The sequence below is a fragment of the Nitrosospira sp. CT genome (assembly GCF_059489795.1).
In genome coordinates this window covers 57,672-114,202 of sequence record NZ_JCAHZJ010000006.1, presented here as the reverse complement: position 1 = coordinate 114,202, position 56,531 = coordinate 57,672, and the positions used below count along the sequence as shown (strand labels likewise).

Here is a 56,531-nt window from a genome sequence, read left to right as displayed (position 1 = left end):
TCAACGGCACCAATACCTTCAACAACAGCGGTACCTATAACAAGCAGAGCGGTACCCTGACTACCATTGAAGTAACCTACAACAATACCGGCACGACCAACGTGAATGCTGGAACGATGCACCTCACTAACTCATTCACGAATGAGGGCGTGATTGACGTAAACGCCGCAGCAGCATTCCAGGTTGCACGTGCCAGTAATACAACTTTTGTCAACAGCGGGACGGGGGAAATCCGGGGCGACGGTACAGTTATCACACCAACGCTTGGTTTATCTAACAGTGGAGCAATCAATCCTGGCAATGGTATCGGCCATCTGACTATCGACGGCGATCTCACCCAAGCCTCAGGCGGTGTAATCAACTTTGAATTGGCCAGCCTGAGCAGTTTTGACCAACTGACGGTTACCGACGACGTAACGCTGGGTGGAGTAATCGATGTAGGGAATTTAGGCTATACACCCGTTGTTGGTGACAGCTTCGTAGTCGCGACCTTTGATGAACGTTTAAACGATTCGACATTTGCGTCTGTCACGCACGATTTCGGGTCAGGCGTGGCGTTCGACGTAATCTATCATGAACATGACGTAACGATAACTGTAGTTCCCGAGCCAGAGCAATATGCTTTGTTTCTTGCCGGCCTGGGTTTGATGGGAGTAATGGCACGGCGGCGGAGGAATCATATCCGGAGATGACATTCTCGCCGCTCTTATCGAGTTGACCGTGATCTGGATAAAAAATACAAAACGTAGATGTCGCACCTGGGGTGTGGGTTTCTGGGTGCGATAGTTCATCAAAAGGGAAAGGGCAAATGATGTAACCACACTACCTGTTGATGGAGGAAGCGATGAAGAAATTGAGATATGTTGCGTTTCTGGTCGGAGCAGCCATATTTGGCACAACCCCGGTTTTTGCGCAGCAGGGTGAAGATAGGGGAGCTGGTGGAGATACTGCAAACCGTGCCGTGAACATCAACCTTGGTAGTACGGGAGGGGCGCTGGACAGCGGGGCGCTGAAATCCATACGAAAGACAGTGGGGAAGGCCATCAGCGAAGAGACGGTGGACACTTTCGCTGTTTATAGTCCAAGAGCAGGGGGACCTATTCCGATAGAGGGGGGATTGAACGCCTGCGCGGAGGCAGGCTTCAGCTCGAAGCCGGGAGAGTTCAAAGCATTCGTCAAGCGGCTGCGTGATATTCATCCCAGGACGGGAACATTCCTCAATGTCGAGCTGACCGATCAATGCAAACCTATTGAAGGTGGTGGAGGGGGAGCTGTTTGTGGGGGTATCGCCGGAACACGTTGCCCCGACGCAAACCAGTACTGTGACTTGGGGGCCAAATGCAAGATGCCGGATGCGCAAGGTCAATGCAAGCCCAAGCCCACCATTTGTCCGCAAATCTTCAAGCCTGTTTGCGGGTGTGATGGCAAGACTTACAGCAACTCGTGCACTGCAGCAGCTGCCGGTGTTTCTGTTGAACATGAAGGGGAGTGCAAGAAATCCGAGCCGCAAGCATGCGGCGGAATTGCCGGCATTCCATGCCCTGGAGGCCAGACCTGTGTGGATGATCCCAGGGATGATTGCGATCCCACACGCGGCGGCGCGGATTGCCCGGGAATCTGCAAGAGTAAAAAATAGCAGCAACGGGAATACGGGTTAATCGTTGGAAGCCTTATGACGACTCTGGATAAGCAGGTCTTGTTACCGGTTAGCGGACAGCCTATCCAGGGTTTGCCACCCGAATGTTAGACAACGTACAGAGCGATTCCTCGATCAGGTGTTAAAAATCGGCAGGTCCGGCCGTTAGAAAGAGCTAGGCCGTTTAATCACAGTGGCACGGTCACAGCGGTACGGTCGCACAATCGATTAACAGTTCCAGAGGGAAAATCTTGAGCACATCATCTGACAGAGGCAATGCAAGGATCAACAAGAACGGGATCGAAAACCCGGTCGAGAATACAGAAGAAGCGATTACCGACAGCCCCACAGCAACCGGATCTTATGGACCATACAGGCAGGAACGGAGGAAAGGCCACCAAGTGATTTCTACCGCAAGTTATTACCAGGTCGAGCGGCGTGGTGGCGCGCACTATGGGGAAACACAGGATTGGTCGGACTTGGATTCGGAATCAGATGGAGCGCCTTATTCGGGCAGGAATTTTTGACAGCAGGAGATGCAGAGATTCAGGCAAAAGATTCAAGGCATGTAATGCTTAATGCTGGCAAGGTCTAGTGAGATAGAAATGAGGCAGCAAGGGTAGGAAAGGTCATTCATTTAATTCACATTCATTTTCATTTGATTGAAAGGAGAAAACCATGGCAAATATTACTCGTCGCTCGCCTCTTGTTGGCGACATCATGCGCTATGACCCGTTTTACAATCTGGATGACTGGTTCAAGAATTGGGGAATGCGTCCATTCTCAATGGATATGGAAACCGCGCCCCAGATCAAGATCGATCTTACCGAAAATGACACCGCCTATACTGTTCGTGCCGACATACCCGGAGTAAAGAAAGAGGATGTCAAGGTTCAGGTAGAGGGTAACCGCGTATCCATCAGCTGCGAAACAAAGCAGGAAAAAGAGGAAAAAGAAGGAGAGAGGGTGATTTGCCGGGAATGCCATCAGGGATCGAGCTACAGGAGTTTCACGCTGGGAAGCGAAGTGGATGAGACCAAGGCCGAGGCAAAATATGAAAACGGCACATTGGAACTGACGTTACCGAAGAAGGAAGGAAAAACCGCCAAACGGATCGAGGTGAAATAATCCGGGCAATGCTCTTCGGGTCATCAGACTGATCGTTCCGCTCCACAGGACAGGAGCTCCACCATGACGCACTCTCCATTTGTCGGCTTTCGCCAGATTTCCCGACATGACAAGCTCTTCAAGGAGCGTATCCACGATCCTTACAGGGCGAGGCACAAACCGTCGGAACCCACTGTGTGCCCCAGTTGCGGAGCCGTATTCCATGAAGGACGCTGGCAATGGGGCGAAGCGCCCGCAGGCGCCCACCAGGAAATGTGCGCTGCCTGCCAGCGTATCCGGGATGATTTCCCTGCCGGCTTCGTCACGCTGGGTGGCGAGTTCTATGCCGCGCATCATAGTGAAATCATGCACATCGTGCACAATGTGGAAAGGCGTGAAAAGGTCGAGCACCCGTTCAATCGCATCATGGCCGTTGAAGAAAAAGACGGGGGAACCTTGGTGACGACCACTGATATCCACCTGGCGAGAGGCATCGGCGAAGCCATACACGACGCGTATCAGGGCGATCTGGAATTTCACTATAACCCGGAAGAGTATTTGTTGCGCGTGCACTGGACGCGTTAGAAAAAACTTTGGGACAGCATTTCGGACAAACCCGATACCTGTTCCCAATTGCAATATACCTCACCGTCCCTACAATGAGAGTGTGATCAAAGTGGAGGGCAGGATGCCTGTGGGCGAAATCTGTAACCGTGATACTGTAATCATGAAACGGGATGAGACGATTGGGAAGGCAGCCCAACTCATGCGTCAGCATCATGTCGGCGACGTGGTCGTTATCGAAGAGCGGGGCGGCCTCAATATTCCCGTCGGAATTGTCACCGATCGCGACCTGGTGGTGGAAATCCTGGCAACCGGGTTGGACGCTGCTGTCATCACCGTAGGCGACATCATGGAGCAGGAACTCGTTACCGTGAAAGAAAGCGTGGGGGTATTCGAGGCGATTCAATACATGCGCAGCAAGACGGTGCGGCGCTTGCCGGTAGTAGGTGAGAATGGCACCCTGGTGGGCATTCTTACACTGGATGACTTGCTGGAACTGCTATCGGAAGAACTGCTGGCGATTTCCCGGCTGACAAGTTATCAACGGCAGAGGGAAGCAAGACAACGGCATTAAAAGACCGGCAGGATCAAGGGGCGACTGGAAATACGCGAGCGGAATTTCTGATCAACCAGTCATTGCCCATTGCCGGCTTTTCCTACAATCGGAAGGAGCACGATCATGATGGATTCCGTGAAGAATGCAGGTGAAAATATCAGCCGGAGACTCAGTCGGACATGGGATCACATTTCGGACGGCTGGCGTGAACTCGTCCACCACGGCAGCGATGCCCTCACGCACTTTGTACACCGCAAGGGTGAGGAAGACAAAAGGCAGGCTTCTACTGCCAGCATGCCAGCTTTTCCTCACTGGAGTATTCTGGCAGGGGATATGGAAGAAACGGACAAGGAAATCGTGGTACGGATAGAAGTGCCTGGCATGGAAAAAAAAGACTTTGAGATCGGCATAGAGGGCAACATGCTTTCTCTGAGAGGGGAAAAACGCTTTGAGCGTGATACAAATGACAGCAGATATCATGTCATGGAACGTGCCTACGGCGTTTTCCAGCGAACCCTGCCGTTGCCGGCGGATGTGGATGCAGACAAAGCGGGAGCGGACTACAAGAACGGCGTGCTGACCGTTCGCCTGCCCAAGTTGAACGTTGAAAAGGGCAGGACCATTTCCATATCATGATGAGTTGGCATTTTGCTTTTCGGCGCTGGCGCGCCCCACCGAAGATTACGATTACGCTTATCTGCCTGCTCGCAGGCACGATGACGGCTACGCTGGCAGCCTCAACGTATTTAGCGGTTGAGCCAGACGCTCTCTTGAGCCAGAAGGAAAGAAAACCAAAGAAGGAGGAACCTCGCATGTCTATGACGATAACATCTTCATCCTTTGCGAATCACGGAGAGATTCCTATTCGTCATACCTGTCAGGGACATGATACTTCACCCGAGCTGTTCTGGGAAAATATACCGGAAAATGCAAAAAGCCTGGTTTTGATTCTGGATGATCCGGATGCGCCCGATCCTGCCGCTCCCAAGCTGACCTGGGTGCACTGGGTGCTATATAACATTCCTCCTGCGGCTCAAGGTTTGCCTGAGGGAGTGGCGGAAGCCGATCTTCCCATTGGAACGCTCGGCGGGCTCAATGACTGGCAGCGTACGGGGTATGGGGGACCCTGCCCCCCTATCGGCAAGCATCGATACTTTCATAAACTCTACGCGCTGGATATCATGCTTCCGGATCTGAAACATCCCACCAAGGCAATCCTCGAGCAGGAGATGCAGGGACATATCATCGCGCAATCGGAACTCGTGGGGTTGTATCAGAAGCAATAGACTGCTACTGCCTTTTTTCTTTTTTATGCTCCGGTTCATCCAGCACGATTCTGTACACTCAAAAAAGATAAATGCGCAATATGCATGGGTCGGCCATGAAAGTCCCACCTGAGGAGCTATCTGAATTGCGGCGCAAACCCAATTGCGCTTTACCCATAAAGTGGGCGGTGAAGGGCGTAGTCAAAGACTTAAAGTACGCGCGAGATCTATCCTTTCATCTGCTTAAACGGGAGAAGGAGGGTGAAAAGCCGCTGGTGAGGTTGTATGAAAAGGCTATATCTCCCCGTTATGATCGTCCTGTTTGCCTTTTTTGCAGCTTCGACAAAGATAGCGTTGTCAGGGAGAACGTGTATTACTACCTCAACGCTCTGATGCTGGCCGGCTTCGATATCGTATTCATCAGTTCGAGCAGCATGATTTCAGGAAGCGATCTGGAAAAGCTGTCCCGATGCTGTATCGCAATAATAAACCGTGAGAATAAGGGATACGATTTCTATGGGTGGAAAACGGCGCTGGAAAAATATCCCGAATATCGCGAGCACAGGGGCCTTCTGTTAGCCAACGACAGCGTTCTCGGCCCACTTTTCAATATTGACAATATCATCGCCAGGCTCGAAGGCAGCGAGGCTGATATCGTGGGAATGACGGATTCTTTTCGTTTTTATCCCCATCTACAGTCCTATTTCCTCTACTGCAAGAAAAAAGCTGTGTCCTCCGATGAATTTCTTCGTTTCTTCGCGGAAATCGAGGTTCTGGAATTCAAGCCGGCCATTGTTCGCAGATATGAAGTCGGTTTTTCCCGCTTTCTCAGCCGTCGCTTTCGTCTTGCGGCGCTCTACAGTCTGGAGCAGGTTCTTGCTCAAACTGATTACAATCATAGGCCCCTGCAATGGGTCGAGTCGACCTTTCACCTGAGGAAGCCGCTTATTACCGAGCTTGGATTCCCGTTCCTCAAAAAAAGTGTGCTGACAAGAAAGGGTGTGAGCCTGGGGGAAGTTTCAGCGATCCTCGCGGAAGCCGGTTCTTCCTACGAGACAGGAATTCTCAACGACTGGATGTCACCTCGCAGATAAGACACGATTTTGCTCGACCGCGGTTCCCTTCGTCATCCCCTTGAAAGCCTCGAAAGAGGGAATCCAGAAACTATTGCATATGATTTCCGCTTTCGCTGAAGTGATGATTGAGCAACCTGGAGACTGAGTCGCTTACCCTGTTGATGCCCGCGGCAGCGGGTCACAGCAAAAATATTTCGGCGGGGACTACAAACCAGATATCCTTCGCCATTCACCTGTTTTCTATTCTCATCTCTACTAATAAGTTACGGTCGGCATAGATGTCTTCATTTTTCATGGATGTATTATCCGGATGCGCAGTAGCGTTGTACGGATTGAAGGGCGGCTACACGAAAGTCAATGTCAAGGGTCAACCCATACGTATCGCAGTGGATAATTTTCGGACACTCCAGCGGGCAAAAACATATTCCATCAAGGAACCCGATACCCTGGACTGGCTTGACAGTTTTGAACCGGGTTCCTGCTTTTTCGACCTGGGTGCGAATATCGGCCAGTATTCCCTGTATCCAGCAAAGAAATACGGGAAGGGCATCCATGTATATTCGTTCGAGCCCCAATGCGCCAATTATTATTTATTGAATAAGAACATTTACCTCAACAAGCTGGAAAAAAATATTACCTCCTATTGCGTGGCTGTTTCCGGAGAGGAAGGCTTTTCGAAACTTTATATTCCCAAATTCATAGGCGGTGGGAACCGCTCCCAGTTCGGAAAAGAAGATTTGAAGAATATGAAAAAACCCGCTACGCATATACAGGGCATATTCGGCGTGACACTCGATGACTTATGCTCGAAATGGGGATTTCCCTATCCCAACTACATCAAGATCGATGTGGATGGCATCGAGATACCCATCATTCGGGGTGCCGGGAATGTGCTCAGGAATCCGGCACTGAGGTCCGTCATCGTCGAGCTGGGGACAGTCGAGGAGCAGCAGGAGGCAATAGCACTGATGGAACAGGCGGGTTTGAAAGTCAGATTCAAAACCACCCAAAATTGGGGTGAAACCTGCTTCGTGTTCGCAAAATAGGATCGATCAACTCCTCTTTGCCGACTCGTCGATTCACTTGTCGTGAGCCTGTCGAAGGGGTTTGTTCTGAGCACTGTTCGCGCCTTCGATCCTTCGACAGAGTCGGGATCAGGGCGAACGGAGACGAAGGGTTCAGGGTGAACAGGGGAGGGCAATGATTGGGACAGATGGAGACGAAGGCTAGGCAGGCGCTCGTCGTCCGCTTAACGGGAAACGAAAGCCGCTTCTCTGTGAGACAGGGAGGAAGTATCCCGCTCCGGGGGTGCGTAACGAGCTGCCTCCGCCGGCTGCATCCGTTCCGCTTTTCCCCTGGAAAGCGCAAAAATCACATCCGCTGCGCTGATCAGCGCTGGCTGGTGGGAGACGGCAACAATCGTGAGTTCCTGTGTGAGGTTTCGCAGTGTTTCACAGACAAGTCGTTCACTTTCCGGATCGAGCGCACTCGTCGGTTCATCCAGTACCAGAAAGAGAGGCCGGTGAGCCAGCGCCCGGGCAATCGCAATGCGTTGGCGCTGCCCTCCGGATAACAGGCCGCCACGCTCACCGACAATGGTATAGAGGCCATCCGGCAATCCACTGACGAACTCCCATGCGCCCGCCTGGCGCAGTGCTCTTTCCGCATCCGCTTCAGTCAGTTCAGGGGCGCCGACGAGAATATTATTGAGAATACTGTCATGCAGCAGGACGTTCTCCTGAGCGACATATCCGATCATGCGACGCCAGGCACGTGGATTGATGTCACGCATGGGCACGTCATCCAACAGGATTTCGCCGGACTTGGGCTCCACCAGCCCGCACAAGAGATCCAGCATAGTGCTTTTGCCGACCCCCGACGGTCCGGCTATGGTGGTGAACGACCTGACCGGGATTTCGAGATTCAGGTCCTGAAAAATCGGCTTGGTGTCGTAATCGAAATTGACGTGGCGCAGGCTGATGCCCTTTTCAAGCGTCGGTTCGCGCGTGCCTGATGTTCTTTCCGCTGCGGCACGCGCTTCTGCAACAGCGGTACGCAAGGCCCAGTAGGCACTTTCCTGCGCCATCAGATTCTGGTATTTCCTCTGCGTTTTATTGAGCAAACTGAGGAGCCGGGTCAGAAGAAAGACCATCACCATTACCGAGGGCAACGAGAGCCCCCATACTTCCAAGGCCAGATAAAGGCCGATTGCCATCAGTGTGGCGAGGATAGGCTCCTGCAGCGCCATCAGGGCTTCACGCGCGATGATTTCCCGCCGGGTAGCCTTTTCCAGTTGCTGGGTCTGGTCGCGCAGGATCGCTTCGGCTACATTGTCTCTCGCCATGGCCTTGAGCGATTTTACTGAAACGAGTACATCCGAAAGATACGTCAGCAGGTTTCGCAGCAGGTGGGTCTGCCTGGTTCCCGCCTTGCGTGTCGCACGAATCAACTGGTGCAGCACCTGCATCATGATGATGCCCACCAGAATGGAAGTAAGGGTGGCCTCCCATGAAACAAACATGGCCACGGTTCCGTAGACGACAACCTGTACGGCCAGCGCGAGTACAGTAACGCTGTGCTCAAAGCCATTGGCTGCCCGGTAGGCTTCGGTGGCGACGGAATTGGCCAGGGAACCCATCGGCTGGCGCAGGTAATACTGCCAGCGGCTGGCAAGCAGCGCGTCGATCAGTTCGAGGCGAAGGACGGTTGCCACATGGGCGACCGCATAACCGACCTGCCTGTTCGCCATCAATAATATGAGGCTTTTGAGGATCATTCCTCCCACGATGATCAGCAGCATGGCGCCTATGGTGGGAGAAATCCCGATGTTCTGGAGAACTTCGGCGATGTGCCGACCCATGTCCGAACTGGCGGAATCGCCGACAGCGATCGAAAGGAGTGGAAGGAGGGCAGTGAGGCTCAAGCCTTCTGCAATGCCTGCCGCCAGAAGCGCAACCAGGACGTATGCAGTACGCCTCGGGGAAAGCATGCAATAGGCAAAGAGAGTTCGCATAAATTGGGCCGCAGACTACGGGGGTTATCATAACCTAAATTACGGACACGGTCTTGAAAAAACCCTTATATTAACGAGGAATTCAATGGGGCAATTCGACCCAAAGCTGGGTGTGATGGAGGGTTATTGCAGGGGAAAGGGCAACCAGGTGGAATTGCGAGCAGGATGTCCCTGCGCGCTTGTTCCGGATTATTCAGTCGGTTTTTTGAACTCCCCGGATATTGATTGCTGCCAGGGCGAACTGGAGACCGAGAACCGCAAGCGCCTGGACATGCCATCCCCAGATTATCCATAACACATTGCTGAGGAGAGAAAGCAGAAAACCGGCCTGGCGCCTCCGCCTGGCCTGGTAGGTCAGGAGCCAGACCGAAAGGATGTTGATCACCATGGCAGGCCACTGTAGCAAATTGAAGTAATCCATATGCCTCCGATTCTCCTGAAGCTGGCTCCAGTCGATATTATGTAGATATTACGATTATGTTAAATATGTAAAAAGCGTTAAAGGTGTGAAGTCCCGTATGCTGCCAGGCACAGCTTTTTCGCACTCCCGCGATCAGGGGTTTGCATCCAGTTTCGATCATCTCATCCATAGACCAGCAGTTCCGTTCGAAAGGACACAAATCAGAGTGGCAGAGTGGAAAAGGCTCGTATTTTCCAGGGTGCGCAATCGCACATACAAATGGAGGAGGGAAGAGCATGATCTGTATTTCGATATTTGCCCCTGAAAAGGGATTCACTTCTCCGCTCAATCATGGTTGCATCTGCTTCAACCCGGGCTTTATGGAGGGGCGCCATCAGTTTTGGACTGGTGCATATTCCCGTGGCCCTTCATGCTGCAACGACAGAGCAGGGTTTGAATTTCGACTGGCTGGACAAGCGCAGCATGGATCCCGTCGGCTATAAACGCATCAACAAGAGGACCGGGAAAGAGATCGATAAGGAAGATATCGTCAAGGGAATCGAGTACGAGGATGATCATTACGTGGTTTTGAGCCAGGAGGAGATTGCCTCCGCTTATCCCAAGGCCACGCAGACGATTGCGATCGAAATGTTCGTACCGGCAGCCGATATTCCCTTCATCTATCTGGAGCGTCCCTACTATGTCACACCCGCCAATAAAGGCGAAAAGGTTTATGCGCTTTTGCGCGAAACCCTGTCTAGGACCGAGCGCGTCGGCATTGCTCGAGTGATTATTCAAACAAGACAGCACCTTGCCGCTCTTATTCCGTCCGGCCGCGCATTGGTTCTTAATCTGTTGCGGTGGGGGGATGAAATCCGCAATTGGGAAAACCTGGATTTTCCGGCCAAGGGTGCCAAGGAGGCCGGCATTACCGATAAAGAATTGAAAATGGCTGAGCAGTTGGTGATGGACATGAGCGGCAAATGGGACCCGGATGAATTTCACGATTCGTTCAAGGACGAAATCATGAAACTCGTGAAGGAGAAGGTCGAAACGGGTGATATACAGACCGTGGCTCAACCGGAGGAAGTCGAGTTACAGCGTGGCGGCGCACAAATACTCGATCTCACTGAATTGCTCCAGCGCAGTCTGAAGAAGCACACAGATAACGAAGACCGTGACCGGAAACCTGCCAGAAAGCCCGCCAGGTCGACGACTGCCTCATCTGCACCTGCCCGCGGCGCGCATAAGCGCCGGGCAGTATAGGGCGGATTCCATAGAATGAGAAATGAGGACTCGCTTAAAACTTACCGTGCCAAACGTGATTTCTCGATAACACCCGAGCCGAGCGACGGTGCCAGCGGCAAGACAGCCATCAAGAGCACCGCCAAGGCTTTGTCCTTTGTTGTCCAGAAGCACTGGGCAACGCGTCTGCACTACGACTTCAGGCTGGAACTGGAGGGAACGATGAAGAGCTGGGCCGTCCCTAAAGGGCCCAGTTTCGACCCTAATGACAAACGCATGGCGGTCCACGTCGAAGACCATCCCGTTTCCTATAACAGTTTTGAAGGCGAGATACCGTCAGGTCAGTATGGCGCCGGTAAAGTCATTATTTGGGATAAGGGAACCTGGCTTCCTCTCGAAGATCCTCATAAGGGGTATCGTGACGGCAAGCTGAAATTCGAGTTGCGCGGATTCAAGCTCAAAGGGCACTGGGCCCTGGTACGCATGAGAAGGGAGGAAAACAAAAAGCAGGAACCCTGGCTGTTGATAAAAGAAAAAGATGAATATATCCGTTCGTCACGGGAGTACAGCGTGGTGGATGAAATGCCGGACAGTGTGGCCGAACTCGACCTGCCTGAGCCTTCCAAAACTCCCGCAATGTTGGAAAGCGGATCACCCAAAAGCAGTTCGATATCGCGAAAGGGAACGAAAACGGCCTTGCCGGACAATGCGCGCAAGGCCGACCTTCCGCGCACCTTGACACCGGAACTCGCCACGCTTGTGGACGAACCTCCTGTCGATCCGGAAGAGTGGATTTACGAGATCAAGTTCGACGGGTACCGGATGTTGAGCAGGGTAGAGGGAGGAGAAGTGCGTCTCATAACGCGGAACGGAAACGACTGGTCCCGCAAGCTGCCACATCTGGTAAAAGCGCTGGGAAAGCTCAAACTGAAGTCGTCCTGGCTCGATGGCGAAATTGCGCTGCTGGACGAAAATGGCATTCCCGATTTCCAGTCATTGCAGAATGCCTTCGACAGCGCGCATACCGAACGCATCATTTATTACCTCTTCGATGTGCCCTTCTATGATGGGTATGATTTGCGGAACGCTTCCCTTGTCGAACGTCGCGCGTTACTGCAAAAGCTGTTTGAGGCACCCATTCCTGACGAAATACGCTTCAGCGACGTTTTCAATGCCTCTCCAGCAGAGATTCTCGATTCCGCTTGCCGGCTTGGACTGGAGGGCGTGATCGGTAAACGCAAAACCTCCGTTTATGTCTCGCGCCGCTCCCAGGACTGGATAAAGCTCAAATGTAAAAACCGCCAGGAATTCGTTATCGGCGGATATACAGATCCCAAAGGTACGCGAAAGGGTATCGGATCTTTGCTGCTCGGCTTTTATGATGAAGACCGAAAACTCAGATATGCGGGAAATGTGGGCGCGGGATTCAGCGATAAGACGCTGCAGGACCTCAAGGCAAAGCTGGCCAGGATTGCTTCGACGGATAGCCCTTTTGTGAAAGTGAGCGGCATCGATAAAAACGCGCATTGGGTCGAACCTCGGCTTATCGCAGAAGTCTCCTTCAGTGAATGGACGCGAGGGGGCCACATTCGCCACTCGGTATTCCACGGTTTGAGATCGGACAAAAAGGCGGATGTCATTGTTCGTGAGAAGCCCGTGCATCCTGCCGCAGAGTCGGCGCCTGCAAGCGCCATTCCAAAAACCCTGAAAGTGACGAACCCGGACCGTGTGATCGACCCCTCCACCGGGGTTACAAAGATCGATCTCATACGCTACTACTCGCTGGTAGCGCCTTTGATGCTGCCCCACCTTGCGCGGCGGCCGGTCTCGCTCGTGCGCGCTCCCGAGGGGGTATCGGGCGAGCTCTTTTTTCAGAAGCATTGGGAGAAAGAGAACATGGCGGGGGTCGAGCAGCTTGATCCGTCGCTCGACCCTGACCACCCTCCGCTGCTCGAAATCTCAACCGCTGAAGGCCTTCTTTCCGCAGCGCAAATGAACGTGATCGAGTTCCATACGTGGAACGCCACCAGGAATGCCATTGGCAAGCCTGACAGAATCACATTCGATCTGGATCCCGGCAGCGGAGTCGAATGGCCAATCATCCAGGAGGCAGCACAGCTCGTCAATGTCTTTCTCAAGGAACTGGGGTTGAAATCTTTCCTGAAAACGAGTGGGGGCAAGGGTTTGCACATCATCGTGCCGATCAGGAGGCTGCGCGATTGGGATACGGTGAAAGGTTTCTCCCAAGCCATCGTACAGCATCTGGCTAAAACCATTCCGACACGTTTCGCCGCAAAAAGCGGCCCTCGCAACCGGGTGGGAAAGATCTTCATCGATTACTTGCGCAATGGGTTCGGAGCCACCACCGTATCTGCCTGGTCAGTACGTGCGCGGCCCGGATTGGGCGTTTCTGTACCGTTGGCATGGGAAGAACTCTCTTCGTTGAAAAGCAGTGCGCGCTGGTCCGCCTCCAATATTCATGAACGCCTGGATAAGGGTAACGACCCCTGGGCCGACTATGCAGAGATGAATCAGTCGATAGTTCCTGCCATGAAAAAGCTGGGATTCAACCCTTCATCCAAGGCATGAAGGGCAGATATCAGGGCTTCACTCCTGTAACCAGGCTGTAGTAACCGAAGGCCGGGCGCACCTCGATGTCCTGAAATCCTGCTTCCCTCAGCATTGTTGAAAGCTCGCTGCCAGAATATGATCTGCCTTCCGTCCATCCCATCATCAGCATGCTGAAGGCAGCGGCCGCAAACGGTCCCGTCTTTTCATCGTTGTAAAGCATGCCATGGATGATGATGCGGCCCCCGGAAGGAAGACTGTTGAAGCTTTTAGCAGTGAGGAAATTACATTTTTCCGGAGGCCAGTCATTGTAGACCGTGGAATAAAAGTGAAGATCGGCTGCAGGCAACGTGTCGCTCCACATGTTTCCTTCCTGCGTCCGGATACGATCCTGCCGATCATGGCGGGCGATGAATTCCTGGGCAATCTCACAGACGAGCGGGAAATCAAAAACGATGGCCTGTAACTGCGGCCATTTTGATACGGCTCCAATTGAATGGACGCCTGAGCTTCCTCCGATATCGAGCATTGTCTGGTAGTTGGACAGATCAAGTATACCTGGCCAGTAGAGGGCCGAGGTAATACTGAAACTGTACATGCCGCGGGTAAACCTGCGTACCTGCTCCGCCTGCTCCTCCGGAGACTGATGATATATGCCTGACCCCTCATAAACCTGAGGACTATCCGAAAGAATTGCTTTTTTCAGACTGGCAAAGGAATGTACCTGATCGTCGTCGATCATCAGATCCCAGAAATAGCCGAAATAGCTCGGACTCGTCTCCAGCAAATAGTGCTCCGCAATTGGTGTGAGGGAGTAGTACTCATCCTGAAAGGATAAGAAACCGGCCGCGGTTGCAGTGGTTAAAATGGCTTCAGCGGGCCGCGCCTTGATATTCAACTTGTCGCAGATAGCGGTGAGCGACAGCGGCCCGTCGGCGAGCAGGGGAAATATTTTCAGCTTGTGCGCCAGCAGTAATGCAGGGTAGCCATAGACTCCAAGCACGACATCCCAGAGGGGTCGGTCGTCTTCTATCTGCTCGGTGGGCGTGTTCATGGAATTTTGGACCATTGCAGGTTCCTCGGGCGGGAATGATGGAGACACGTTAGCTCACACGCCTGGTTCGCTTTCCACCAGGCGCTTTATATTTTGTACCGTTCGTTCCGCGCCGCCCTGCACCGCGGTCCTGATCATTGGCTCAAATGGGCGCATTACCATCTGGATCTCGAGTAATTCGAACTTAAAAAAAAGCCTGGCTGAGCCTGGAGGATGCTCGTCCTGCAACTCGTAGATGCAGCGAAAGGGATCGGAGATGCCCGCGAATGCCAGACGGCGATCAGGCTCATAAATCGTAATCCTGAACTTTGACTCCGAACGATGTCCCTGGTCAACGCGCACCTGCCGCGCGATAGTTCCGAGGCAGACCGGACCATTGGTGATTTGCTCGAGTTCTTTCACCTCCGGTGACCATCTGGGGTAGTTCAAAAAGAGATTTTCACCGATAAATTTGAACACCTGTCTGGCCGGACATTCAAGAAGAATGCTCGCCTTGCCCACTACTGGCTCGGAGGGGCCCAGGTTGAACATCGATCCTAAATTGAACATCTCGGCTCCTCCCTCCCATCTCGAGATGGAATTTATATATCCTGTTGAGTAGTACTATTCCTGCAACGCCCTATCATATCAGGAGTAACATCCACGTTTCGCAGTTATTCTCTAGCTGTTTACGATATTGCCGCCATTGGGATGCAGCACCTGCCCGGACATGTAAGAGCAGTCCTGAGAGGCCAGAAAGACATAACAGGGCGCTACTTCATCAGGTTGAGCGGCGCGTTTCATGGGAACATTTTTTCCAAATTCACCTACCTTGTCCGGAGGAAACGTGGAAGGTATGAGTGGGGTCCATATTGGACCGGGGGCGACCGCATTTACGTGTATTCCCTGCTCGATCAGCTGGAGAGACAGGGACCGGGTAAACGCAACAATTGCGCCTTTGGTTGCGGAATAATCAACCAGGTGAGGGCTTCCCTTGTAGGCGGTGACAGAGGTGGTGTTAATGATGCGCGCTCCTTTTTTCAGATGCGGGAGCACTGCCTTCACCATATGAAACATTGAAAATATGTTCGTGCGGAAGGTTTTCTCGAGCTGCGCGCTATCGATATCGAGAATACTTTCCCGCACGTGTTGTTCAGCAGCATTATTCACGAGGACATCGAGGCGCCCGAAGGCTGAAATCGTTTCTGCTACCACTTCCGTGCAGGATTTTTCATCCCCAACGTCGCCCGCTATTAAAATGCATTTTCTTCCGCACTTCTCGACTTCTTCTTTGGTACGTTGAGCATCTTCATGCTCGTCGAGATATACGATTGTAATATCCGCCCCTTCCTTTGCAAAAGCGACTGCAATCGATCTGCCTATGCCACTGTCTCCCCCAGTAATGATCGCAACTTTTGACTCCAGTTTGCCGCTTCCGCGGTATTCCTGCATTGTCGAGTCGGGTTGGGGGGTCATCTCCGTTTCCAGCCCGGGCTGGCGTGGTTGATGTTGCTTTGGAATGTCACTGCCTTTTTCCTCGTATTTCTCGGTATCACTGGTCATGGCTTTCTCACTAATCTGGTTTAAGTCCGCACCTAGGTGCCTTGGTCACACAATTGTTCGCCCGATTTGCAGTTCTTTTCGGGTAATTGACGGATGAATAGCAGACAAGCCAGGCTATTGACGCTTTTCTTACCATTGCTTGTCATTCTGCAGAAAATAGTCATTTTTTACAGTTGTGATTTTTACTCCGTTCGCTTCCTCACTAAAACCCGAAAGACTCCCTGAGCGGGGGGCGAGTAAGGTAAGCAGGGGAAACAGGCATAGCAGATATTCCTTGATTCCCTGGTATTACCTTGACTTTTCAGCCCTGGGATGATCCTTGTCTTTCTTATCTTTGGTTCCAGCCGCGCGCTTTGCCGCCGTTCCCACTGAAGCAATCAACGCCCTGCAATTGGCATCCTCGGCAAGTCCGGTTTCAATGGTCGGGATGAGTGCTGCCAAAGGTGTCGCAAGAACTCCCAGTACGACGGCCGCTCCTGCACGTATAGCCAGTATCTTGTCGGGGAGGATTGTGGGATCCTTGAAAGTGCCCCCTATATGAACAGGGGTGCGAAGGCTCAGGATGCTGACATCTTTGGGCTGGGGTGACACTTTCATTTTGATGGTTTCTTCCACCAGGCTTATCTGACCTTCTCCGACAATTTTGGTATCGGTGGTGTCGATGACGAAAGCTTTGCTACTCATGATGCCTTTCTTGATGTCGAAGTCGAGTACGCCGCACCGGACGGGGACGTTTTTGTCCCCCGCAAAAAGGAATTTGATGATCTCGCCCGCATCAAGTCCGATCACCTCCAGCAACATATTGCTGATTTGGCCGCCGGACATGATCAGCCCAAAGTCGCCGTTAGCCGACGCCAGCAATGCACCAACAGACTTGCCGTGGCTTTTAATGTCTATTGCTCCGCCGATCACGCCCGCGCTACTCTTTGTGATTTCCATCTTGGGAAAGAGCTTCGGTAATTGCAGACGCTTGACGGCGACCTTGATTTCTCCCTTAGGCACTTCCGGGCGCGTATTGATAGTGATATTCGAAATGATATTCCCGCCTGCTACTGCAAAGTTGGCAGGGTTAAGGGTCAGAAGCCCGTTGTCTATTTTCAGGTGGCTTACGAGATGCTCCACCGGCAGTTCCTTGTTGCGGATTGATTCACCCCTGAATTTTACGTCGGCATCCATTGCCTGAAGACCTTCTACTCCAAACTCTTTATCCGGCAGAATTCGACCTTTCTGGGCCTTTGCCGAAGCTTTCTTTTTCTGTTTTTCCGCTGGGGTATCCTGTGGTTGCGGGCCGCGCCGCGCCCCGATAAAACCTTTCAAATCACTGAGGTCGAGAACTTTCGATACCAGGTCGCCTCGAAGAAGGGGACGTTCGCCACCCGTCTCGAACAGGATGTCGCCGCCAAGATCGCTGTTGCCCACCTTTCCGGAAAGTCCCTTCATGGACCACTCGGTATCGTGGTGCAACACCCTTCCGGAAATGTGGTACGGTGGGGAGGGGAAAATAACGATGCCGGTTACGGGGTAGAGTGCAGATAAATCCTCCCCGTGTAAGTCCAGCTTGAGGTCCACTTCCGCCATCTCGGCGAGCCCTTTGATGGTTCCGTCTGCACTTGCGCGCGTTGTTCCGACCTCGGCACTCGCTTTGATCGGATAGGGAACAGCCTTATCTGCAAGCGACATTATCTTGCCGCCTTGCGCTCGTGCTGTGAATTTCAGGTCGGTAAATTTACCTTCCGCTGCCACATGAAGGGGCAATTCTCTGGCATCCACCGCTGGATCCGTGAATATATCGGCTGCTATATCTGTCTTGGTCTTCGGATCACGGAAGAGGACTTTTCCCTGATCCAGGGTGAATTGGCCAATTTGAGGCAGTTCCATCTTCTTTTTTTCTTCTTTTTTCAGGTCCCAATTTTGCTTTCCATCCATACTTTTTTCCAGGAGTACTCGGGGACGCGTAATGGATAGCTCGGGCAGCACGATGTCGCCCGACAGGAGGTCCCATAGACTGATTCGCACAGCCACCTTATCCACGGCAACCATGGGTTGTTCGGTCCCCCACTCGGCATTCGCAAGCGAAAGTCCTTCAACACTGATGAGAGGATTGAGCGACAGATTTACATCGAGATTGCCGCGAATCGTGAATTCACGGCCCGTCTTCTCCGTAACCTGTCGTTCAATAAATGGTTTCAGCATATTCCAGTCGAACCATATGAAGAATGCGATGACAAGCAGCAGGAAGGCAATGCCGGAGACCGATAGTATTTGTCTGGTACGGACTTTCATGGGAAGACGGGTTCCTGATTCTGCAGCAGAAGAAAACAGGCCCATGATACTTCTGCCCATACCACGGTTCGGTACGTCAGCGCACACTGGAAGGCAGCGAGTACCTGCAACCAAGTGCGGATTTGGGTTGCCACACGAAAATGAGATAAATGCGGTAGGGAGATGCAGAACTCGAGGCGAAGGGGGAGAAAAGGCCGACAGTTAGGACTTTCGCACGTCACGAAAGAGGCGATCAAACTCCTTCTTGACGACGTCATAGCACTCGCAAACGTGTTCCTGCAGCCCCACGCGGTTGAGGACGGTAATATGTCCTCGACGGTAGCGGATGATTTCGGCGTGTTGCAACTTGCCGGCAGCCTCGGTAATACCCTCACGGCGCACGCCCAGCATACTGGCGATGAGTTCCTGAGTCATGACCAGTTCCTGGGAGTTCAATCGATCGAGCGTCAGCAGCAACCAGCGGCACAACTGCTGTTCGATCGTGTGATGTCGATTGCATACCGCGGTCTGGGAAATCTGTGTAATGAGCGCCTGGGTATAGCGCAACAATACGCGCTGCAGCGGGCCTCCCTGATTGAACTCCTGCAGCAGGAGAGTGCCCTTCAGGCGGTAACAGTAGCCCGCCGTCTGAACCGTTGCCCAGGTAGGCGTGTTCTCGCCGCCCATGAACAACGAAATGCCCAGCATACCCTCATTCCCTACGCCAGCAACTTCTGACGATGAACCATTTTCCAGAATATAGTGCAGAGAAATAATGGCCGACGTAGGAAAATAGACGTGGGAGAGGCGTCCACCGGATTCGCACAGCACATCGCCAAGTGGCATATGAATCAGTTCCAGATGGGATTTCAGACGTTCAAGTTCAGCCGGGGGCAGAGCGGCTAGAAGGTGGTTTTGGTTGAACTGTGGCGGGGGACTTTGCATCCGCTAGTAGAAGAGAGAAAGTCTCATGAAATCGGGCGTGGCCTGGGTATGCTAAAAGAAATGCGAATGCATTAAAAGGATTTCACCGGCGAATTTCACAGGTTTGCGGCTGCAAGATACCCGTTCAGACCTATGATAGCATTTCTTTCCAGGAGATCCCGATGCGCGCGGCGAGGTTTGAGTATTCCATTTTACCGGTGGCCACATTGTGCGCTAGCGTACATACTACGGATGAGTTATCCGTTTATCATTTTCCTGCTTGAAAAAATGCCTGCATTGAGGGCTGTGATCTGCCTCGAAAGGACGTTTGCATCGTTCAAGCCGGTTTCTTTATACATCAGCCCGATATCCAGAGAGAATTGCAAGAGGACTTGGGATTGGAAATCGTAACGATGTCCCTGTGAAATCCCCGTGATAATTGATGCGGCCATCCCAGCGAGGTAACAGGCCCTGTGAAGACACCCGATAGAGAAGGTGTCAGGCAATACTTCCAGAATCGCTCTTTCGCTCTTCTTTTAACCATGCGGGTTCCGGAAAGCGCTGCCAGTTCCAGCAGGTCTGGGGCATGAACTTCCGGTACCCAAAGAACAGGACGGGAGCAGAATGTCATGTGGCGCAGCCCTTCTATCTGAAGGGCAGGCGATTTTAATTTCGCTGCTGACCGGACACAGCCTGGAGAATATCCCAATTGAACGCTAAAGGCACCCCTGTTTCTGAACTTTTGAGTTTGGTTACCACGCGGTTTCGCAATATCGGAAAGCCGCGTATTCCACTGAGCGAAGAACTTCCCCTGCGGTCCGAGCTGTTCGGTGCGGATCAGATGGAGCTTTACGGTGGCATACTTGCGGCGTCACACGAGTTATCGTCGGCGCGCGGCACCGATCAGTTACTGGCCAGGCTGGATGAGAATGAGGCAACGCTATTCAATATCTGCCGTGTGCTGACCGAGGCAGTCATGGCGGATAAGCTGCTCACTCCTGCAGGGGAGTGGCTCTACGACAACTTTTACCTCATTGAGGATCAGATTCGCACCGCCAAGCGTCACCTTCCCAAAAGCTATAGCCGCGAATTACCCCTCCTTGCCAAGGGAACATCCGCCAATCTCCCCCGTGTATACGATATAGCATTGCAAGCCATATCGCACGGGGACGGGAGAGTGCATACAGAGAGCCTCAGACGCTTCGTAACCGCGTACCAGTCGGTTGTCAATCTGCAACTGGGTGAACTATGGGCGATACCGATCATGCTGCGGCTATCGCTGATCGAAAATCTCCGGCGCGTCGGCGTGCATGTGGCAGCGGGTCGAACAGACCGCAATCTCGCTGATACCTGGGCAGATGAAATCATCCGGGTGGCGGCAAAAGACCCGAAAAGTCTTGTTCTCGTCATTGCAGATATGGCGCGATCGAACCCCCCCATGACAACCCCGTTCATTTCGGAACTGGTGCGCCGATTGCAGGGGCAGGGACCAGCCCTGGCGTTTCCGTTGACCTGGATCGAGCAGCGACTGGCCGAATCAAACCAGACGATCGACCAGCTGGTGCAATTGGGAAACCAGCAGCAGGCTGCCGATCAGGTTTCCATCTCGAACAGTATCAACAGCTTGCGGACGCTGGGCGCCATAGACTGGCGCGAATTCGTTGAAACCACCAGCGTTGTGGAACAGACCCTCCGGGAAGATCCAAGCGGAATCTATGCGGAGATGGATTTCGCCAGCCGCGACCACTACCGGCATGCGGTGGAGCGATTGGCCAAGGCAAGCCCTCTTTCGGAAGTTGACGTGGCCCGGACAGCACTTCGCCTGGCGCGTGAGGCAGCGACAAGTACCGTCGAGGAGAACGCTAGAGAGCATGTCGGATTTTATCTGACGGACGATGGTCTCGCTGATCTTGAGGAAGCGATAAAGGTCCACTGGTCGCTGCGTGAGCAATTCTGGCGTGCAACGCGTAAATACCCGCTGTTCTGGTATCTCGGCAGCATCGTATTAATTACGCTGGGTTTGGTGGGTGCCCTGCTAGTCGAAGCGCATGATGAGGGTGCAAGTGGATGGCTGCTAGGTCTGGTTGGCGTACTCACGCTGTTCGCGATGAGTCAACTGGCTGTCGCCCTGGTCAACTGGGCGAGCCCCCTGCTGGTGAAACCTCATCTGCTGCCACGAATGGATTTCTCCAATGGCATTCCCTCCGTATTTCAAACGCTGGTCGTGGTCCCGACCATGTTGTCGCGAGAATCGGAAGTCGCGGCCCTGGTGGAGGCGCTTGAAGTCCGGTTCTTGGCAAATCAGGACGAGAATGTCTATTTCGGTTTGCTCACCGATTTCATGGATGCGAATCAGGAAACGCTTCCCGAAGATGACTCCTTATTGAGAATCGCCCGCACGGGCATCGAGGATCTCAACCGGAAGTATGGGAGCCATATTGCAGGTGACATGATCAGTGGTACGAATGGCGCTCCGGAAGCGGCAGTGCAGAACCAGGAAACGCGGTTTTTTCTGTTCCATCGTCCTCGCCGTTGGAATCCGCAGGAAGGGGTGTGGATGGGTCATGAGCGCAAGCGCGGAAAACTGGCGGACTTGAATACGCTCCTGCGTGGCGGAGGGAGGGAGGCGTTTTCCCTCGTCGTAGGCAATACCGCCATGCTCTCCAATATCAAGTACGTTATCACCCTCGATACCGATACCCAATTACCGCGCGAAATTGCCCGTCAGTTTGTCGGAGCAATGGCGCATCCCTTGAATCGGCCTCGCCTGGAGATGACCAGCAGCAATGCTGTAGTAACCGAAGGCTATGGCATTCTGCAGCCCCGTGTCGCAGTGACGTTATCGAGCACAAACCGGTCCCGGTATGCATGGCTTTTCGGGGGTGAAGCAGGCATCGATCCATATACCCGGGTTGTTTCGGACGTATATCAGGATCTATTCTACGAAGGCTCCTTCGTCGGAAAGGGGATTTACGAGGTTGATGCGTTCGAACAATCAGTCTGCCGACGTTTTCCCGAGAACAGGATTTTAAGCCATGATCTCTTGGAAGGCTGTTATGCGCGTGCCGGCCTGTTGAGCGATGTACAGTTGTATGAGCAATTTCCATCGCGTTACAGCGCAGACGTAAGCCGTCGTCACCGGTGGATACGGGGAGATTGGCAGCTCGCGAGCTGGTTGCTGAGGCGTGTTCCCGGGCTTGGCGGAAGTTATCAGTCAAACCCGCTGTCCATCCTGTCGAGATGGAAGCTCATGGATAACCTCCGGCGCAGTCTTGTGCCGGTAGCCCTGCTGTTGCTTCTGTTGGTGGGCTGGCTGGCACTGGACAACCCATGGTTCTGGACACTGGTTGTAATCGGCTCGATCATTATCCCGAGCGCCATTACCATGACCTCCGACCTGCTGAAAAGACAATCCGAAGTCCCTCTGCGCTCTCATATCGTCACTTCGATACGCACTGCAGGGCGGCATTTTGCACAAAATCTGTTTGCGCTGGTCTGTCTTCCGTACGAGGCTTATTTCAGCCTCGATGCGATAGTGCGCACCCATGTGCGGCTTCTCATCACACACCGGCGACTTCTTGAGTGGACACCTTCCCATCTTGTGGAGCGTGAACATGATCCAACGAGCAGGTGGAGCGGTCTCGGCACTTCCTTCAGGTCGATGTGGATAGCGCCAGCGACTGCGGTTGCAGCAGGCACCGGAATGATAGCAGTTGCTCCTTTGGCACTGCTTCCGGCCTTGCCCATATTACTTTTGTGGACAGCAGCGCCATTTATTGCGTGGTGGGCAAGCCAGCCTCTTCCGCCCCGTAGTACAGAGTTAAGTAAAGAGCAAATACACTTTTTACGTCGGACTTCGCGACGCACGTGGTATTTCTTCGAAACTTTCGTCGGTCCTGAGGATAACTGGCTGCCGCCTGATAATTTTCAGGAGCACCCGGTGCCGACCGTTGCCCACAGGACGTCGCCGACCAACATGGGATTGGCGCTGCTCGCGAATGTGACCGCCTATGACTTCGGCTACATCGGCCCGTTGCAACTCATCGAGAGGACCGGAAACGCGCTCGGCTCGATGGAAACCCTGGAACGACACGCCGGCCATTTTTACAATTGGTACGATACACAGACAAAGGCTCCGCTGACGCGTTACGTGTCGAGTGTGGACAGCGGCAATCTCGCAGGGCATCTGTTGACACTGCGGGCCGCTTTGATGGCAATAGCGGATATGCCGATCGTTCACGAGCAGTTATTTCCGGCTCTTGCCGATACCCTGCAGATTCTTGAGGGCACTCCTGGTTCCGAGGCTGCCAGTGCTCCTTTATCCCGGTTCGGAAAGGCGCTGGCGCTCGCAAGGGAAAGTTCCCCGCATACTTCTTTCAGACTGCATGCCGAACTGGATCGACTGGCTGCACTTTCCAGGGAAATCGTGCATGAGATCGAGAAAGCACGCCGTGCTTCAACCGGGCAGGAAGCGCATGAATGGGCAACGGCGTTAAATCGGCAATGTGAGCGCGCTCTTGCTGAACTTGGCAGCCTCATACCGTCTGCCGCACTGGAGGACCGCGATGCGCCCGCGGAGATCCCCTCCTTGCGACAACTTGCAAACCAGGGTGGGAAGGCAGCGCATGAACATCTGGCTGTTCTCGAACGCCTGGTCTTTCAGGCGGGAGAAATGGCGAAAATGGAGTATGGCTTTCTGTTCAACCCTGCGCAGCGGCAGCTTGCGATCGGGTACAACGTGGGTGAGCAGCGACGGGACGCCAGCTACTATGACCTGCTGGCCTCAGAGGCGCGGTTTACCAATTTTGTCGCGATTGCACAGGGTGAGCTGCCGCAGGAAAGCTGGTTTGCGCTGGGGCGGATGCTTACAGCTCACAATGGGGAAACCGCTCTGCTCTCCTGGAGCGGCTCGATGTTCGAATACCTCATGCCGCTACTGGTAATGCCCACCTTTGAAAATACGCTTCTTGACCAGACCTGCAAGGCCGCTGTCAACAGGCAGATTGCCTATGGGCGGGAGCGGGGGGTGCCCTGGGGCATTTCGGAATCCGGCTACAATGCTGTAGACGTTCAGTTCAACTATCAGTATCGGGCGTTCGGTGTGCCCGGCCTGGGCATCAAACGCGGTCTGGGAGAAGACCTGGTCATTGCACCTTATGCATCCGCTCTGGCATTGATGGTTGCGCCGGAAGCCGCCTGCCGTAATCTGGAGGAGCTGGCCGCCCTGGATATGATGGGAAAATTCGGCTTTTACGAAGCGCTGGATTATACGCCCTCGCGACTTCGCCGGGGCGAGACGTCCGCGATCGTGCGCTCATTCATGGCTCATCATCAGGGAATGAGTTTTCTTTCGCTCGCATACCTGCTGCTTGACCGGCCCATGCAGCGGCGATTCGATTCCGAACCCATATTCCAGGCAACCATGCTCCTGCTGCAGGAGAGAATTCCCAAGGCTACTGTCATACGTTCCCCCATCGCCGAGCTCCCCGATGTTCGGGTTATCAAGGAACTTCCGGAAATGCCGATCCGGCTGCTTTCAACCGCCAACACGCCGATTCCGGAGGTGCAGCTTCTCTCCAATGGCCGGTATCATGTCATGGTGACCAACAGCGGAGCGGGAAGCAGCCGCTGGAAGGATCTGGCCATTACGCGCTGGCGGGAAGATGGAACCTGCGACTACTGGGGGAGCTTCTGTTATTTGCGCGACGTTGCGAGTGGCGAGTTCTGGTCGAATACCTATCAGCCCGTGCTGAAAGAGCCAAAGCGTTACGGAGTGGTTTTTTCTGAAGGACGGGTCGAGTTCCGCCGGCGAGATCTGGATTTCGATACCCACACCGAGATTACCGTGTCGCCCGAGGATGATATCGAACTGCGGCGGATTCGTATCACCAATCGCGCGTGGACGCGGCGGGAAATCGAGGTCACGTCTTATGCTGAGGTCGTGCTGGCGCCCGCGATGGCCGATGCTCAGGCGCCCGCCTTCGGCAATCTCTTCGTGCAAACGGAAATATTGGCGGACCGGCACGCCATTTTATGCAGCAGGCGTCCTCGTTCCCAAAGCGACCCGGTGCCATGGATGTTCCACTTGATGACGGTGGATGGGGCCACTCCTGAAGCGGTTTCCTACGAGACTGATCGCATGGCATTCATTGGGCGGGGAAACGATGTGTCTGCGCCGGTGGCAATGATGGAAGCGGGACTGCTGTCCGGCAGTTCGGGTTCAGTGCTCGACCCGGTCGTTGCCATCCGCAAGCGGATGATGCTCGAGCCGGGGGAGTCGGCGATCGTAGATATTGTCACGGGCGCGGGGGATTCACGTCACGCTGTCATGCATCTGGTAGAAAAATACCAGGACCAGCATCTGAAAAATCGCGTTTTCGATCTCGCCTGGACTCATAGCCTCGTTGTCCTGCGTCAACTCAATGCAACTGAAGCCGATGCACAGCTGTTTGGACGCATGGCGGGTTCCATCCTGTATGCAAGTCCTTATCTGCGGGCTGACGAGGCACTGCTGAGCAAGAACTGGCAGGGGCAATCGGGTTTATGGGGTTATGCCATTTCCGGCGACTTGCCTATTGTGTTGCTGCAGATCAACGATATGGCAAATATTGACTTGGTACGCCAACTGGTGCAGGCGCATGCCTACTGGCGGGTGAAAGGGATGGCGGTCGACCTGGTCATCTGGAACGAGGATCATTCAAGTTACCGCCAGCAACTGCATGATCACATCATGGGGCTTCTGGCTGGCAGTGCGGAAGCCCATGTGCTCGATCGGCCAGGCGGTATTTTCATCCGCCGTGGGGAGCAGATTGCTCCGGAAGACCGGATCCTGATGCAGGCGGTGGCGCGAGTGATTATTTTCGATACGAATGGGAAACTGGTCGAACAGTTGACGAACCGCCTTCCGGCCGACCTTCCGCTGCGGCCGCACCCCCTGAAACCGGTGCAGCGCTCCAATGCCGAAGAAACCGGAGCATTGCCGCAGCGGAATCTGTTGTTTGATAATGGTTTTGGGGGTTTTGCTTCCGACGCGCGCGAATACGTCATCGCTGTCGGCCAGGATCGGAGAACACCGGTTCCCTGGTCAAATATTCTGGCGAATTCACAATTCGGTACGGTTATCTCCGAAAGCGGAAACGTTTATACCTGGTGTGAGAATGCCCATGAATACCGGCTGACTCCATGGCATAACGACCCGGTCTGCGATTCCAGTGGAGAGGCCTACTATCTGCGAGACGAAGAAAGTGGGGATTTCTGGTCGCCTGCTCCTCTTCCCAGTCCTGGAGCCGCTTCCTACGTTACCCGCCACGGATTCGGCTACAGCGTATTCGAGCATGCAGGAAAGGGTGTTTTTTCCGAACTGTGGGTTTATGTTGCTCGTGACGTTCCAGTCAAGTTCGTTGTATTGCGGATTCGCAATGATTCCGGACGGCACCGGAGACTTTCCGCAACAGGGTACGTGGAGTGGGTGCTGGGGGACCTTCCCGAGAAGACGAGAATGCATGTGGTCACGGAGATCGATCCCGCAAGCGGAGTGCTGCTTGCGCGCAACCCCTACAATAACGAGTTTTCAAGCCGGGTGGCATTTTTCGACGTCGATGACAGAACACAAAGTGTGACTGGCGACCGGACGGAATTTATCGGCCGCAATGGACGAATGCGAAATCCCGCGGGTATGGCTGCTCAGGATCTTTCGGGCCGGGTAGGAGCAGGACTGGACCCCTGCGGCGCTATCCGTGTTCCTTTTGATTTGCCTGCAGGCGCGACCCGAGAGGTTGTTTTTCGCCTGGGCGCGGGGCTTCACCGTGAAGATGCGCTGGAAACCGTCCAAAGAATGCGCGGACTACAGGTGGCACATGATGAACTTGAAAAGGTGCGCCGCTACTGGGATCGAACGCTCGGAGGCGTGCAGGTGGAAACCTCCGATCCATCCGTCAACGTGATGGTCAATGGCTGGCTGTTGTATCAGGTAATTGCCTGCCGTCTGTGGGGGCGCAGCGGATACTACCAATCCGGAGGCGCTTTCGGATTCCGCGATCAATTGCAGGATGTGATGGCGCTGGTTCACGTCGAACCCGCTCTGGTACGCGAGCACTTGTTGCGAGCTGCGGCCCGCCAGTTTATCGAAGGGGATGTTCAGCACTGGTGGCATCCTCCGGTGGGGCGCGGTATCAGGAGCCGCTGCTCGGACGATTATCTCTGGCTGCCCCTGGTCGCTTGTCACTATGTCGTGGCGACCGGAGATACCGGAGTACTGAACGAGACAGTGTCCTTTCTCGAAGGCCGGCCTGTCGCTTCAGATGAGGAATCATACTACGATCTGCCTGCTCACTCCGCGCAGGTGTCCAGTTTGTATGACCATTGTGTCCGTGCAATCGTGCATGGATTGCGGTTTGGGGAACATGGTCTTCCTTTGATGGGTACGGGTGACTGGAACGATGGGATGAATCTCGTCGGTTTCCATGGCCGGGGTGAAAGCATCTGGCTCGGATTTTTCCTGTATGACATTCTCATTCAATTTTCCAGTCTCGCTGCCGGGCACGGTGACACGGCCTTTGCCGAACGATGCAAGAAGGAAGCAGACAAGCTGGGCAAGAATATCGAACAGCATGGCTGGGATGGAAAGTGGTATCTCCGTGCCTATTTCGACGATGGTTCTCCACTGGGTTCTTCCAGCAATACCGAATGCCGTATCGACTCGATCGCACAGAGCTGGTCGGTTCTGTCTCGCGGGGGCTCCGCCGAGCGTCAGCGGCAGGCGATGCAAGCGGTAGATGAGCAGCTTGTCCGGCGGGATGCTCGCCTGATTCAGCTTCTCGATCCTCCTTTCGATCACTCTGATCTCGATCCGGGCTATATCAAGGGCTACGTGCCGGGCGTTCGGGAGAACGGGGGGCAATATACGCACGCTGCGATATGGGCAACAATGGCCTTTGCAGTGCTGCGGGATCATAAGCGGGCATGGGAACTGCTTTCCATGATCAATCCAGTAAACCACGGGCGGTCTTCACAGGCTGTATCGGTCTACAAGACCGAGCCCTATGTCGTCTCAGCCGATGTTTATGCGGTGCCTCCCCATACGGGCCGGGGGGGGTGGTCGTGGTACACAGGTTCCGCCGGCTGGTTGTACCGCCTGATGCTGGAAACACTGTTGGGTTTTACAAGGGAAGGGACGAAACTTCATTTTAACCCCTGCCTGCCGGAAGACTGGGCCAGTTTCACGGTGAAATATCGCTATGGAGAAACCATCTATCCGATCATTGTTAATCAGGCAGCCATCGATCCGGATAAGGAGGTCATTATCGCCGATGGGGTCGAGCAGCAAGAACTGACTCTCAGCCTTGTCGATGACAGGGGCCCCCACCATGTAGAAGTGCGGGTGAGCCGCTCTCGCGATACGCTCAAACAATGAGTCCGGAGCAGTTGAATACGTACTATTTACGTACTATTGATCTGCCCAGAAAATACTATGCATCTCGTCATTCCGGGCCTGATTCGGAATCCTGCCAAACCGAATCCAGCCAAACCAATAATGGCGTGCTTTGAACTGAATACCGGCTTCCGCCGGTATGACGTTTGTACTGTTTGGTCGCCGAATTAATATTGTCGCTTTAAATTGTCGCTTTAAGCTACGCTTTGCTCCTCGTATAGATGATCAGGTGATAAGCCGGCTTGAGCGAGGGGGAGTTTCTTTCACAGAAGCGCCAATCTTGCTCAAGTCCAGGTTATAGGGAATGACCAGGAGTGTGGGCGGAACGAGATGGAAGCCGACAAGGGGGCTCGTCAGGGGTAGAAGGTGTAAATATGCGCGGGGAAACCCTGGCAGCCGGAGTAGGGAGCGCTTTCGTTGGCGTGCCTCGTCTTGCTGCCGGATGCGTTCCAGGCATGGGGGAGTGGATAAACCCGCTCGTCAGGGCGTGGGTATAGCGCTGGAGCAGATAACGTAGAGGGCTTCCCAACTCAAACTCGCTTCTCAGGCTCGCGGCACTGAGACGATAGGCGTAGCCCGCGGTTGCCACCAGAGCCTGAGTCGGTGCGATCTTTCTCCCCATCAGCATGGAAATACCGAATACTCCCTCCTTGCCGATAGCGGCAATTTTTACTGTTTCTCCTTTATCGGAAACAGTAAGCAGGGAGATGACGCTGCTGGTGGGGAAATACACCAGGTCCAGTTCGCCCCCGTTTTCATAGACCGACCAGCCCTGTGAGAGGGCGACAAGTTCAAGGGAAGGTTGCAAACGCTCATAATCCTGTTGGGGGAGAGCCGCTAACAAAAGATTTTGCCTCTGAGAAAGCTTTTGCGTGGGAGTAAGAATATGTGACATGTGTTCCTCACTTTCGCCGGTCCGATAAAAAATTTTCCTTTATTCTTTGGAAGAGATTACCCCTCAATTTGCACAGGCGTATGTGCGGTGTCAGACAGACATCTGCTTTGAAAAAAGAAAAAATCAGTTATGCTCGTGCACGAGATAAGGAATGTTGATTTGAATTTGATTTACTCTATTCATAGCTCATAGGAGGTTGTAATGGTTAGAACCGGCAGGGGAAGCAAAGAAAAACTCATCAAAGATTTCCGTTCGGTTATTGCTGATACAGAAGAATTAATGAAGCTCGTAAGCAACGAGGGGGAAGGAAAGGCGCAAATGGTGCGGGACAAGCTTAACCAGAACCTGAGTGTAGCCAAGGAATATTTACGTAATTTTGAGGATGTGGTGGTGGATAAATCCAGAGTCGCCGCACGTGCTACTGATGAATATGTACATGAGAATGCTTGGCAGACGGTCGGGCTGGCGATTGCGGTGGGTATTCTGGTCGGGTATTTGATAAGCCCGCGCGATTAGCCCGGGGCTGTGGTGGAGAAGCGGGGCAAGGAAAAGGATCGATGATATTCGCAAGGAGAAGCCGTCCTGAAAACTTTCCCGCTATCTGCCGGCGACATTAGGTGCTCCCTTAAAAAAACGATCTCTGAGCCAAGGAGGACTGACTGACAATGAAAATATCAACAACAGTTGTCGCGCTTGTCGTGTTGCTGTCTGGCGGAAGCGCCAGTGCTGCCTCCCCTTTCAGCAGTCTTATCGTATTCGGGGACAGCCTGTCCGATGCGGGAGACAATCCTTCCGCCGTCAACAGTCTTTACAAAGAGCTCGGCGGTAATTGCGATCCTTTGCATCTCTGCCCGCCATTCGGACCGTATGATGACGGTCGCTTCTCCAACGGGCCCGTCGCCTCGGAGTATCTGGCGAAAAACCTCTTTCCCGCCGGAGTAAATACGACTAATTTTCAGGGCTATGCCGTCGCCGGTTCGACGTCGGGTAACCATAACATCGGTAATGATGCTGATCCAACAGGCCTATTGAACCTGCCGGGCATGCAGCAGGAGATGAATCTCTACCTGAGTAATGCAGGCGGAGCAGCAGATCCAAATGCCTTGTACTTCGTGTGGGGCGGGAGCAATGATTATCTTATCCACGACTCTCCCGTTCAGGCTGCTCGAAACATAGGGAGTTACGTGAATGTGCTTGCAGCGGCGGGAGCGCGGAATTTTCTTGTGCCAAACCTGCCTGATCTCGGTCTTACCCCTTCCGCCAGGATGGATGGCGAAGTGTCGCTGGCGCACGACTATTCCGTGGTGTTCAATACGGAATTGGCGAACCAGCTCGGAAGTCGCGACGGAACTTTTCCAGGGGTAAACATCCACCGCTTCGACACCTTCGCGTTATTGAATGATGTCGTGCAGAATCCAATCAATTATGGACTCACTGATGTGACCAATCCGTGTTTCACTCTACTGGGGATTACATGCGACAATCCCGAGGTGCGTCTCTTCTGGGATGATTTTCATCCCACCACTAATGCCCATGCCATTCTGGGTGCAGCTTTCGCCGCTGCAGTGCCGGAACCAGCAGCGATCTTTATGTTCATGCTTGGCCTGCTGGTGCTGGCCTTCACAGCAAGCAGGAGACAAAAAACCATGCCAGCGCGGCGGCAGGTACAAGTGCAAGTGTCGAAGTGATATAGAGGTGACGATATTGCCTGAAACGGTTTCCACGATATTTCCATTCCTATGCTGGTGACATTCAAGACTTCTGCCCATGCTGACATCATCATGTTCGGTGACATTGCAAAACAGTTGCTGAAGATGATGGGGCATAGCGGGACCGTGCCCAGTGCGATGATAGCGGATGAAGTTCCTGCAGCGCTCGACCGCCTGAGGCACGCCGTTGATGGGGGAAGAGCGGACGAGGCACAGAAGCCGCGAGACAATGCCGAACAGGCGGACGACCAGAGTGTCAGCCTGAGGTATCGCGCATTACCGCTGATTGAACTGCTCTCCGCAGCAGCCCGGAAGCACTGCGACGTGATGTGGGATAAGACCTAGATTTTGATTGGAGATGTCGAAACTGGACGGACGGGGCGGAAGTGGCTGCGTTGCGTGGAGCCGCCCCGATCAGGACGGCAACATTCAGCAGCGGAGATTAATGCATGCTTCTTCGTCGCACCATTACGCCCATCAACCCAAGGCCCGCCAATAACATTGCATAAACTTCGGGTTCGGGGACCACGCCTGCCACTAGCGTTGCTGTAACGCCGTACTTTGTTGAGAGGTCGGGATTGCTGGCTTCCTGGGCAAAATAGTCCGTGCCGCCGACGAACACAGAGTAGTCGCCGGGCTTGAGATTCATGAATGTATGCGAAACCTTGCCATCGGGCGTACCGTCGGAGCCGAAGCCGGTTCCATCATAGGCATGACCGATATACTTGAAGAAGCTCAGGCTTGCGGGGATGGGGGTTCCGTTCAACTCGCCCGGGTCGTTACCGATCGACCAATCCGCAAGAGCTTTGAATGATCCCTCTGTACCGGGGTCACGATTGGCAACCGATATTTCGGCAGAATCATGATCAGCCTTCACCGGGGCGAGGTGCGCTAAGCCCTGATAGAGAGAGAAACCAGGTTTCAGGCCCAGCTGGGAAGTCGAGACGTTGCCCAGATGGTCACTCACCTGGGAAGTTGCCTGCTCGAATGTGAGTGTCACGTTCGTTTCCTCAGCAAGGGTAAAACGGTAGGGGCGCAGCTTGTGGCTATCGCCATTATCTGAGTCGGTCCCATCGATCCAGCCGTAATTGCCTGTAACCGCCTGATCGGACAACATCGCTGTGCTATGGGTGTTGTCAAAAGTACCGAAATTGCGGTCCGTATAACCCACATGCGCCATTGCGGGCAGCGAGATAATGGCGGCGACGGTGGCGGTGACAGCAGGCAGATATCCGAATGCTTTTTTCATACTGGTCCCTCGTTGATTGTCTGTTGAAGGTAGGTGTTTTTCCGTATTTTTAATATATCGGCATATTTATGCTTAAGTGCCGATGATAAGGAGTATTTATTATTCATACAGACAAATCAATGTGGCATATTGTCGCATGCGGCAATATGTCGCAGCTTCCTGATGGAATGGTTGATGGGGAGCGCGGAGTGGACCGTAAGAAGCAATGCGCTGGTGAGATATGACGGAATAAATAGGAAGAGAGGAAGGGGGCGCCGAGAACCTGGGAACTGAAAGATGATGGTGGAGGGGGATCCGTCGTGGAGGAGAATCCTGGGTCCCAGGATGACAGAATGATATTGTTGTGGCGCCTGAAGATACGGCTAGTCAGGTAGCGCTAGTGCTGGTATGGGTCAGTTTTTTTGATCCGACGAGGTTATCGATGGCCGTAATCAATGCAACGGAATCCACAGGCTTGGGCAGGTGTTTCTGGTAGCCTGCGCTCATCATTCTGGTCCCGTCCTCCGGATGGGCGAATGCCGTGAGGGCGATAGCGGGGGTTGTTCCCCCATTTTCTGCCGAAAGGCTTCTCACCTCGGCAATGAACTGATACCCGTTTTTTTCGGGCATGCTGATATCACTGATAACAATATCCGGCTTCTCGGTCTTCAAGAGTTCCAAGCCATCTGCCGCACGCGCAGCCGTAATCACGCTTGCTTCCTGCTGCGCCAGAATCCGCCTGATGAGTTCGCGCGCATCCAGTTCATCATCGATAACCAGCACTTTCAAGCCCTTGAACAACGACTGCGGTTCGATGCATTCCTGTGAGGGGAGCGGTTCACTTTTTATCTCGGGAACAGGAGGAGCGATCGGCAGGTTGATGATAAAGGATGATCCTTGTCCCTCACCTGGACTTTCTGCATGCACCGTTCCACCGTGAAGCTCCACCAGTTGCTTCACAATGGCGAGACCAAGGCCGAGTCCACCGTACTGCCGCGTAAGCGAAGCATCCCCCTGCCGGAAGCGGTCAAAGACATAGGGCATGAATTCGGGAGTGATTCCCAGCCCGGAGTCGCTTATCCTGATTTCGAGGAACAAGTCGCGCTGTTCTACTGTAACTTCTATTTTACCGCCCTTGGGCGTAAATTTTATCGAATTGGAGAGCAGATTCCAGAGTATCTGCTGGAGCCGGTTGGAATCTCCAATGATGGAAGCGACTTTTTTGCCCAACGTTTTTTGCAGAATGATCCCCTTGGCCTGCGCTGTCGGCCTTACTGATTCGACCGATGTCTCGACCAGGTTGGCGATATCCTGCTGACGCATATCCAGTCTGACTTTTCCGGAGATGATACTGCTCATCTCGAGGAGGTCTTCAATCAGCTTGTTCTGGGCACGCGCATTTCGCTCGATCGTTTCCAGTCCCATGTGGATGTTCTCTTTTTTAAGGTTTCCGCTCAGGATGAGTTGGGACCATCCCAGGATTGCATTTAACGGAGTTCTCAATTCATGGGAAAGGGTTGCCAGAAACTCGTCCTTGAGACGACTTGCGCGCTCAGCTTCATTTCGGGCGATTCGCTCATTCTCGAGAAGCTGCTGTTTTTCCGCATCTGCCAGGGCTAATGCTTCGCCGAGCTTGGCGACCTCATTACTCGTCGCTTGCCCATAGCGGCTGGGAAGAATGCCCCGAGTGACTCCCGCGACTTGGCGGCCGAGATCGGCCAGCGGCCGTAGTATGTTGAGCCGGGTATAAAAAATGATGCCCAGGGTGGCCACCAGGGCAACGAAGATAAGCGCCATCTCGAAGATGATCTGCCGCTCGAGTCGCGCCAGCCCGAGATTTGATTGGGTTTGCATGCGTTCACTGAATAAGTCCAGGAACGCCTGAATCGGCTCCATGATGGCGGCTTTTTCTGCAATATAGCGTTCACTGAACAGGAGCTTTATCGCGAGGTCGCGGTCGGGTTTGCCGCGCACGGTAAAATTGCCTTCGCCGTCGTCATATAAGCCTTCCATTGCGGCGAAGGCGCGCTGCTCGAGTTTGACCAGCCTGTTGGAGCGTTCCAGCGATTCTTGCAGTAAGCCATATTCCTCATTGTTCAGGCCTCCTTGCTGAAACCTCTCCAGCAAAGGAACGGCATGTCCTTGCCTGACGACGGGAGTCTTTCCCGCCATCATCAGGTCCCAGTATGTCGGGGAATAATTCAACGGGCGTGGATGCAGTCCGTTGCGAATATCCAGTATCTCGTTGAAATACCGCTTGTAGACGGGGTCTCCTGTAACAACATAGGTACGCGCCATGCGTGTGAGGTCACTGGAGGTATGAAGCAGCTCATCCCCAAGCAGAAGCGCCTGAAATCGGTGACGCTCGGCGATATTGATCTCCTCACGAATACTCATCGAATGAAAGACGAGCGCACCGATCGCCGCAAGCAGCAGCGCAAGGGTAACATTGGAAAAACTGATAAAGTTTCTGATATTCATGAATCGCTGCAATTGCTCGCCAATTACCTATTGCATCATTGCCTGTTTTAATTTTATACGTCCAGACTACCGAGTGCGATTTATTTACAGGCTCCTGTGCCGAGCCGAGGGTGATATACAGCAAACGGTTTCCTTCCCGCTTTTCTAAAAGAACGGCAATCCGCTCTATTTCTTCATTTCTTCTATGCAATGCTGTTGAAATAAACCGATGGTAAATTTCCCGGTATCAATACATAGGAGGAAAAAAGATGCGTTCATATCGCTTCCGGCTGGTTTTTGCGGTTCTGGCAATTCTGCTCAGCTTCAGCGCAGCAGTTGCCGCGCTGCATAGCATGTCTGCGAGCTACAGTTCCGATGCAAGTCACAAAATGTTTGATGATTTCAACAAGGCGTTTATCAAACACTGGAAAACGCGAACGGGTGTGGAGGTTACGATCCGACATGCAGAAAGCAAGCCGGGTATACCCCTCCGGGGCTAATGTAGATGGGCTTGATGTCACGTCACTTGCTCTATCCTATGATCCGGAGACACTGCAAAAAGCCAGTAAATTTTCGCTACCTGACTGGCAAAAATCCTTACCACAAAAATCACCCTATACCTCAACCATTGTCTTTCTGGTGCGCAATGGCAACCCGAAGAAGGTGCGGGATTGGAATGATCTCGCGAACCCCGGTATCGAGATTGTAACTTCCAATCCAAAGACTTCGGGGGATGCTCGCTGGAGTTATCTCGCTGCCTGGGGGTATGCGCTCAAGCAGCATGGAGGAAGTGACGTAACAGCGATTGAATTCATAAAAAAAATATTTGGCAACGTAAAGACTCTGGAAACCGGAACGCGTAGTTCAGTAACGACTTTCGTCGAACGCGGCATAGGGGATGTGCTGCTGATTTGGGAGAATGAAGCCCACCTGATCGTCAAAGAGCACGGCGGAGACAAGTTTGAGATTGTTACCCCCTCCCTCTCTATTCTGGCCGAACCCGCTGTGAGCATAGTAAGCGATGTTGCCTCACGGAATGGAACGCGTGAAGTGACCGGGGCTTACATCGATTATCTCTACACATTGAAGGCACAGGAAATAGCAGCCAGACACTATTATCGCCCACGTGATGAAAGGATAGCCTCCAGGTATTCGATGCAGTTTCCATCCCTCGAATTGTTTACCGTCGATGATGTGTTTGGTGGCTGGAAGGAGGCTCTAAACATCCATTTTGCGGACGGCGGCATTTTTGATCGAATTCAAACGTATTCAAGCGCGCTTCACTGAAATTGCAGCCGCCTTGGCAAGGTGGCAGTGTTTCCAGAAAACTGTCATTCATGCTTACCAATCTTCTATAAATTCCTGCTATCTTTTCGGCTGCAATTTTCTCCCTCTTTCAAACCCGCAGTTTCATCGAAATAAAAAATTCTTTTCGGGTTTCTCACCTTTTTTCTTTGCTACTGACTGCTTTTTGCTTCAGCCATCTTCAGTCCCTCAGCTCCCTTTGAGCGGGAAGGCGGCTGCGGGCAAGAGCAGGCATTTGCGCAATTATACTTTTAGTGTCAGTGACTTACGGCACTCTTCGAAATGCGGCTAATTGACTTTTTTAAATTTATGTGCGCCAGCGCACTGAGCAATAAGCGATAGCGCGGGATGATTGAATCGCAGGATCAGAAACGAAGCCGGTGTGGAGCAGGGCATGAATTGGCCTTTAGCTGCGAGTCATTGGCGACCCTTAATTCAAATCTACTCGGAGAAAAACGGCATGAGTATTCAAAATAAATCGCTTGTTCTGACTATTGCGCTCATCGGTGTGCTTGCTACCGCGGGTTGCGGAAAGAAGGAAGAGAAAGCACCTGCTCCTGGGGAGCCGAAGTCGGAGGCTCAAACAGCTCCAACGACGATTGGCACCGAGATTGACGATACCGCGATTACCACTAAAGTAAAAACCGCGCTTCTGGCGGACGATTACGTCAAGGGACTGGATATCAAGGTGGAGACTCGCAAAGGGGAAGTTCAGCTCAGCGGATATGTGGATAGCCAGGAGCAGATTGACAAGGCGGTTGCAATTGCGAAGGGTATTGAGGGCGTCAAAAACGTCGACAATGAAATGATGGTAAAAGGAGGCGAGGCCTCGGTTGGCGAAAAGATTGATGACACTATCATCACTACGAAGGTCAAGGCCGGGCTGGCAGGGGATGACAGTATCAAGAACAGTACTGATATCGCAGTAGAAACCCAGGAGGGGGAAGTTCAGCTTAGCGGTCATGCGAACGATCAAGCCCAGATGGATCGCGCTGTCGAGATCGCACGTGGTGTTGAAGGTGTCAAGAATGTCGTCAATAAAATGAGCATCAAGGAATAAATAGGATTCAGAAGCGTCTGCACCGCGGGCGCCAATTTCAGGACTTTTAACTCAATCAGACCAGAAAGGAGCTAAAAATGAACTGGGATCAAGTAGAAGGCAACTGGAAGCAATTCAAGGGTAAAGTGAAAGAGCAGTGGGGCAAGCTCACCGATGATCATATCGACCAGATCGCCGGGCGGAAGGATCAGCTCTCCGGCCAGATCCAGGAATCATACGGGATCACGAAGGAAGAAGCCGAGAAACAGATCAATGAATGGGAAAAACAGCAGGACACACATCATCGTTCCTATTAAAGAGAAAAGTGGGACGGGTAGGGGGCTTATTTGCCACCCTACCTAGGTAAAAAATAAAACCATCAAAACGAGGGAATCATGCGTAAATCAAATGTCATTCTTGCCGCACTCGGCTTCTCAGTCAGTTTTGCCCTGATGGCCCAGCAACCTGTCTCCGGAGAACCTAAGTCGGAGGCCAAAACGACGATTGGTACCGAGATCGACGATACCGGGATTACCACTAAAGTAAAAACCGCGCTTCTGGCGGACGATTACGTCAAGGGACTGGACATCAAGGTGGAGACGCGCAAAGGGGAAGTTCAGCTCAGCGGATATGTGGATAGCCAGGAGCAGATTGACAAGGCCGTTGCGATTACAAAGGGTATCAAGGGGGTAAAACACGTTGACAACAAAATGATGGTAAAGGGGGGCGAGGCCTCGGTCGGCGAGAAGATAGATGACAGTATTATCAGCACTAAGGTCAAGGCTGCACTGGCAGGTGATGACAGCATCAAAAACAGTACTGACATCGCTGTGGAAACGCACGAAGGGAAAGTTCAACTCAGCGGGTATGCAAACGATAAAGCGCAGATGAATCGCGCCGTCAAGGTTGCGCGTGGCGTTGAAGGTGTCAAGAACGTCGTCAATAAAATAAGCATCAAGCGATAGGAATTCCAGATTATCGACAGTAGATCGGTATCAATGCGCACGGATGCTCAAGAGTTTTTCAAATGGGATCATCCTTAATGGAGGAGCCAAAAATGAACTGGGATCAAGTAGAAGGCAACTGGAAGCAATTCAAGGGTAAAGTGAAAGAGCAGTGGGGCAAGCTCACCGACGATCATATCGACCAGATCGCCGGACGAAGGGATCAGCTCTCCGGCCAGATCCAGGAATCATACGGGATCACGAAGGAAGAAGCCGAGGAACAGATCAATGAATGGGAAAAACAGCAGGACACACATCATCGTTCTTATTGAAGGGAAAAGTGGGAATGGAGGACTGTTTTTCTGTCCGAACCACACAGTCAAACCATCAAAGCGAGGGGAATCATGCGTAAATTAAACGTCATTCTTGTTGCACTTGGCTTCTCGGTCAGTTCAGCCGTGATGGCGCAGCAGTATCGGCTGCCATCCGACGTCTATGAGGTATATATGGCCGACAAGGAGCGCATCGAGCGTGAATATAAGGCGGACAAGCAGCGCTGTGATTCCCTTGATGGCAATGCCGAGGATATATGCGAGGCGGAAGCCAAAGGTCGGGAAGAAGTTGCAAAGGCCGAGCTGGAAGATAAGTACAGGCCATCGAAGGAAAGCCGGTACGAAGTGCGGGCGGCAAGAGCGAAAGCTGACTATCGGGTGGCGAAAGAGCGATGTGATGACCTGTCAGGCAATGTGAAGGATGTGTGTCTAGAAGAAGCAAAAGCCGCGCAAGCGGCTGCGATAGCGGATGCCAAGAGGGAAGATTAGGAATCTCTGAACAGATGATTCCTCTTGCGAGAGGTTTTCCATCAGCACAATACTCAGAAGAGCGGGCTTGAGGATATATCCCTGGCAAGTAAAGCAAGCGTCATGTAGCCAAGATCCAGGGGCGGTGCTTGCTGATAACTTCATGATAACGAAAAGGAGGCTATCATGCTTTACACAATCGCTGTTGTTTTGATCATCCTGTGGCTATTGGGATTGGTCAGTTCCTATACGATGGGCGGCTTCATACACCTTCTTCTGGTAATAGCCATCGTGGTGATTCTGCTTCGGGTAATCAGCGGCCGTAAACCGCTTTGATTTATGTGCGCCCGTGAGGCCACAGGCGAGCCAATGAGGAGAATGACATGCAAAGGATAAGCGAAGTGATGAGTTCGGATGTGCAGACCATCAGCCCGGACGCAACCATCGAGGAGGCAGCCCAGGAAATGCGCGACGGCGACTTCGGGCTCTTGCCCGTGGGAGATGAAGAGCAGTTGCTGGGTGTCATCACTGATCGCGACATTGCCATCAGAGCGGTGGCGGAGGGCAGGGGGCCAAGCACTCCGGTCAGTGAAATCATGTCCGAAGATGTGATATGGGCTCATGAGGATGATTCGATAGAGGAAGCAGCCGAGATCATGAGCGACAACCAGATCCGCCGCCTGCCGGTCGTGAACGCCGAACAACGACTGGTGGGAATCGTCTCTCTCGGGGATTTTGCAGTGGATGCCTCCGATATCGGACCGGTTGCGAATGCCCTTACCGAAATTTCCAATCCGACCTGAGTTTATTCAGGAAAAGCATCCGGGGTTCCTCCGGATGCTTTTATTCCCACTCGATGGTAGCAGGCGGTTTGCCTGATATGTCGTAAACCACCCGATTTATTCCACGTACTTCGTTAACAATGCGGTTGGATATGCGGGCAAGCAGGGCGTAAGGAAGTTCTGCCCAGCGCGCAGTCATGAAATCTTCGGTCTGAACAGCACGCAGCGCTACGACAAAATCATAGGTGCGGCCATCGCCCATGACGCCGACCGATTTTACTGGTAGAAAGACAGCAAACGCTTGGGAGATTTTTTCATACCACCCTGCATCGCGTAATTCCTCGATAAAGATTGCATCGGCACGCCGCAATAATTCGGCGTACTCGCGCTTGACCTCACCGAGAATGCGCACTCCAAGGCCCGGCCCCGGAAAAGGATGACGAAAGACCATATCATGAGGCAGACCCAAGGCCAATCCAAGCTCGCGTACTTCATCCTTGAACAATTCCCGCAACGGCTCCAGAAGCTTCAGATGCAATGTTTCCGGTAGGCCGCCGACATTGTGGTGGGATTTGATCGTGTTTGCCTTTTTTGTTCCGGCGCCGGCAGATTCGATGACGTCCGGATAAATTGTACCCTGGGCAAGCCAGCGCCCATTCGCGATTTTTGCTGCTTCCCCCTGGAATACCTCGACGAATTCGCGTCCGATAATGCGACGCTTCGCCTCCGGATCCGTGATCCCTTGCAAATGTCCTAGAAATTCTTCGCTGGCATCGACATGAATGACTTTTACGCCGAGATTTCGGCTGAAGGTGTCCATTACCTGTTCGGCCTCATTCAGGCGCAGCAGGCCGTTGTCCACGAAAACACAGGTAAGCTGCTTGCCAATAGCACGATGAATGAGGGCCGCTGCAACGGAAGAATCCACGCCGCCGGACAGCCCCAGAATAACCTCGTCCGGCCCCACTTCAGAACGGATTCTGCCAACTGCTTCCTCCAGATAGTCGGGCATGTTCCAGTCATAAGCGAGTCCACAAATTTCATGGACGAACCTGTCTATAATGGCTTTGCCCTGCAGGGTATGAGTGACCTCCGGATGGAATTGCATCCCGTAGAACCTTCGCGCTCCATCCGCTATGGCGGCCAGGGGGGTGGCAGGGTTGCTTGCCATGACCTGGAAACCGGGAGGAAGAATGTTCACGCTGTCGCCATGGCTCATCCACACGTCCAGAAGCTTTTGGCCTGATGCATCAGTACGATCATGGATATCCTGAAGCAGGCCGGCCAAGTCTTTTACCTGCAATTCGGCGTAACCGAATTCACGCACTTTCGAGTTTTCAACTGAACCACCCAACTGCGCCGCCATGGTTTGCATGCCATAGCAGATGCCCATTACCGGCACTCCCAGTTCAAAGACGATTTGTGGAGCACGCGGCGTTTCATCCTCGGCCACAGAGGCCGGCCCCCCGGAAAGGATAATGCCTGCCGGAGCAAAATTTCCGATGAATTCCCGGCTTACATCAAAAGGATGAATTTCGCAGTAGACGTTGCTTTCCCGCACGCGGCGGGCAATCAACTGCGTATATTGGGAACCAAAATCAAGTATGAGTATTTTTTGATGCATGACTAAAGCTCTCGGACCGATCATCGAGCGTTCAGAGAGCGGAAATCCGTCCTAAAATGAATAATGCTGTCAGTGAAGAGGGGAGAAAAGTAGCAGGGCAGACCGTAGGTGCAACAGTGGGGCCGAGACAATATGTTATTGTCATGCAACGCCCTTTCCGTCTAATCGATATGATAGTTCGGGGCCTCTTTGGTAATCTGCACGTTGTGGACGTGTGATTCACGAATACCAGCGGCAGTAATCTCGATAAACTCCGCCTTGGCATGCATGTCATCGATTGTTTCGCAACCCAGGTAGCCCATGCCCGAGCGTACGCCGCCAATCAACTGATGGATGACCGCAATGACGCTTCCCTTGAAGGGAACGCGGCCTTCCACGCCTTCCGGCACGAGCTTCCTGGAGTCCTGCTCGGGCTGCTGGAAATAGCGGTCGCTTGAACCCTGTTGCATCGCTGAAAGTGAACCCATTCCACGGTAGGTCTTATATGAGCGTCCCTGGAAGAGTTCTATTTCTCCCGGTGATTCTTCCGTACCCGCGAACAATCCTCCCAGCATGATTGAACTCGCCCCAGCGGCCAGCGCCTTTACAATGTCCCCCGAATAGCGGATGCCGCCATCGGAAATCAGCGGCACGCCACTGCCGGCCAGTCCCGCGGAAACGTTCTTGATGGCCGTAATCTGAGGTATTCCCACTCCCGCTACAACGCGAGTGGTGCATATCGAACCCGGACCGATGCCCACCTTTACCGCATCGGCGCCATGATCCACCAGAGCCTTGGCGGCGGCGGCAGTACCTACATTGCCACCAATAACCTGGATTTTAGGGAATCGTTTCTTTACCCACTGTACCCGTTCAAGCACGCTCTGCGAGTGTCCATGTGCGGTATCCACGACAATCACGTCCACACCTGCATCGACCAGCGCCTCGGCGCGCTCTTCACTGCCTTCGCCAACCCCTATCGCAGCGCCAACACGCAGCCGACCCTGTTCGTCCTTGCAGGCGTTGGGGTGTTCGGATGTCTTGATGATATCTTTCACGGTGATCAGTCCGCGCAACTCGAAGTCGTTATTCACGACGAGCACACGCTCCAGCCGGTATTTGTGCAACAGGGCCATTGCTTCTTCGCGGCTGGTGCCTTCATTCACCGTTACCAGCCGCTCCTTCAAGGTCATGATATTCCTGATCGGCTGATCCAGGTTGGTTTCGAAGCGAAGATCGCGGTTTGTCACAATCCCCACCACTTTCGAACCTTCCACCACTGGTAAGCCTGAAATCCTGAATTTGTGGATCAGGTTGAGCACTTCCCGCACTGTCATGTCAGGCGGAATGGTAATGGGATCTTTTACCACGCCGCTTTCGAAGCGCTTGACGTTGGAAACCTGGGCGGCCTGGGATTCTGTCGGCATATTCTTGTGTATGATGCCGATTCCACCTTCCTGGGCGAGCGCGATCGCGAGCCGCGCTTCGGTAACGGTATCCATGGCGGCTGATACAAGAGGAATATTGAGGGAGATTTCGCGCGTGAGTCGCGTTGTCAGATTGACGTTGCGCGGTAAAACAACGGAGTGGGCGGGAAGCAGCAGGACATCGTCAAAGGTTAGAGCTTTCTCAACCAGTCGCATGATAGTGATCCTTCACAAAGCGGCATTATAGCGAACATGGATGCTATGGGGAATCATCCATACGAAGACGAAGCGCAGGAACGATTCGAAGCTTTCCTATCTGTTCATGCCGTAGAGCCCTTGCCGCAATTGTTCATGGCACTCCTCCATTTATAAGCCTGGTTTTTATTTTCGTTCCCAGGTTGATGCACAATCACCGGCTTTTTGCACGCTTCCTGCGGTTTTCCTTGGGATCGACCCTCAGAGGACGATAAATTTCTACCCGGTCGCGATTGCACAGAATCGTAGCTGGCGGGACCAGCTTGCCATATACACCGAGCCTGTTTTTCAGGAGATCGATCTCGGGAAACTGTGGGAGGATGCCGGACAGTTTTACGGCTTGTTCCGCAGTGGTGCCCTCCGGCAAATTCATCTGCCGTACAATCTGTTTCTCGGGCAATGCATACACCACTTCAATGTCAATATTCAGAGCAGGAACTTCCATAGACTTCCCGACGTCAATACCAATCAGGAATTCCCATAAACTTCTTCTGCGCGCTCGATGAATGCTTCCACGAAGCTGTTGGCAATGACGAAGAAAACGGGACCTACCAGTTTTTCCAGAAATATGTGCGAGAACGTGTAGTGCAGGCGAAACTCGATCTTGCATGCATTTTCCGCGAGGGGAATGAAGCGCCAGTGCCCGTCCAGGTTCTGAAACGGTCCGTTCAATAATGTCATTTTAATCAGTTCTGGCGGGTTGCGTACGTTCTCGGTCGTAAAACTGTGCTTGATGTGATGATAATCGATCATGATGGTAGCATGAGTGACTGTCTCGCTTTGATGCACAACGGAAGATCCCCCGCACCAGGGTAAAAATTTCGGATAATCCTCCACCGCATCCACCAGTTCGAACATGCGGCTTGCGGAATAACCAATTAGAACCGATTTTTCGATGTCAGCCATGCGACAAATTGTCCCGCTTCAGCGAGACAGTATGGAATCTCAGCTTGATGGCGGACTGCTCGTTTTTTGACTTGGAAAATTGGTACATATGCATTGTTTTAATTACCTGAGCGTTTCCAGCCTCTGAACCTGCGGGGAGCCTGAGCTGCGTCAGTGCTCCAGCTTGTCCATCTGCCGAATTCAGGGCGAAAGCTGTTAAAATACACGAAACCCGCGTTGAACTCACCTTTTTCTTCCCTCGAGGACTTATCCAGGGATTCCTTGAACATCGTAGCGCCTTGTATCGTATCTCTTTATCCTATCGCCCTTTGCGCTCTTTATGAGCAGCGAACACCTTGTCTTGAGAATCCCTGAATGAGCATCGTCCAGAATAAGAAAGCTTTTCATGACTATTTTATCGAAGAGAAACATGAAGCGGGAGCGGTTCTGGAAGGATGGGAAGTGAAGGCGATTCGCGCGGGACGGGCACAGCTGAAAGAAGCATATGTCATCATCCGGAACGGTGAATTGTTTCTCATTGGCTGTCATATCAGCCCGTTGCTGGCAGCTTCCACTCACATCCAGCCTGACCCCGTTCGTACGCGCAAGCTGTTGTTGCATGCTGAGGAAATCAAACGGCTTATCGGCAAAGTGGAGCGGGCGGGGTACACCCTGGTTCCGCTGGACATGCATTATAAATCAGGGAAAATCAAGCTCGAAATCGGACTTGCAAAGGGTAAGAAGCAGCATGACAAGCGCGAATCCGAGAAACAGAAAGAGTGGGAGCGTGACAAGCAACGATTGATGCGCGCCAAGTAATTCGAATATATTTTATAACCTTAATCAAGTCCCAGCCATGCAATTTGCCCAAACCTCAACAATCCCGCGAAAAGCCAGTCAAGAGTTTGCTGCGCAAAAACCAATCGCTATCTGGTTGCTCGTTTGCTGCGCTCTGGTATTCGCCATGGTGGTTGTAGGCGGCGTAACCCGCCTTACCGATTCGGGGCTTTCCATCGTTGAATGGCAGCCCCTCGTCGGTACGGTTCCCCCACTCAGCCAGAATGACTGGGATGAGCTCTTCGAGAAATATCACCAGACGCCTCAGTATAAAAAGGTGAATCTTGGCATGAGCCTGGAAGAGTTCAAGACAATCTTCTGGTGGGAATATTTCCACCGCTTATTGGGGCGTGTCATTGGATTGGCATTTTTCATACCATTCCTGTATTTTCTGGCAAAAAAGGCAGTCGATCGGCCACTGGGTCTGAAGTTGTCAGGAATTTTCCTGCTGGGCGCCTTGCAGGGGGGGATGGGGTGGTACATGGTAAAGAGTGGATTGGTGGATAACCCCCACGTCAGCCAGTATCGCCTGACCGCGCACCTGGGCCTCGCTTTTGCGATTTATGCCACAATGTTCTGGGTAGCGCTCGATCTGCTCAATCCGGATCGCGGTACGCTTTCAAACGGCAGAGTACGGGGTTTGCTCAATTTCTCGACCACGCTGTCTGTCCTGATATTCATAATGGTTTTGTCGGGAGGTTTCGTGGCAGGCATTCGGGCAGGGCTGGCTTACAATACTTTTCCACTCATGGATGGCCATTTCATCCCCCCGGAACTGTTCATGCTGGAACCCTGGTACCGGAATTTCTTCGATAACATGACCACTGTGCAATTCGACCATCGCCTGATTGCATGGACGCTGGCAATTCTTGTTCCGATTTTCTGGCTCAAATCCAGAGCAGTGCCACTTTCCGGTTCGGCTCGTCTTGCATGCAGCCTGCTGTTGATCATGCTGGCAGTGCAGATAACCCTGGGGATTTCCACGCTGCTGCTGGTTGTTCCTCTAACCCTCGCGGCAGCGCATCAGGCAGGCGCACTACTGCTATTGACCGCTGCCCTTTGGGTGAATCATGAGCTACGGCGTCAATACGTCAGTAGTTGAGATTTCAACTCTTATTGATCCGGCCAGAAAATACTATGAATCTCATCATTCCGGGCCTGACTCGAATCCAGTAAACCGGAATTCACCCACGCCCAACAAAACAATGGTGCTTTGAACGTCACTTGATACCGGGCTTCAGCCGATATGACGTTCGTACTGTTTATCCGGGAATCATCTCAAGGGAGGTTTCCAGAGAAAGAAGGGGGCGCAAAGGCAAAGCCTTTGCACCCCCAAGGGGCATACTCCAGAGATGGATAGGCTGTCTAGAGTAGTTAGTGCTAACTACTAAGGCAGTTGCTGGTCGATAACGACGCTGATCCCGCTGGCGCCGATCATCACTCCCTGGCTGAAACCTTGCAGGTCGCCGCTTTGTGGCATGGGGGACCCCGATTTCGAGATTCTCGCACCTACTACCACTTCAGCGGGGAAAGTGGATAACTGTACGCCCGATCTCGCCATGGAGTCGTTCAGCGAAAAGTTTGCCGGGAGATCCTTGACTTGCAGCCGCAGGGTCGCAAGCGGGGCCTTTGGTCCCACTTTGGCACGGGCAAAAATATACAGGCTGTCACCAGGAGATGCCTTGCTTGCTAGGGCAGGGCTCAGCATTACTTTGCCGGAAAGCGTACCCGAGGTAGCACCTCCCGCGCCCGAGGCCGATCCCTGTTTGTTTGCAGGGGGAGGTGTCTGAGTACCCGGCTGGTCTGGCGCTCTAGCCACCAAGCTGCCTTTTCCTGCGGCCAGCGATTTTGCTTCTGCGATGCTGTCATTAACGGATTGCACCAGCTCAGCCTCTGATGGCGGAATCAGGGCTGCCAGTTTTTCCCAATATCTGGCAGCCTCCTTGTATCTCTTCTCCTCGAATTCGGCTGTACCTGCCAGCGCCAGCGCCTTGGGATTATTGGGATCCAGGCTCAACGCCTTTTTGATCAGTTCCGTCGGTTTTCCGACCAGGCTGCCATTATTCGTCATCGCCACAATATCGGCGTAATCGGTAATAATGGCGGAGTCCTCGGGCGTCAGGGCAAGCGCCTTTTCATAAGCTTCCTTCGCCTCGTTGAACCGCTGCATCATGGCGTAGGTCCGGCCAAGCATCAACCATCCTTCGACGTTGTCAGGATTCTCTTCAAGCTTCGCAATGAGATTTTCCATCACCGAAGAAAAATCGGGGTGGCCTCCTTGCCCTTCCCCAGCCGACATCGATGGGTGTTCCGCAGCGGGCTGCGGCAGCAGTGCCTTGGTGTTGCCTATCGCTAGGTAAAGGGAAACCGCGAGGACAGGCAGGGCGAGCGCGGTGACAGTCATGGTGGCCACATTGTGTCTTCCACTCATTACCGTGGTCGTACTGCCGTCTTCGGGAATATCCTGCAGCATTCTTTGCTGCAACTCGCGCTTGCTTTGCTCGTATTGTTCCCGCGTCAGGATGTCGCTGCGCAGATCGCTATCGAGCTCCGCCAACTGATCCCGATAAACGTCGATATTGGTGGCATCCCGTTCGACGCCGGCGTCGCGATCCTTCTTGCTCCACAACGTTGGCAATACGAACAGCAGGGCGCCGACAATAAATATGCCGGCCACAATCCAGAATGAAGTCATGCGTTTATTACCCCTTGCCTTCCTTCAGCAGGGCTTCCGCCTGCTTGAGTTGTTGTTCGGATAGCGCGGGTTCTTCGATGTGTTTGCGGCGGCGCTTGAGATAAAACACCAGGAAAACTGCGCCGGCCAAAAGGAAGATGAAAGGACCGAACCATAGAAACAGGGTGGTACTTTTCATCGGTGGACGATAAAGCACGAAATCGCCGTAGCGCGCCACCAGAAAGTCGACAATTTCCTTGTCACTCTTGTTGGCTTGCATCTGTTCGCGGATTTCGCGCCGTAAGTCGTTGGCAAAATCAGCACGCGAAGCGGCTATCGTCTCATTCTGACAGACCAGGCATCGCAGGTCTTCGGATAGCGCAACCATGCGTCTCTCTATTTCCGGGTCTTCGGCAACAGGAGCAGCTTCCTTTGCCCCTGCAAACGGAGCGAGAAGCAACAGACAGAGCAGCAGCGCCGTTTTTAGCAGCGCGAAACCGCCTTCATTTGCCCTCATGCCTTCCAGGGCGCTTCGGGGGTTGCCTCTGGGGTTGCCTATACGGCTGCCTTTATCGTTTTTACCGCTGCCATAATCCGCCAAAGACGACCGGGATAAAAGTTTCAATCTCATCCTTGTAATTCTCTCACCAGAGGCAGAATTTTATTCTGCAGTGCTTCCACTGTTACGGGACCGATCTGCTTGTAGCGGATCACTCCATTCTTGTCGATGACATAAGTCTCCGGCACGCCGTAGACGCCGAACTCTATGCCGGTCCGACCTTCGGGATCAACCGCGCTGACCGCGTAGGGGTCGCCGAACTGTTGAAGCCATCTTAACGCGTCGTCTCGCTGGTCCTTGTAATTGAGTCCGTAGACAGGGACAATTCCCGACTTCGACAGTTCCACCAATACGGGATGTTCCTGGCGGCAGGAGACGCACCACGAGGCCCACACATTCAATAGCCATACCTTGCCCAGGTTTTCCTTCGAGGTCAGTGTTTTTTCCGGTTCGTGCAATTGTTGCAACTGGAATTCGGGAGCTGGTTTCCCCACCAGGGGAGAGGGGACCTGACGCGGATTGAGGCCCAGGCCGACGAGCAGAAAACCCACCAGTACGACGAAAACAGCGAGCGGCAACAGGAAACGCGTCATGCCTTTTTGCTCCTGGCAATCATGGGCGCAGTGGCTTTCCTGCCGGCTTTGCTGGCTTTAGCAGCCTTCCTTTCCTCGGCCTCGACAGTCTCACGCTGCTTGCGCGAGGACAGCCGGTAACGCCTGTCAGTGACGGCAAGGAAGCCTCCGAATGCCATCAACATACAGCCGAACCATATCCAGTCCACGAAGGGCTTATGATAAACACGCACGACCCATGCTCCGTTTTCCAGGGGTTCACCCAGGGCCACATACAGATCGCGGAGAATACCGGTATCGATTGCCGCTTCGGTCATCGGCATCCCGGATGCGTTATAGGTTCGTTTTTCGGGTTCCAGCACATTGATTTTCTTTCCGTCGCGCAATACGTCGACATTGCCGATGTCGGACATGTAGTTTGGACCTGGCGCTTTTTTCACCCCGTTGAAGCGGAAGGTATAGCCTCCTACCTCGACCGTATCGCCAATTTCCATGCGCACATCTTTTTCCGTTTCATAACCACCCACAAGCGCCACGCCGATAATAAAGAAGGCGATGCCAAGGTGGGCAGCGTGCATGCCGTAGTAGCTGCGCGACTGCGCCGCCAGCTTGGCAAACAGTCCCTGCTTGCCGGTGCTTCGGAGGCGATGAATTACGCTGACGATCACGCTTGTAATGACCCAGAAAGCCATCAGCAAGCTGAAGCTCACCATTAGCTTCCATTCGCCCATGACAAAGGGCATTACGAGAGCGGTAACTACGCTTACCCCGAATGCCCAGCGCAGACGTACCGCAAGTTCAGGCAGGCTTGCCTGTTTCCAGCGCGCAAGGGGGCCAAGGCCGATCAGAAAGACGGCAGGGGTCATCAACGGGACGAATACCGCTTCGAAGTAGGGAGGGCCGACCGAAATCTTGCCGAGTTCAAGCGCATCCATGAACAGGGGATAGAGCGTGCCCAGCAGGATGCTTCCCGCTGCAACCATCATCAACAGGTTATTGGCGAGCAGCATGGATTCGCGTGAAACCAGTTCGAACTTTCCACCCAATCCGATTTTCGGCGCCCGCCATGCGAACAGCAGCAGGGAGCCTCCGGTGATGGTCACCAGGAAGGCCAGGATGAATATACCGCGCGTTGGGTCGGTTGCAAAAGCGTGAACGGAGGTCAGCACGCCTGAGCGAACCAGGAACGTGCCGAGCAGGCTCAGGGAAAACGCACAGATTGCCAGCAGCACGGTCCAGCTCTTGAAGCTGCCGCGCTTTTCCGTCACTGCAAGGGAATGAACCAGGGCAGTCCCCACCAGCCAGGGCATGAAAGAGGCATTTTCAACCGGATCCCAGAACCACCATCCACCCCAGCCCAGTTCATAATACGCCCACCAGCTTCCCATCATGATGCCGATGGTGAGAAACATCCAGGCAACTGTCGTCCATGGCCGCGACCAACGCGCCCAGGTCGCATCCAGCTGGCCGCTCAGCAGGGCGGAAATGGCGAATGCAAACGCGACGGAGAAGCCGACATAACCCATGTAGAGCATGGGTGGATGGCAGACCATGCCGGGGTCCTGCAGCAGCGGATTGAGGTCGCTTCCTTCCATCGCTCCCGGCAGCATCCGGTCGAAAGGATTGGAAGTGAAAAGCATGAATATCAGAAAACCCACGCTCACCAGGCCCATGACGCCCAGCACACGTGCCACCATGTCATTCGGCAAATGCTTGCTGAATACACTGACTGCAACCGACCAGCATGCCAGCATGAACGTCCAGAGCAGCAGGGAACCTTCGTGCGAGCCCCAGGTGGCGGCAAAGCGGTATTGCAGCGGCAGCTTCGAATTCGAATTCTGCGCAACGTTGACTACCGAAAAATCGCTGTTTACGAATGAGTAGGCCAGGCAGAAGAAGGCAATGGCTACAAACACAAACTGCCCCTGAACCACGGGCCGCGCCAGGGCGATCCAGGAAGGGATGCCGCGGGCGGCGCCGATGATGGGCAGGGTGCCTTGTATGAGTGCCAGCAGCAAGGCGAGGATCAGGGCAAAGTTACCAAGTTCTGGAATCATGGCTGAGGCTGTGGGTTATGGAAAAATATGAATAGATATGAACAGGAATGGCAGCCCTTTCGATTCTGGAAGGGCTCGGGGCTGAAACTGTTTGCTACTGCATCACTGTCTTGCGTGCCTTGTCGGCTTGATCAAGCGCGCCCGCGGCTTCCGGCGGCATATAATTTTCATCGTGCTTTGCGAGCACCTCATCCGCCCGGAAAATACCGTCCGAAGCCAGCTTGCCCTGGGCTACCACACCTTTGCCTTCCTTGAACAGGTCGGGAAGGATGCCGGTATATACGACTGGAATAACCTTTGCGGTATCTGTCACCTGGAAATTGACTGTCACGCCGTCGGCCTGGCGTTTGACGCTGCCTTCTTCCACGAGTCCGCCGATACGGAAACTCTTGCCAATGGGCGCCTCATTATTGGCTACCTGGGTAGGACTGAAGAAAAATACCAGGTTGCTCTGAAATGCGTTTAAAACCAGCACCGAAGCAACACCCAACGCGGTCACGCTTGAAGCGATGATTGCCAATTTTTTATGACGTGGTTTCATTTCCCTTCTCTTGTTTTGTTGACTGATGAATCAGACTGAGATGCCTGAGCAAAGTTCGCCTGCGGTTGGAAACCAGAGCGATTTCCCCTGCAATGCAGATCAAGGTAACGAGGTAGGATCCCCATACGTAGAACCCGTACCCACCCATATCCAGAAATTCAGACAGACTATTCCAGTTCATTGCGCTGTCTCCTGCAACTGACCCACCCACGCGGTATGACGTTCACGTTCCAGGATAATGGCGCGCGTGCGTATCAGTATCACGGCGATGGCATACATCCAGCATGCGATTGACATAATCAGCATCCCGGTAAGCATGGTGGTGGCCATTTTTGGCGACTGCGTGAGGCTGACGGAGGCGCCTTGATGCAATGTATTCCACCACTTCACGGAAAAATAGATGATGGGAACGTTTACCACGCCTACCAGAGCAATCACTGCTCCGGCTTTGTCCGCACGGCGCGGATCGTCTATGGCCGCCTGCAAAGACATGAAGCCGATATAGAGGAACAGAAGAATCAGTTCAGAGGTAAGGCGAGCATCCCACACCCACCAGGTGCCCCACATGGGTTTGCCCCACAAGGCGCCGGTCCAAAGCGCAATAAATGTGAACATTGCGCCAGTGGGGGCAATGGCGGTTGCCACCATGGCGGAAAGGCGGGTATTGAATGCAAGGCCGATACCCGACCACAGCGCCATGATGACGTAGAGAAACATCGACAGCCAGGCCGCAGGGACATGGATGAAAATGATACGATAGGCTTCACCCTGCTGAAAATCGGTGGGAGCTACAAAAAAGCCGATATAAAGTCCCACCGCACACAATACAATTGCAGCAATGGAAAACAGGGGAATCATTTTGCCGGCGAGAAAATAGAAGCTTGCCGGAGAGGAATATTTAAACCAGTTTATCGCCATGTAGCAAAGTAGGTAGCAGACTCCATAATTGAGGCCTCGATGAGGCTTTGATAGATTGCGCCGTGCCCATATGGCCATGTATCCCGCAGGACACTGTCGGCCACTGCAACCCAACCTACCTACCCATCCTTACGCCCCGTGCGCGTAACTCCCAATTTTAACCTAAAAACCTCAAATTCAGAATTGGTTTGTTAAAAACTATCGCTTGGCTGCAATCGGGAGGAGGGCAGTGCCGAAGAGGGAGCGGGGGAGGGTGGATCGGCTACAGCCGATATACATGCAAAAATACGTGCAAAAGCAGGAAAACAGGATTTCGCGCAAAGTATCCTGGGAACATAATCATTTCATTTAGCCGAATAATCCGGCAGACACTTCTTTCTATTCCAGAAATCCGTAAGCGACCATGCAATTTTCCTGTTCCATTCCCTTACCTGCGACCTTTCGTCCCGGCGATATCCTGGCCTTTCATCAGCGCGACCGGCAAGAGATCGCAGAGCGTGTCAGCAATGCCTCCTTGCAAAAAGCCATGATCTGGTGCGAGGTCCCGGCGTACCTGTCTATCAGCTTCGAGCCGGGATTGGCAAAGGCCTCGTTGGTCATCGATGGTAAAATAGCCGAGGATCGCCAGCTCATCTTCGAGCGTATGGTCCGGCGCATGCTGGGTCTGACCCAGGAGATCGAGATCTTCGAGGAACGGTATCGCGATCACCCGCAATTGGGCATCCTGATCGCGCAACAACCCGGTCTACGTGTGCCGGTCACCGCCACCCCATTCGAGGCACTGACCTGGGCGGTCACCGGCCAACAAATCAGCGTCAGCGCTGCTGTTTCCGTGCGCCGGAAATTGATCGTCGCAGCGAATATCCGTCACTCCTGTGGTCTGCTCTGCTACCCGGATGCGCGCCAGATTCTCGAATTGCCCGAAGAGACGTTGCGGCAAGCGGGTTTTTCGACAACCAAAACCAGAACCTTGCGTGCACTCTCCGCCCTCGTGTCCGACAACGAGCTTCCGCTGGATGCATGGGTTGAAACGCTTCCGGTCGATGTCATTCGCGAAAAACTTGAAGAAATTCACGGCATCGGTCCCTGGACGGTCAATTACGGACTGCTGCGCGGCTTCGGTTGGCTCGACGGCTCACTGCACGGCGATGCAGCGGTTCGACGGGGCCTGCAAGCCTTGCTCGGTGCGCAGGGCAAAATCAGCGAGGAAAATACGAGGACCTGGCTCGCACAGTTTTCCCCCTGGCGAGCTCTGGTCGGGGCCCATCTCTGGGCAACGGGGATTGCGATTGCCTGAGGGGAATTTGAGGCCTCTCATTGTGGTCCGACAATCTCGTTGTGCGATACGGAGGGCAATTTGGGTACTCTTGAGCAACAGGGCGGGGTTGACGAATTCCAGGGCTAGGATGCGGCAGTTACGTCGATCAGTTCTATATCTGCAGCCACTAGTCCCTGATCGAAGAATTTGGAAGCATTGGCGGCAAAGCGCTCGGGATCGTCGGTTGCCAGCATTTTAATCTGCCCCCTTGTTCCCGTAATTCCCGAAAGTTGCGTAGCGGCCGCTTCACCGCTGTTGATGAGTGTGACCGAGGATCCCAGAATATCCCGGAAGAGGGCTTCAAAGACAGGAAAATGCGTGCACCCGAGAATCAACGTGTCCGGCGCTTCGGCAGTGTCGAATATGGGGTCGAGATACTGGTGGACAATAGCGGTGGCTATGGGGCCTGAAGACCAGCCTTCTTCCGCAAGAGCCACCAGCATCTGACAGGCCTGAGACGATGCTTTTATATGAGGATTGATTTTTTTCAGCTCCTTTTCATATGCGCCGCTCCGGATGGTGCCGAAGGTGGCGATGACGCCGATATGCTGATTTTTTGTTGCCCGAATTGCCGCAGCCGCAGCCGGCTCGATCATGCCGATCACGGGCAGTGGAGCCGCTAGCGCGCGTACGGCCTCCAGCGCATGAGTTGATGCGGTATTACAGGCGATCACGATTGCACTTGGATTATAGTTCAGCAGAATTCTGCACAGGCTCTGGCTATAACGCTGCACGATTTCGGGGCTCTTGGTTCCATAAGGAAGGCGGGCGGTATCCCCTAGATAGACGTAAGATCCTTGCGGATAACGCTTTTTTAGCGCCTGAAGTACAGTCAATCCTCCGATACCGGAATCGAATACAGCGATGGGAGAAAATATTTCCGGCCTCATTTATCTTTCACTCAATGGCTTACATGCAGATATACCCGTGCTTCCTGTATCAGGCTAATAGGGACAGCCTCCAGCAGAGTTGTTCATGACTCATGCGAGAATCCTCTCAGGTCGCGTCGAACCCGGGGTGGAACACGACTTCGCCTTCAGGCACGAGCCCGGTGAACTCCAATCGCTGGAAATACTCCGGTGGCACGTCCCCATAGCGGAGTCCAGGATCGCTGACGAACCCGAAACGGCTGTAGTAGCCAGGATCGCCGAGAACAACGCACCCCTGAACATTCATGTCTCTAAGGCTGTCAAGTCCTTTGCGGATCAAAGCCTGTCCGATGCCTCTTCCTTGCCGATCAGGCCGGACAGAAACCGGACCAAGTCCATACCAGCCATTCGTTTCGCCGTTGATTGCAACGGGCGAGAAAGCAACATGGCCGATGATCTCGCCATCCTCGATGGCGATGAGCGAAAGGATCAACGCTCCCGCGCTCCTCAACGCATCGACAACAGCTCCCTCGGTCTGGCTGGCATAAGGCATTTCCTTGAGTGCGGCAGTTATGAGGCTTTGGATGGCAGCAATATCCTCGGGTCGTTCCCGGCAGATTTGCATGTAAACCTCCTGTCGCGACTGGCAGTTCCTCTTCATCGCGCTCACCGATCCGCAATGGGGAACTGGTGGGATTCTTCGACCTTCTTTATTCGAGGGATATACGCAGCGATACCGCGGTAGTCCACGGCGCCAATACCAGGGATGCCAGCAGGAAAGCACCTAGCAGCGACATATGTGCTCCCGCGCCTAACCCGGCAGTGCTTGCCTCCACTGCACCTGCGCCGAAAATCAGTACGGGTATGTACAACGGCAACACCAGCAGGGAGACCAGTACGCCGCCGCCGCGCAGGCCAAGGGTAAGCGCCGCGCCGATTGCGCCGATCAGGCTCAGCACAGGTGTTCCGAGCAGCAGGGAAGCGGTCAGCACGAGAAGTGCGTCATTCGTCAGGTCGTACTGGATGCCCAATACGGGCGCCATCAGTACAAGCGGAACGCCGGTCACGAGCCAGTGCGCCAATGCCTTGCCCAATACGAGCAGGGGCAGGGATTGGGGCGAGAGCAGCATCTGCTCCAGCGTGCCATCCAGGTAGTCGCTGGAAAACATGCGACCCAGTGACAACATCGACGCCAGCAGGGCAGCCACCCAGACCACGCCGGGGGCCATGACGCGGAGCATGTTCATCTCCGGCCCGACACCAAGCGGGAAAAGACTGACGACGATGATGAAAAAAAACAGCGTCGTCAGGACATCCGAACGGCGCCTTGCCGCGAGCAGAAGATCGCGCCGGATGATCCAGAAAAACATGTCAGGTGAGCTGCAGCCGCTGGATGGCGGCGCCGGCTATCTCGATTTCCTGGTGGGTCGTCATCACGATCATGCCGCCGTGTTCCAGGTGCCGCTCTATCAAACCTTGTACCAGTTTGACTGCGCTCGTATCGAGCGCGGTCAAGGGCTCATCCAGTATCCAGAGCACGGTACCGCATACCAGCAGGCGTGCCAGCGTCACCCGGCGGCGCTGTCCCTGGGACAACACCTTGGCAGGCAACAGTTCGCGTCCGCCCAATCCCATGTGCTGCAAGGCAGCATGGGCCTTGCGTTCATCCAGATCAACCCCCCCGAGCGCGCTGGAGATGCGCAAATTCTCGATGGCAGTCAGATCGTCTTTTACCCCGCCTAAATGGCCGAGGTAGGTCATTGCGCCAAAATAGTCTCCTCCAAGAGAGCGAATCTGGGTGCCGTCCCAACGGATTTCTCCCTCGGCCGGCGAAGCCAGTCCGCACAACATGCGCAGAAGACTCGTTTTACCGCTGCCGTTCGGGCCCTGAACCTGCATCAACCCCCCGGATTCGAGCAAAAAATTGACCCCACTGAACAGCTTGCGATCTCCGCGAATGCAGGTCAGGTCAATTCCTCGCAGCGTGGGCATTATCGGTCGCCAAAAAAGTCAGCATTATAGCGTAACGATCAGGTCGATGGCCTTCGGATTGATCTTCCAGTTTTTATGGGTGAGCTTGGCAGCGCGTAGGGCATCAAAAGTACTTATTGCTTGAACTTTGCCTCGGCTGCTCCATCGATGATGAGGTAGGGGGTTATGCTGTGGTAGCCATCGGGTATGGGTTTGACAATCATGTGCGGTTCCTTTGGTT

The 56,531-nt window shown here is 53.5% G+C and carries 51 protein-coding genes and 1 pseudogene; 27 read left to right on the top strand and 25 right to left on the bottom strand.

All coding sequences use genetic code 11. The features are described from left to right. The 10 genes from AC52W5_RS01545 to AC52W5_RS01500 form a co-directional block, all read left to right on the top strand. Positions 1–692: PEP-CTERM sorting domain-containing protein (locus AC52W5_RS01545; protein WP_495669704.1), on the top strand; the 692-nt coding region annotated here is incomplete at its 5' end. 152 nt (positions 693–844) lie between these two features. Then, entirely contained in the window at positions 845–1,636 is a 792-nt protein-coding gene (locus tag AC52W5_RS01540) for a Kazal-type serine protease inhibitor family protein (protein ID WP_495669703.1), read from the top strand. Positions 1,637–1,887: 251 nt separating this feature from the next. Beyond that, positions 1,888–2,163, top strand: coding sequence for a hypothetical protein (locus tag AC52W5_RS01535; RefSeq protein WP_074974321.1), 276 nt, complete (start codon positions 1,888–1,890; stop codon positions 2,161–2,163). Between the two features lie 151 nt (positions 2,164–2,314). Further along, positions 2,315–2,764 carry an Hsp20/alpha crystallin family protein gene (locus AC52W5_RS01530; protein ID WP_074974320.1) on the top strand — a complete coding sequence of 150 codons (450 nt, stop codon included), beginning with the start codon at positions 2,315–2,317 and terminating at the stop codon, positions 2,762–2,764. 63 nt (positions 2,765–2,827) lie between these two features. Further along, positions 2,828–3,328, top strand: coding sequence for a BCAM0308 family protein (locus tag AC52W5_RS01525; protein ID WP_074974319.1), 501 nt, complete (start codon positions 2,828–2,830; stop codon positions 3,326–3,328). Positions 3,329–3,431: 103 nt separating this feature from the next. Further along, on the top strand, positions 3,432–3,881 hold the full coding sequence (locus AC52W5_RS01520) for a CBS domain-containing protein (RefSeq protein ID WP_074974414.1): 450 nt from the start codon (positions 3,432–3,434) through the stop codon (positions 3,879–3,881). Between the two features lie 105 nt (positions 3,882–3,986). Beyond that, positions 3,987–4,499: an Hsp20/alpha crystallin family protein gene (locus tag AC52W5_RS01515; RefSeq protein ID WP_074974318.1), complete on the top strand. Its 513-nt coding sequence runs from the start codon at positions 3,987–3,989 to the stop codon at positions 4,497–4,499. Continuing rightward, entirely contained in the window at positions 4,496–5,149 is a 654-nt protein-coding gene (locus AC52W5_RS01510) for a YbhB/YbcL family Raf kinase inhibitor-like protein (RefSeq protein ID WP_495669702.1), read from the top strand. Before AC52W5_RS01515 ends, AC52W5_RS01510 begins: the two co-directional genes overlap by 4 nt. Positions 5,150–5,244: 95 nt before the next feature. Next, positions 5,245–6,222 carry a rhamnan synthesis F family protein gene (locus tag AC52W5_RS01505; protein WP_495669701.1) on the top strand — a complete coding sequence of 326 codons (978 nt, stop codon included), beginning with the start codon at positions 5,245–5,247 and terminating at the stop codon, positions 6,220–6,222. 260 nt (positions 6,223–6,482) lie between these two features. Continuing rightward, positions 6,483–7,250: an FkbM family methyltransferase gene (locus AC52W5_RS01500; RefSeq protein WP_495669700.1), complete on the top strand. Its 768-nt coding sequence runs from the start codon at positions 6,483–6,485 to the stop codon at positions 7,248–7,250. A gap of 203 nt (positions 7,251–7,453) precedes the next feature. Here the strand turns inward: AC52W5_RS01500 and AC52W5_RS01495 are convergent, their stop codons facing one another. Together AC52W5_RS01495 and AC52W5_RS01490 are read right to left on the bottom strand one after the other, a co-directional pair. Beyond that, positions 7,454–9,217: an ABC transporter ATP-binding protein gene (locus tag AC52W5_RS01495; RefSeq protein WP_495669699.1), complete on the bottom strand. Its 1,764-nt coding sequence runs from the start codon at positions 9,215–9,217 to the stop codon at positions 7,454–7,456. A gap of 193 nt (positions 9,218–9,410) precedes the next feature. Further along, positions 9,411–9,638 carry a hypothetical protein gene (locus AC52W5_RS01490; protein ID WP_074974315.1) on the bottom strand — a complete coding sequence of 76 codons (228 nt, stop codon included), beginning with the start codon at positions 9,636–9,638 and terminating at the stop codon, positions 9,411–9,413. A gap of 330 nt (positions 9,639–9,968) precedes the next feature. Between AC52W5_RS01490 and ku the strand changes: the two genes are divergently transcribed. Further along, complete coding sequence (gene ku / locus AC52W5_RS01485; protein WP_074974314.1) at positions 9,969–10,883, top strand: non-homologous end joining protein Ku; 915 nt, start codon at positions 9,969–9,971, stop codon at positions 10,881–10,883. Positions 10,884–10,898: 15 nt separating this feature from the next. Then, positions 10,899–13,451, top strand: a complete 2,553-nt coding sequence (gene ligD, locus AC52W5_RS01480) for a DNA ligase D (protein ID WP_495669698.1) — start codon at positions 10,899–10,901, stop codon at positions 13,449–13,451. Between the two features lie 10 nt (positions 13,452–13,461). On the opposite strand, the gene AC52W5_RS01475 is transcribed toward ligD, so the two are convergent. The 5 genes from AC52W5_RS01475 to AC52W5_RS01455 all read right to left on the bottom strand — a co-directional run bounded on the left by AC52W5_RS01475 (position 13,462) and on the right by AC52W5_RS01455 (position 19,233). Next, positions 13,462–14,499, bottom strand: a complete 1,038-nt coding sequence (locus AC52W5_RS01475) for a methyltransferase (RefSeq protein WP_495669697.1) — start codon at positions 14,497–14,499, stop codon at positions 13,462–13,464. Between the two features lie 39 nt (positions 14,500–14,538). Then, positions 14,539–15,033 (bottom strand): SRPBCC family protein, encoded by a 495-nt coding sequence (locus tag AC52W5_RS01470; protein WP_495669696.1) that lies wholly within the window; start codon positions 15,031–15,033, stop codon positions 14,539–14,541. 111 nt (positions 15,034–15,144) lie between these two features. Then, complete coding sequence (locus AC52W5_RS01465; RefSeq protein ID WP_495669695.1) at positions 15,145–16,026, bottom strand: SDR family oxidoreductase; 882 nt, start codon at positions 16,024–16,026, stop codon at positions 15,145–15,147. Between the two features lie 288 nt (positions 16,027–16,314). Continuing rightward, positions 16,315–18,309 carry an AsmA family protein gene (locus AC52W5_RS01460; protein WP_495669694.1) on the bottom strand — a complete coding sequence of 665 codons (1,995 nt, stop codon included), beginning with the start codon at positions 18,307–18,309 and terminating at the stop codon, positions 16,315–16,317. Between the two features lie 201 nt (positions 18,310–18,510). After that, entirely contained in the window at positions 18,511–19,233 is a 723-nt protein-coding gene (locus tag AC52W5_RS01455) for a Crp/Fnr family transcriptional regulator (RefSeq protein ID WP_495669693.1), read from the bottom strand. Positions 19,234–19,921: 688 nt separating this feature from the next. Between AC52W5_RS01455 and AC52W5_RS01450 the strand changes: the two genes are divergently transcribed. Next, on the top strand, positions 19,922–28,624 hold the full coding sequence (locus tag AC52W5_RS01450) for a glycoside hydrolase family 94 protein (RefSeq protein ID WP_495669692.1): 8,703 nt from the start codon (positions 19,922–19,924) through the stop codon (positions 28,622–28,624). 313 nt (positions 28,625–28,937) lie between these two features. Here the strand turns inward: AC52W5_RS01450 and AC52W5_RS01445 are convergent, their stop codons facing one another. Beyond that, positions 28,938–29,450 (bottom strand): cyclic nucleotide-binding domain-containing protein, encoded by a 513-nt coding sequence (locus AC52W5_RS01445; protein ID WP_495669691.1) that lies wholly within the window; start codon positions 29,448–29,450, stop codon positions 28,938–28,940. A 288-nt stretch (positions 29,451–29,738) separates the two neighbouring features. On the opposite strand from AC52W5_RS01445, the gene AC52W5_RS01440 reads away from it, so the two are divergent. From AC52W5_RS01440 to AC52W5_RS01430, 3 genes are all read left to right on the top strand, one after another. Then, positions 29,739–30,053 carry an ElaB/YgaM/YqjD family protein gene (locus AC52W5_RS01440; protein ID WP_495669690.1) on the top strand — a complete coding sequence of 105 codons (315 nt, stop codon included), beginning with the start codon at positions 29,739–29,741 and terminating at the stop codon, positions 30,051–30,053. A gap of 149 nt (positions 30,054–30,202) precedes the next feature. Next, on the top strand, positions 30,203–31,225 hold the full coding sequence (locus AC52W5_RS01435; protein WP_495669689.1) for an SGNH/GDSL hydrolase family protein: 1,023 nt from the start codon (positions 30,203–30,205) through the stop codon (positions 31,223–31,225). A gap of 51 nt (positions 31,226–31,276) precedes the next feature. Next, the gene (locus tag AC52W5_RS01430) at positions 31,277–31,591 is read left to right on the top strand and encodes a DUF1840 domain-containing protein (protein WP_074974296.1); all 315 of its coding nucleotides are present in this window, start codon (positions 31,277–31,279) and stop codon (positions 31,589–31,591) included. 97 nt (positions 31,592–31,688) lie between these two features. On the opposite strand, the gene AC52W5_RS01425 is transcribed toward AC52W5_RS01430, so the two are convergent. Next, a complete protein-coding gene (locus AC52W5_RS01425; protein WP_495669688.1) occupies positions 31,689–32,495 on the bottom strand; it encodes a PEP-CTERM sorting domain-containing protein in 807 nt (268 codons plus the stop codon). A gap of 366 nt (positions 32,496–32,861) precedes the next feature. After that, complete coding sequence (locus AC52W5_RS01420; protein WP_495669687.1) at positions 32,862–34,955, bottom strand: ATP-binding response regulator; 2,094 nt, start codon at positions 34,953–34,955, stop codon at positions 32,862–32,864. A gap of 248 nt (positions 34,956–35,203) precedes the next feature. On the opposite strand from AC52W5_RS01420, the pseudogene AC52W5_RS01415 reads away from it, so the two are divergent. From AC52W5_RS01415 to AC52W5_RS01380, 8 genes and pseudogenes are all read left to right on the top strand, one after another. Continuing rightward, positions 35,204–36,221 (top strand): annotated as a pseudogene (locus AC52W5_RS01415) (sulfate ABC transporter substrate-binding protein). A gap of 478 nt (positions 36,222–36,699) precedes the next feature. Continuing rightward, positions 36,700–37,299 (top strand): BON domain-containing protein, encoded by a 600-nt coding sequence (locus AC52W5_RS01410; RefSeq protein ID WP_495669686.1) that lies wholly within the window; start codon positions 36,700–36,702, stop codon positions 37,297–37,299. A 77-nt stretch (positions 37,300–37,376) separates the two neighbouring features. Continuing rightward, entirely contained in the window at positions 37,377–37,595 is a 219-nt protein-coding gene (locus tag AC52W5_RS01405) for a CsbD family protein (protein WP_074974286.1), read from the top strand. A 78-nt stretch (positions 37,596–37,673) separates the two neighbouring features. Next, positions 37,674–38,243, top strand: coding sequence for a BON domain-containing protein (locus AC52W5_RS01400; protein WP_074974288.1), 570 nt, complete (start codon positions 37,674–37,676; stop codon positions 38,241–38,243). 92 nt (positions 38,244–38,335) lie between these two features. Then, entirely contained in the window at positions 38,336–38,554 is a 219-nt protein-coding gene (locus tag AC52W5_RS01395; RefSeq protein ID WP_495669685.1) for a CsbD family protein, read from the top strand. Between the two features lie 72 nt (positions 38,555–38,626). After that, on the top strand, positions 38,627–39,043 hold the full coding sequence (locus AC52W5_RS01390; RefSeq protein ID WP_495669684.1) for a hypothetical protein: 417 nt from the start codon (positions 38,627–38,629) through the stop codon (positions 39,041–39,043). A 165-nt stretch (positions 39,044–39,208) separates the two neighbouring features. Beyond that, the gene (locus AC52W5_RS01385) at positions 39,209–39,358 is read left to right on the top strand and encodes a lmo0937 family membrane protein (protein ID WP_107761494.1); all 150 of its coding nucleotides are present in this window, start codon (positions 39,209–39,211) and stop codon (positions 39,356–39,358) included. Between the two features lie 47 nt (positions 39,359–39,405). After that, positions 39,406–39,825: a CBS domain-containing protein gene (locus AC52W5_RS01380; RefSeq protein WP_074974283.1), complete on the top strand. Its 420-nt coding sequence runs from the start codon at positions 39,406–39,408 to the stop codon at positions 39,823–39,825. 40 nt (positions 39,826–39,865) lie between these two features. Here AC52W5_RS01380 and guaA read toward each other — a convergent pair whose 3' ends face one another. The 4 genes from guaA to AC52W5_RS01360 form a co-directional block, all read right to left on the bottom strand. Further along, positions 39,866–41,428 (bottom strand): glutamine-hydrolyzing GMP synthase, encoded by a 1,563-nt coding sequence (gene guaA / locus AC52W5_RS01375; RefSeq protein WP_495669683.1) that lies wholly within the window; start codon positions 41,426–41,428, stop codon positions 39,866–39,868. Positions 41,429–41,589: 161 nt separating this feature from the next. Continuing rightward, positions 41,590–43,050, bottom strand: a complete 1,461-nt coding sequence (gene guaB / locus AC52W5_RS01370) for an IMP dehydrogenase (RefSeq protein WP_495669682.1) — start codon at positions 43,048–43,050, stop codon at positions 41,590–41,592. A gap of 193 nt (positions 43,051–43,243) precedes the next feature. Then, positions 43,244–43,534, bottom strand: coding sequence for an RnfH family protein (locus AC52W5_RS01365; protein ID WP_495669681.1), 291 nt, complete (start codon positions 43,532–43,534; stop codon positions 43,244–43,246). A 23-nt stretch (positions 43,535–43,557) separates the two neighbouring features. Then, entirely contained in the window at positions 43,558–43,995 is a 438-nt protein-coding gene (locus AC52W5_RS01360; protein ID WP_074974278.1) for a type II toxin-antitoxin system RatA family toxin, read from the bottom strand. Between the two features lie 354 nt (positions 43,996–44,349). Between AC52W5_RS01360 and smpB the strand changes: the two genes are divergently transcribed. Next, positions 44,350–44,793, top strand: coding sequence for an SsrA-binding protein SmpB (gene smpB / locus AC52W5_RS01355; RefSeq protein WP_074974276.1), 444 nt, complete (start codon positions 44,350–44,352; stop codon positions 44,791–44,793). A gap of 37 nt (positions 44,794–44,830) precedes the next feature. Then, positions 44,831–45,913 carry a COX15/CtaA family protein gene (locus AC52W5_RS01350; protein ID WP_495669680.1) on the top strand — a complete coding sequence of 361 codons (1,083 nt, stop codon included), beginning with the start codon at positions 44,831–44,833 and terminating at the stop codon, positions 45,911–45,913. Positions 45,914–46,198: 285 nt separating this feature from the next. Here AC52W5_RS01350 and ccmI read toward each other — a convergent pair whose 3' ends face one another. From ccmI to ccmC, 7 genes are all read right to left on the bottom strand, one after another. Further along, entirely contained in the window at positions 46,199–47,506 is a 1,308-nt protein-coding gene (gene ccmI, locus AC52W5_RS01345; protein WP_495669679.1) for a c-type cytochrome biogenesis protein CcmI, read from the bottom strand. 7 nt (positions 47,507–47,513) lie between these two features. Further along, positions 47,514–48,116 (bottom strand): cytochrome c-type biogenesis protein, encoded by a 603-nt coding sequence (locus tag AC52W5_RS01340; protein ID WP_495669678.1) that lies wholly within the window; start codon positions 48,114–48,116, stop codon positions 47,514–47,516. Beyond that, a complete protein-coding gene (locus AC52W5_RS01335; protein WP_011380552.1) occupies positions 48,113–48,637 on the bottom strand; it encodes a DsbE family thiol:disulfide interchange protein in 525 nt (174 codons plus the stop codon). The genes AC52W5_RS01340 and AC52W5_RS01335 overlap by 4 nt, the downstream gene beginning before the upstream one ends. Continuing rightward, complete coding sequence (locus AC52W5_RS01330; protein WP_113066814.1) at positions 48,634–50,673, bottom strand: heme lyase CcmF/NrfE family subunit; 2,040 nt, start codon at positions 50,671–50,673, stop codon at positions 48,634–48,636. The genes AC52W5_RS01335 and AC52W5_RS01330 overlap by 4 nt, the downstream gene beginning before the upstream one ends. Positions 50,674–50,767: 94 nt before the next feature. After that, entirely contained in the window at positions 50,768–51,214 is a 447-nt protein-coding gene (gene ccmE, locus AC52W5_RS01325; protein WP_074974268.1) for a cytochrome c maturation protein CcmE, read from the bottom strand. Beyond that, on the bottom strand, positions 51,198–51,395 hold the full coding sequence (ccmD, locus tag AC52W5_RS01320) for a heme exporter protein CcmD (protein WP_074974266.1): 198 nt from the start codon (positions 51,393–51,395) through the stop codon (positions 51,198–51,200). Before ccmD ends, ccmE begins: the two co-directional genes overlap by 17 nt. After that, positions 51,392–52,132: a heme ABC transporter permease CcmC gene (gene ccmC, locus AC52W5_RS01315; protein ID WP_074974264.1), complete on the bottom strand. Its 741-nt coding sequence runs from the start codon at positions 52,130–52,132 to the stop codon at positions 51,392–51,394. Before ccmC ends, ccmD begins: the two co-directional genes overlap by 4 nt. Before the next feature lie 403 nt (positions 52,133–52,535). On the opposite strand from ccmC, the gene AC52W5_RS01310 reads away from it, so the two are divergent. Beyond that, positions 52,536–53,429 (top strand): 3-methyladenine DNA glycosylase 2, encoded by an 894-nt coding sequence (locus AC52W5_RS01310; RefSeq protein WP_495669677.1) that lies wholly within the window; start codon positions 52,536–52,538, stop codon positions 53,427–53,429. Between the two features lie 104 nt (positions 53,430–53,533). On the opposite strand, the gene murI is transcribed toward AC52W5_RS01310, so the two are convergent. The 4 genes from murI to ccmA form a co-directional block, all read right to left on the bottom strand. Next, positions 53,534–54,340, bottom strand: coding sequence for a glutamate racemase (gene murI / locus AC52W5_RS01305; protein WP_495669676.1), 807 nt, complete (start codon positions 54,338–54,340; stop codon positions 53,534–53,536). A gap of 106 nt (positions 54,341–54,446) precedes the next feature. Next, the gene (locus AC52W5_RS01300; RefSeq protein ID WP_495669675.1) at positions 54,447–54,944 is read right to left on the bottom strand and encodes a GNAT family N-acetyltransferase; all 498 of its coding nucleotides are present in this window, start codon (positions 54,942–54,944) and stop codon (positions 54,447–54,449) included. Between the two features lie 85 nt (positions 54,945–55,029). Then, positions 55,030–55,689 (bottom strand): heme exporter protein CcmB, encoded by a 660-nt coding sequence (ccmB, locus tag AC52W5_RS01295; RefSeq protein ID WP_074974256.1) that lies wholly within the window; start codon positions 55,687–55,689, stop codon positions 55,030–55,032. A gap of 1 nt (position 55,690) precedes the next feature. Further along, complete coding sequence (ccmA, locus tag AC52W5_RS01290; protein WP_495669674.1) at positions 55,691–56,311, bottom strand: cytochrome c biogenesis heme-transporting ATPase CcmA; 621 nt, start codon at positions 56,309–56,311, stop codon at positions 55,691–55,693. Positions 56,312–56,531 lie beyond the last annotated feature (220 nt).

Coding starts and splice junctions, on each gene's coding strand:
- AC52W5_RS01495 (WP_495669699.1), bottom strand. CDS start 9,217: ATGCGAACTCTCTTTGCCTATTGCATGCTTTCCCCGAGGCGTACTGCA.
- guaB (WP_495669682.1), bottom strand. CDS start 43,050: ATGCGACTGGTTGAGAAAGCTCTAACCTTTGACGATGTCCTGCTGCTT.
- ccmC (WP_074974264.1), bottom strand. CDS start 52,132: ATGGCGATAAACTGGTTTAAATATTCCTCTCCGGCAAGCTTCTATTTT.
- AC52W5_RS01300 (WP_495669675.1), bottom strand. CDS start 54,944: ATGCAAATCTGCCGGGAACGACCCGAGGATATTGCTGCCATCCAAAGC.
- AC52W5_RS01330 (WP_113066814.1), bottom strand. CDS start 50,673: ATGATTCCAGAACTTGGTAACTTTGCCCTGATCCTCGCCTTGCTGCTG.
- AC52W5_RS01435 (WP_495669689.1), top strand. CDS start 30,203: ATGAAAATATCAACAACAGTTGTCGCGCTTGTCGTGTTGCTGTCTGGC.
- AC52W5_RS01500 (WP_495669700.1), top strand. CDS start 6,483: ATGTCTTCATTTTTCATGGATGTATTATCCGGATGCGCAGTAGCGTTG.
- AC52W5_RS01360 (WP_074974278.1), bottom strand. CDS start 43,995: ATGGCTGACATCGAAAAATCGGTTCTAATTGGTTATTCCGCAAGCCGC.
- AC52W5_RS01385 (WP_107761494.1), top strand. CDS start 39,209: ATGCTTTACACAATCGCTGTTGTTTTGATCATCCTGTGGCTATTGGGA.
- AC52W5_RS01395 (WP_495669685.1), top strand. CDS start 38,336: ATGAACTGGGATCAAGTAGAAGGCAACTGGAAGCAATTCAAGGGTAAA.
- AC52W5_RS01520 (WP_074974414.1), top strand. CDS start 3,432: ATGCCTGTGGGCGAAATCTGTAACCGTGATACTGTAATCATGAAACGG.
- ccmB (WP_074974256.1), bottom strand. CDS start 55,689: ATGTTTTTCTGGATCATCCGGCGCGATCTTCTGCTCGCGGCAAGGCGC.
- AC52W5_RS01465 (WP_495669695.1), bottom strand. CDS start 16,026: ATGACCAGTGATACCGAGAAATACGAGGAAAAAGGCAGTGACATTCCA.
- AC52W5_RS01430 (WP_074974296.1), top strand. CDS start 31,277: ATGCTGGTGACATTCAAGACTTCTGCCCATGCTGACATCATCATGTTC.
- AC52W5_RS01540 (WP_495669703.1), top strand. CDS start 845: ATGAAGAAATTGAGATATGTTGCGTTTCTGGTCGGAGCAGCCATATTT.
- ccmD (WP_074974266.1), bottom strand. CDS start 51,395: ATGAACTGGAATAGTCTGTCTGAATTTCTGGATATGGGTGGGTACGGG.
- AC52W5_RS01350 (WP_495669680.1), top strand. CDS start 44,831: ATGCAATTTGCCCAAACCTCAACAATCCCGCGAAAAGCCAGTCAAGAG.
- AC52W5_RS01505 (WP_495669701.1), top strand. CDS start 5,245: ATGAAAGTCCCACCTGAGGAGCTATCTGAATTGCGGCGCAAACCCAAT.
- AC52W5_RS01510 (WP_495669702.1), top strand. CDS start 4,496: ATGATGAGTTGGCATTTTGCTTTTCGGCGCTGGCGCGCCCCACCGAAG.
- AC52W5_RS01390 (WP_495669684.1), top strand. CDS start 38,627: ATGCGTAAATTAAACGTCATTCTTGTTGCACTTGGCTTCTCGGTCAGT.
- AC52W5_RS01525 (WP_074974319.1), top strand. CDS start 2,828: ATGACGCACTCTCCATTTGTCGGCTTTCGCCAGATTTCCCGACATGAC.
- AC52W5_RS01410 (WP_495669686.1), top strand. CDS start 36,700: ATGAGTATTCAAAATAAATCGCTTGTTCTGACTATTGCGCTCATCGGT.
- AC52W5_RS01460 (WP_495669694.1), bottom strand. CDS start 18,309: ATGAAAGTCCGTACCAGACAAATACTATCGGTCTCCGGCATTGCCTTC.
- ccmI (WP_495669679.1), bottom strand. CDS start 47,506: ATGACTTCATTCTGGATTGTGGCCGGCATATTTATTGTCGGCGCCCTG.
- AC52W5_RS01475 (WP_495669697.1), bottom strand. CDS start 14,499: ATGGTCCAAAATTCCATGAACACGCCCACCGAGCAGATAGAAGACGAC.
- AC52W5_RS01405 (WP_074974286.1), top strand. CDS start 37,377: ATGAACTGGGATCAAGTAGAAGGCAACTGGAAGCAATTCAAGGGTAAA.
- AC52W5_RS01530 (WP_074974320.1), top strand. CDS start 2,315: ATGGCAAATATTACTCGTCGCTCGCCTCTTGTTGGCGACATCATGCGC.
- ku (WP_074974314.1), top strand. CDS start 9,969: ATGGTTGCATCTGCTTCAACCCGGGCTTTATGGAGGGGCGCCATCAGT.
- AC52W5_RS01365 (WP_495669681.1), bottom strand. CDS start 43,534: ATGGAAGTTCCTGCTCTGAATATTGACATTGAAGTGGTGTATGCATTG.
- smpB (WP_074974276.1), top strand. CDS start 44,350: ATGAGCATCGTCCAGAATAAGAAAGCTTTTCATGACTATTTTATCGAA.
- AC52W5_RS01380 (WP_074974283.1), top strand. CDS start 39,406: ATGCAAAGGATAAGCGAAGTGATGAGTTCGGATGTGCAGACCATCAGC.
- guaA (WP_495669683.1), bottom strand. CDS start 41,428: ATGCATCAAAAAATACTCATACTTGATTTTGGTTCCCAATATACGCAG.
- AC52W5_RS01420 (WP_495669687.1), bottom strand. CDS start 34,955: ATGAATATCAGAAACTTTATCAGTTTTTCCAATGTTACCCTTGCGCTG.
- AC52W5_RS01490 (WP_074974315.1), bottom strand. CDS start 9,638: ATGGATTACTTCAATTTGCTACAGTGGCCTGCCATGGTGATCAACATC.
- AC52W5_RS01335 (WP_011380552.1), bottom strand. CDS start 48,637: ATGACGCGTTTCCTGTTGCCGCTCGCTGTTTTCGTCGTACTGGTGGGT.
- AC52W5_RS01470 (WP_495669696.1), bottom strand. CDS start 15,033: ATGTTCAATTTAGGATCGATGTTCAACCTGGGCCCCTCCGAGCCAGTA.
- AC52W5_RS01400 (WP_074974288.1), top strand. CDS start 37,674: ATGCGTAAATCAAATGTCATTCTTGCCGCACTCGGCTTCTCAGTCAGT.
- ccmA (WP_495669674.1), bottom strand. CDS start 56,311: ATGCCCACGCTGCGAGGAATTGACCTGACCTGCATTCGCGGAGATCGC.
- AC52W5_RS01425 (WP_495669688.1), bottom strand. CDS start 32,495: ATGAAAAAAGCATTCGGATATCTGCCTGCTGTCACCGCCACCGTCGCC.
- AC52W5_RS01340 (WP_495669678.1), bottom strand. CDS start 48,116: ATGAGATTGAAACTTTTATCCCGGTCGTCTTTGGCGGATTATGGCAGC.
- ccmE (WP_074974268.1), bottom strand. CDS start 51,214: ATGAAACCACGTCATAAAAAATTGGCAATCATCGCTTCAAGCGTGACC.
- AC52W5_RS01310 (WP_495669677.1), top strand. CDS start 52,536: ATGCAATTTTCCTGTTCCATTCCCTTACCTGCGACCTTTCGTCCCGGC.
- AC52W5_RS01440 (WP_495669690.1), top strand. CDS start 29,739: ATGGTTAGAACCGGCAGGGGAAGCAAAGAAAAACTCATCAAAGATTTC.
- murI (WP_495669676.1), bottom strand. CDS start 54,340: ATGAGGCCGGAAATATTTTCTCCCATCGCTGTATTCGATTCCGGTATC.
- AC52W5_RS01455 (WP_495669693.1), bottom strand. CDS start 19,233: ATGCAAAGTCCCCCGCCACAGTTCAACCAAAACCACCTTCTAGCCGCT.
- ligD (WP_495669698.1), top strand. CDS start 10,899: ATGAGAAATGAGGACTCGCTTAAAACTTACCGTGCCAAACGTGATTTC.
- AC52W5_RS01515 (WP_074974318.1), top strand. CDS start 3,987: ATGATGGATTCCGTGAAGAATGCAGGTGAAAATATCAGCCGGAGACTC.